This is a genomic window from Eubacterium ventriosum (assembly GCF_025150745.1).
Taxonomy (GTDB): Bacteria; Bacillota; Clostridia; order Lachnospirales; family Lachnospiraceae; genus Eubacterium_G; species Eubacterium_G ventriosum.
Window position 1 is genome coordinate 1 of the sequence record NZ_CP102282.1, and the last position, 57,671, is coordinate 57,671.

Sequence of the window (57,671 nt, forward strand, 5' to 3'; positions counted from 1 at the left end):
ATGACGGACTTTCTGACAGCAGACACCAACCTGCCATCTTATATGATGTTTCCCCGTTTTCTTCTGAACATGGAAATAAACGAAACTGCCAAAATGCTTTATATTATCCTGCTCGACCGGGCAAGGCTTTCCCAGAAAAATGAGGGCTGGTCAGATATCGCTGGTCATGTGTTCATTTACTTTACAATTGAAGCACTGGCAGAAGTTCTCCACAAAAGCCAGATGACGGTAAAAACTGCTCTGGCAGTACTGGAAAAACAGGAGCTTATCTTCCGAAAACGGCAGGGACCCGGACAGCCCAATCGCATTTATGTAAAACTCCCAAAAGAAACCATCCACTATACAGACAGATTTCTTTCCCTAAGACAGACAGAAAACTATCCTATTGATAGACAGGATTCTTTCCCTGATACAGACAAAAAACTGTCTGGTAATAAGAAAGAGATAAAAAAGAACAATTTAGAAAAAAGAGGGAGTAAGGAGCCACTCTCACCCTATGGAAAATTTCAAAATGTTTTTCTGTCAGAAAAAGAGCTTGAAGATATCCGGCAGACAATCCCTGACTGGAAGGATTATATTGAACGCTTATCCGGTTATATGGCTTCTACCGGAAAGCAATATCAGAACCATGCAGCTACCATCATCAGTTGGGCAAGACAGGATTATCCTGCTTCCTGGCAAAGAAATTACGAAAGTGAGGAATACGAAACACTATGACAAGATTTATAGAAAAAACAACCGCTATAACACCAAACAGAGAGCTTCAGCCTGATGAATATTTTAACGAAACAGACCACCTGATCTACTGTTCCAAATGCAATACGCCAAGACAATGCCGGCATGAATTACAGGGAAAGGTTCTTATTCCTTCCATCCGCTGTAAATGCCAGCAGGAAATCTTTGAGCAGGAAGAAGCCCAGAGAAAACTTCATGAAAAACAAATGGAAATAAAGCATCTTAAAACCAGCGGCTTACAGGACAAAGCACTCTATGACTACACTTTTGCCAGGGATAACGGCATCAATCCGGAAATAAAACTGGCACACAATTATGTAAGCAACTGGGAAGAGATGAAAGCAAACGCTTCCGGACTTCTTATCTGGGGTGATGTCGGTACTGGAAAATCTTTTTTTGCAGGCTGCATTGCCAATGCCCTTCTGGAAAAAGGCGTTCCTGTACTGATGACCAACTTTTCCCGGATTCTGAATACCCTTACCGGAATGCATTTTGAAGACAGAAACCAGTTCATCAACAGCTTAAACCGCTACAGTCTTCTGATTATTGATGATCTCGGAATTGAGCGGAACTCTGACTTTGCACTGGAACAGGTATTCAATGTGATCGACAGTCGTTACCGCAGTAAAAAGCCCCTGATCATAACGACCAATCTCACTTTATCAGAGCTGAATAACGCCGCTGATATCGCACACAAACGAATTTATGACCGTATTCTGGAGAGATGTATTCCTGTCCGTATCAATAACCGGAATATTCGTCAGGACAATGCAACAGCTAATTTAAAACAGGCGAAAAAAATCCTGTTGAACAATCATGCTCCGAACCAGAACTGACTCGAAGAAGTATAACACAATGATTACTTTTCACTGACAGTGGTACTACTTTCTTTCCTCATTTATTACCAGAAATATGCCACTGTCAGTTATCTAAAACCATAGTACCAAACCAAAAGATTTTAAAACCAAAACTGCCCGGATACGGGCATAAAAAGGAGGTGCCAGATATGGCAGATAAAAGAATCATGACACCGGAAGAAAAAGCACTTTTACAGGCAAGACACCGCCAGGAAGAAGCCGAAGCAAGAAATCGCAAAAAAGAACGTGATGCCAGAACACACCGATTAGTCCAGGAAGGAGCCATTCTGGAAAGTATTGTTCCCCATATTAAAGAAATGGATTTAGATTCCCTGAAACGGGAGCTGATGATCCGGCTACGGGGAATGTAAACGCACAAGTTCTACTCCCGAAGGGCGCACTTACTCACCACCTGATAAATCAGGCAGTGGTATCCCCTTCGGGGCTCGTGCGCTCTGCCGAGGGCTTTATCCGCTGTTGCAGGCAACATCGAAAGGAGGTGCCAGATATGGCAATTTATCATATGCAAGCCAAAGTCGTCAGCCGTGGTTCCGGTCGGTCTGCTGTTGCTGCTTCTGCTTATATGAGCTGTAGCCGCATGTACAATGATTATGACGGCATTCAGCATGACTATACTAGAAAGCAGGGTCTGATCTATCAGGAAGTGATGCTTCCTCCAATGGCTCCATCGGAATGGAATGACCGGGAACAACTCTGGAATGCTGTGGAAGAAACCGAAAAGACCAAAGACAGCCGACTGGCAAGAGAATTTGTTGTCGCACTCCCCGTCGAGTTAGATAAAAACAGCAATATTTCTCTTCTTCAGGATTTTATTCAAAAGAATTTTGTGGATATGGGCATGTGTGCTGACTTTGCTATTCACGATACAGATGGACACAATCCTCATGCACACATTCTGCTTACCGTCCGTCCACTGAATGAAAATGGAACATGGCAGTATAAAACAGAAAAAGAATATCTCTGTATAAAAAATGGGGAAGAAAAAGGATTTACAGCTACTGAATTCAAAACTGCACAAAAAGATGGCTGGGAAAAGCAATACAGATATAAAGTTGGAAAAAAGAAGATTTATATGACCGCATCTGACGCACAGGAAAAGGGCTATGACCGCATCGACAAACATCCTAAAAGTAGCCGCTACGGCAGGCAGAATCCTATTTCTGAACAATGGAACAGTGATGAACAACTCTGTATCTGGAGAGCAAACTGGGCAGATACTGTAAATGAAATGCTTGCCCGCAATCAGATAAATGCATCCATTGATCACCGCAGCTTTGCAGATCAGGGAATCACCGAACAGCCGACCATCCACGAAGGCTACATTGCCCAGAATATGGAAAAGAAAGGAATGATAGCTGACCGCTGTGAAATCAACCGTCAGATTCGTGCAGATAATCAAATGCTCCGGGAATTAAAAACTCAGATATCGAAACTGGCTCAAGCTGTCAAAAATTCTATTCCTGTAATTGCAGAAACAATGGAAACTATCCGAAATCATATGATTTTTACACAATATCATTTACTTCATAATGAGATGCAAAAAGAAGTAATTCATGATTGGATGAATCATTTTAATCCAATACTGAATAAATATAATGCTGTTAAGAAGAAACTCAAAGCGAAAGTTTCGGAACGGAAAGAACTGAATGTGCAAAAGGATAAAACCAGTATTTTGAATCCCATCCAGCATATAAAATTGAATCAACAGCTTACCACTGTTACCGAAGAAATTGAAGAACTGAAATCACGGAAAGAGCAGCTAATCTTCCAGGCACAATGCACTACCGATAAAGATATGATGAATCTATCCAAGAAATACGACCAGATGAATAAAAATCTGGATGTCTTGGATTCTCAGGACACCTCGCTCAAAAAACAGCTTGAAAAAGACGCCACTGCTTTCCGGGAAGAAAAATTTCGTCCTGAGCCAGAACAATATACCAAATTACTGGATACCAGAATCCAGATACGTCCTGATTTCCGGGATAAGCTGATTGAACAACTCAAAGGTACTTTCGGTAAATATTACGACTATCACCGTCGTGATATTGCAGCCAATGAGGTGGATTATCTCAATGTGGAAGATCCTGATGTTTTCTCCCATCGTGCATGGGAACTTGAATATCAGAGGAAACAAGAGATGCGACGAAATCAGCCTGTTCGATCTAAGAAAAGGTCATATGATATGGAATTATAATTTCCTTTAAAAAGAGGCGCATGGATCAGCAAATCCATACGCCTAATTGATACCTTGTTTCTATTCCTTGCGAATTCTTTCAACAACACTTTCCCGACTCATCTTTTCAAACTGATACTTTGGTATCACATACGCAATCCCAACCAAAATTGGAATCATAAGCACACATGGCACTATCGTAAGATGTAGCCGGAAGAAAAATGCCGTACCGAGCGTATTTATTAAAATCTGCTTTGCTCCAACCACAACTAACAATACTGCAATCATAAATGCGCCTCCCAAATATAGGAATCCCTCAGCCACTAGCATTTTCGATATCTGTTTTTTCGTCATTCCAACAACTTCCAAAAGTGCCAGTTCTTTTTTTCTGCTAATTACAGAAGTTGCTGTTGTATTAAAGAAATTCATAATGCCAATAAAGGCTAAAATAACGACAAGAAAACTACCGATCATATAATATTTACTGACAAACCGCCTAAAGCTCGCCTTCATATCCAATACAGAAAAAACATTTATCATATCATTTTCTTTCAAAACATTTTTATCAATGTATTCTTTTACTTGCTTATCCTCGCCCTTCTTGGCATCAATAGTAGCATACATTGCTGATTGATTTTCTGTCTGGGTGATATACTCTTCTTCTGGGACCATTACTGTAACATAAACAGAATCTGCATACGGATAATCCAGGGAATATGGCATCATAGCTTCTCCGATCACCCCATAATCTTTCTGTTTTCCGTTTCCGTACTCCATTTTAAAAGTTTCGCCAGACTGATAATAAGAAACTGGTTGTTCTGTATATTTATCACTATAGTCCACAATCACATAATCCCCACTTTTAAACGTATCCCAGGAACATTTTTCCCCTTTCCATTCTAACATATCAAACACCGCTTCACTAATTCCGAGGAAATGAACCTTTACAGTATTATCCGCTTTTGTTTCCTCCCAGATTTGCTTTTCATAATCTGTCCAGTTTTCTTTGTTTTTTTCTGCCAATGTCTCCCACGTTTTCAAAAGTGCTGGTTCCATCTTATGTCTTTCTTCCGAATAATACACATATCCTGTTTTCTCACTTTCCGGACACTTATTCAGAATCTCTTTGATTTCAGGTGTAATACCATTGAAATTTGTATTCGATAAAGTGTCGGTCATCTGATCCAGTTGAAAATCAGATGCTAAAAATATATTCCGGTAAGACTCAAAATCATATCCCTGCACCAACATCACAATATAGTTGACCACTACCATAGAAAGAGCGATAGAAAACATAACAATCAATCCCTTTTTCCAGTTATGGAACACATTTTGAACTGCCATTCCCCACCAGGTTACAGAAGTATTCTTTTTTATTTTCTTCTGTGACTGCTCTCCTTCTGCCAAATGTAGGGCTTCCACAGGCGAAACTCTTTCCACCATTTTACAAGCCTGTAGACTGGATAAATACACCGTTAAAAGTGTCAGAAGTGCTGCTGCAAAAAAAATCAAAGGATTAGCTGATACTACTGTCTGTGCAGTCTTTCCTGCCTGTGCACTGATTTGGGCATCTGCTGTCAGAGACGGCGACATACAAAAACCTGCAAGATAACCGAAAATCAATCCGATTGGAATCCCCACTGCTGACAATTTCCATGCCTGCATACGTACAATTTTTTTCAATTGTTTTCCTGTTGTTCCCACGTTCTTCAATAATCCATAGGCTCTAATATCCGTTTTCACGGATATATTAAAAATATTATAAATAATTAAGTAACCAGCCAATATCACAAACAGTACCATTACAATAAGGGAAGTGAATGAAAATGAATCTTCTTCAAAAAGATTATATGCCGGATTGATCTCCAATCCTGTCCCTGCTTTCGTAAATCCTGCTGTCTTAGATATATTTTCTGTTTTCTTTTCCAGATTCCAAAGATTCTTGTACCAGACAGAATACTCCTTTCCCCCATTATAGATACCATTTTCTAATTCTTTCTGTGTAACAGGATAACAATTCTCCTTCGCATAGGCTTCAGATACCCAGACCATCTGACCTAAAACAGCCTTATCACCCTGCCAAAATCCACATATCTGGAATGTATCTGTTTTGTATTGTTTCAGCATTGGATTTACTTCCCACGTCAGCGTGACTTCTTCCCCAATCTTTGGTGTAACTCCCAATGCTTCCAGTACCAAGCTGCTGACTGCTACTTCATTTTCCTTCTCTGGCAGTCTTCCTGTAGTTGGCAGACAATTAAAGCTTTCTGCCATATTTTTATCTGCATATCTAACTTCTACTGAAAAGCCAAAATGTTTATCTCTTCCTGCTCCCAGAAAAATGCCTGTTCCATATCGTTCCACCTCATCACTTTGTTCTATTGTTTTTTGCAATCTCTCCGCATCTTCTTCTGACAAATTCTGCGCAATAGCATGGGATGAATCCATAAATTGCTTAATTTCCGTTGCTCTTTTGGAAAGTATCATGGATACGCTCCCCACAAAGAGGCTTGTAAATAACAGTGATGTCAACATGATTGCAATAACAGCAATAATATTTCTTGCTCGGTTCATTTTCATAAAACGTTTCGTCAATAATCGTAACGTTTCTTTATTCTCTACTTTTACCATATAAACGCCCTCACTATACCAAACCACTGTCTGAAACAATTTTTCCGTCTTCAATCTGTAAAATCCTGTCAGCCATCTGGGCAATCTCCTCATTGTGAGTAATCATTACAATCGTTTGATGAAAACGCTTACTGGTGACTTTTAAAAGTCCCAATACATCCTGACTCGTTTTTGAGTCCAGATTGCCTGTCGGTTCATCTGCCAGCAAAATAGCAGGTTTTGCCGCTAATGCTCTTGCAATTGCCACCCTTTGCTGCTGACCCCCTGACAGTGCACTTGGAAGATTTTCCAGTTTTGTCCGAATGCCCAGTGTATCTATGATTTCATTTACATAGCCTTTTTCAATCTTTTTTCCATCCAGTTTTACAGGAAGAACAATATTTTCCCATACATTCAGCATCGGAACCAGATTATACTGTTGAAATACAAATCCAATATTTCTACGCCTAAAAATAGTAAGCTCTTCATCTGTCATATGGCTTAAATTCTGTCCGTCAACAATGACCTGACCGGATGTTGGATTATCCAAACCACCAATGATATGAAGCAATGTAGACTTTCCACTTCCAGAGGTTCCAACAATCGCTACAAACTCCCCTTTTTCTACTTCCAGGTTTATACCATCAAGAGCCCTGACTTCTGTTTCTCCCTGCCCATATATTTTTCGTAAATTTACTGCTTTTAATATATTCATGCCATCCTCCCATCAAAAAAGCCTGTATTGATCTTTACAATACAGACTTTATCATAACAATGTCTCCATCTGGTTTCTGAAATATCACAGTTTTGATACTATTCCTTCTTTGCTATCGGAAGAAACACAGAAAATGTAGAACCCTTTCCTCTCTTTGATGTCACTTTTATATACCCCTTTTGTGCCTGAATGATCTCTCTTGCAAGGAATAAGCCAATTCCTACTCCTGGCTGGTCTGCCACTGACAGACTCCGATAAAACCTTCCAAATATCTTTGGTATTTCTTCTTTTTCTATTCCAATGCCATCATCAATGATATCAATCTTTACAAAAAAAGAATACTGCTCGACTTTTATCTGAACATTTCCCCCACATGCTGTGTATTTAATCGCATTGTCTACAATATTTCCGAGTGCCTCCACAGTCCATTTTGAATCACATCGAATATGCAAATCCGTGTCACATAGGCTCAGAGTAATATTCTTCTCCCTTACTTTTACGTTAAACTGTTGCTGTATAGATTCAAGCATCTGCTTAATAGTAGTATCCTCCGAATGTACTGCGATAATTCCACTCTCCATCCGTGATAATTTGACCAATGATTGTATCAAAAAATCTAATTTCTCTGTTTGCTCCAAAATGGTAGCTATTTCCTCCTGATTTTCATTACTCACTTCAGAGAGTATTTCTCCATAGATTTTCAGATTTGAAATAGGAGTCAGTGTCTGATGCGCAATATCTGAAATAAGTTTTTGTATCACTTCTTTCTGTTCCTGTTGATTTTTTCCTGCCAGAAAGCTACTGTCTATATATTGTTTCATGCTGTTTTCAAGAGCAGAATACTTTTCTTCTGATATTTCTGTCCGTTCCAGTTCTCCATCTATTGCACAGTCCAGCATTTGCTGCAGCCGGTTCAAAAGCTTTTTTTCTTTCTGATAAAAAAAGCTGTACCAAAAAACTCCGCTCAGGACAAATATAACTACAATCAACATAATTGTTTCTATCATCCATTCACCGCCCATGTATAACCAATTCCATAAACCGTCTTGATATATTCAGGCTTCTGCGTATCATCTTCTAATTTGTCTCTGAGGCGTTTGATTGCAACAGTCAAGGCATGGGCATCCACAAACTCTGTATCTCCCTGCCATACCTCGTCAATCAGATATTCCCGTTTCAATACTTTTCCTCTGTTTTCACACAGCACTCTAAGGAGCTTTTGTTCTGTCTTACTAAGTTCAATAGGTTCTCCATCTTTGAAAAATTCCATTTTATCGAAATAGAACTCAAATCCATCAAGCTCCATAGAATTCTTAGCTGCTGCCTCTTTATTTCTAAGCTGCACAGACACTCTTGCACGCAAAACCATCAAACTAAACGGTTTCGTAATATAATCATTTGCCCCTGCTTCCAATCCTGTCACAATATCCACTTCCATGTTATTTACTGTAAGCAGAATAATCGGCACCTGACTGTTTTTCCTTATTTCTCTTACAAAATCAATCCCATTCCCATCCGGCAAGTTCACATCTAATAAAACTAATGTAATGTCTTCCCTGTTTAGAATCGCTCTCGCTTCCTGCAAAGTTCTGCACTGATAAAAGAAATAAGCATCATTCTTTAAAGCCAGACGGATTCCATCATTTAATTTTTTGTCATCTTCAACAATCAGTAACTTTTCACTCATATTTTCTCTGCTTTCTTACAAATTACGCTAATTGTATCATTGCCAGTTTTATAAATCAAATCATTAAATCAAAATCTCCGACAGAATTTATTTTATAAACAGCAAAAAGCTCCCGAAGGAGCTTTCCACACTTTAAATATAGACCAATTCTTTTAACACAATCTCTTCTACCATATTACGAATACCATTTACCGCTCTGACCCATTCCATCTGGTCACAAGCTTTCAATTCTTCCGTAATGCCCTGCCTCTCCATCATCTGACGCACCAGAATATCCATTCTCTCCTGTGCTTCATCGTCCACAGTATTCAGATGTTCTGTCAGTCTGTCTTCCAACATATACAGTGAATACATTGCCGGACGATGCTCTTTCAGATACGTTTTTCGCATCATTCCATATTTCCCATAATGCGGTTCTTCATCTGTACTGACAAGATTCGGATAGTAAATTCCGTCTGCGCCAAGTGTGTAGGTTCCACCCATTTTTTCAAATGTGCTTTTCATGTGTTATTCCTCCTTGAAATCAGCAATGTCCTTAGATCATCGCAAAATATTTCAGGGCAGCCTTAATTGCTTCTTCTTTCTCTTTCGGACACTGTGGCACTTTTGGATTTTCTGTCTTTGGCAGATTATAGTTCTCTCCTACTTCGATTCCACATTTCCTTTTGATTTGAGAAATATATAAATTTGAAACCTTCAAGCCAAATTCTTTCAGCACATAATCTTTGATTTCCTGATAGGTTGCTTTCAACTCGGCACTTGTAGCATCCAGCTCGTCCAAGTCTAAGTCGATCTCTATCGTGTCATCCGGCTTTTGTTGGGACAAAAGAACAACCGTCTCCACATGATTTGTGTTCGGAAATTGGTCGATTGCCGCTGCCTTAACCACTTTATACCCTTGCTCCTGTAGCATTTCCAAGTCTCTTGCAAGGCTTGTTGGCTTGCAGCTTATATAAACCATTCGGTCAACGCCAAAGTCGATTATCTTCTGCAATGCCTTTGGATTTATGCCATCACGTGGTGGATCAAGTACGATTAAATCAGGCTTGTCCTGAAGGTCATCAATTACCTTTAAAACGTCACCGGCTATAAACTCGCAATTTTCAAGGTTGTTTAAGCTTGCATTAACTTTTGCAGCTTCAACAGCTTCCTCTATGATTTCAACCCCAACTACTTTTTTTGCAACAGGCGCAAGAATCTGGGCGATTGTGCCTGTTCCGCTGTATAGATCGAATATTAACTTGTCCTTTGTTTCTCCGATATATTCTCTTGCTTTTGAATACAAAACTTCCGCCCCAAGTGAATTAGTCTGGAAAAATGAAAATACTGAAATCTTGAACTTTAAGCCTAAAAGTTCTTCGTAAACATATTCCTGTCCGTAGAGAACTCTTGTCTCATCGCTTTGCACAACATCTGCCAAACCATCATTAATAATATGAATAACTCCGCACAGCTTAGCTGACAAATCAAGTGCCTTTATTTCTTCCACCAAACTCATTAAGTCAGCTTTCTTCTCCATTTCTGCATCTGATGTTGTAACAAGGGCAACCAAAAGTTCTTTTGTCTTAGTTGTTCTTCTGACTAACAAGTGTCTTACATAACCTTCGTGACGTAATTTATGATAAAAAGGTAACTCTTTTTTTGCACAGTAATCCAAAACACATCTTAAAATAATATTGTAATCTCTATCTACAATCTTGCAGTTATCCACTGTTACAATGTCGTGGAAACTGTTTTTCTTGTGCATTCCAAGTGCCAAAGGTCCATCCTTAAACTCGTCACCAAAAGAAAATTCCATCTTATTTCTGTAGCCCCACTGCACAGGACTGCCAAGTATTCCCTCAAACCGGTAGTCTCCTTTGATTGCATTGTCAAGAATTCCCTTAACCATGTCTTCCTTAAGTTTCAACTGATTCTCATAACTCATTGTCTGGTAAGAACAGCCACCGCAATCACCGAAATGTGGGCAATTAGGTTCAACATCTTCCATTGGTGATTTTTCAATTATTTCCTTTAATCTTCCCTGAGCCTTGCCTGAACGCTTTTTTGAAACAACAAACTTAACCTTCTGTCCCGGCAATGTGCCTTTTACTGATGCTATTCCGTCTTCACCACAATCAACTTCCCCCTTGTTTGGAAAAGCAATTTTTGTAACTACTCCTGTATATTCAACGCCTTTTTTCATCTTTTCTCCTTTTAAAACAACTTTAGCCCAAACAAAGCAGTCGCCGGATTCTACCAACTACTACTCAGCTTGGGCCACTTTTTGTTGTTTGCTTTTTAATTTTTATTCTTCTTCAAAATCGTCTTCATCTTCGTCTTCAAAGAGATCTTCGAAATCATCTTCAAAGTCATCATAATAATCTCTGTTAACGAATCTGTAGATTGCATATGCGGCACCTGCTACTGCTGCTACTGCTGCAATTACTGCCAAAACGATTGCAACAATCTTCTTTGTTTCTTTCTTCTCATCGTCTTTTGTTAAGATTTTTCCAATCTTTACGCCCTTAATTAAATCGTCCATTTCTGTCACCTCATTTTCTATCTGATTGATAATAGATTCAAAATTTATACTTATTGGTATTATACCAAAAATCAAACATATTTACTACAATTTTTTAAGTTTTGCAAAAGATGCCATCATAACTTTTTGACCTGCTGTGTCAAACTCAACTGTTACCTGATAATCTCTTGGTCCGTCCTCCACGCCAAGCACTGTTCCGTCGCCAAATTTTATATGATGAACTCTGTCACCAACGCCATAATCAATGTCTGCCTTTGTTACAACAAACTGCTTTCCAAAGCCCGGCTTAGTTGACGGATTGCCATATGCAGGCTTCTTTGCCATTGCTCTATAAGCGTTTTTGTGTTCATTTGCAGCAAAATTTCTTGAACCGCCGTAAGATGAACCCATATAGCCTGAGCCACCATGATTTAAGGAGCCTTCATAGCCACCGAAACCACTAAAAGATGGTTTCTTCTCAAAACCTGCTGCAACTCTATCCGTTACATTTTTGCTGTTTACAAGGCTCATTGGAATCTCTTTTACAAATCTTGAAATAATATTGTACTGAGTCTCCCCTCTTACCATTCTACGCTTTGCGTAGCTTATTGTTAGATGCTTCATTGCTCTTGTTATTGCAACATAGCAGAGTCTTCTTTCCTCTTCCAGTTCTTCCGGATCATCTGACATAATGCTCATGTATCCCGGGAATAATCCGTCTTCCATTCCGCAAAGAAAAACATTAGGAAATTCAAGTCCCTTTGCACTGTGAACTGTCATTAAAACAACATAACTGCTGTCTTCATCTAAGTTATCAATTTCTGAAACCAAAGCAACTTCTTCCAAAAATTCTGCAAGACTTGGATTGTCTGTATTCTCCTCGTATTCAGTTACTTTTGTTATTAATTCATCGATATTTTCGATTCTGCCATTGGCTTCATCTGTGTTTTCTGCTGCAAGTTCTGCCACATATCCTGTCTCGTTTAACACTTCGTTAACTAACTCTTTCAAAGACATACTCTGTTGCTGGTCTTTGAAATTCTCAATTAAATCAGTGAATTTTCTTACCTTTGTTGCTGCTCTTTCAAGCCCCGGAATGTTTTCAACTTCAAGCAATGACTCATACAAATTAAAACCGTAAGCTCTTGCAAAATCCTTAGCCTTAGTAACTGTAGTCGCACCAATGCCTCTCTTTGGCACGTTTATAATTCTTTCTACAGCTATGTCATCTGTTGCATTGCAGATAATTCTAAGGTATGCCAAAACGTCTTTGATTTCTTTTCTCTGATAGAAGTTCTGTCCGCCAATGATTTTGTAAGGAATATTTCTAAGCAATAATTTTTCTTCCAATGCTCTGGATTGGGCATTTGTTCTGTACAAAATCGCGTAATCACTATAATCTGCCCTTCCAAAATCCACATTTTCCTTAATTGTTGAGGCTACCATATCTGCCTCTGCGTAAGCGTCTTCAGCCTGATACAAATCTATTTTTTCACCCTGTTCATTGTCACTCCAAAGTGTCTTGTCTTTTCTACCTTTATTGTTGTGAATAACTTCATTTGCCGCATCAAGAATAGTCTTTGTTGAACGGTAATTCTGCTCCAGCTTAACTACCCTTGCATTGTTAAAGTTTTTCTCAAACTGAAGAATATTGGAAATATCCGCACCTCTAAATTTGTAAATTGACTGGTCATCATCACCTACTACGCAAAGGTTCTGATATTTAGAAGCCAACAGTTTAATAAAAGCAAACTGAGCTCCGTTAGTATCCTGATACTCGTCAACCATAATGTACTTTAATCTTTCCTGATAACTTTCCAAAACTTCAGGACATTTTCTGAACAAATGAACTGTTTTCATTATAAGGTCATCAAAATCCAACGCGTTATTCTTCTTCAAAGCTTCCTGATAATTATTGTAAATTTTTGAAAGATTAAGCAATTTAAAATCTGACTGTGCCATCTGGGCAACCTCGCCTGTTGTTACAAGCTTGTTTTTGAAATCAGATATTTTCCCAAGAACTGCATTCTCCTTATACATCTTTGGATCAAGATTAAGATTCTTGATTACGTCCTTTAAAAGTTTCTTCTGGTCTTCTGTATCGTAAATAGTAAAATCGTTACTATATCCTATTCTGTCAATATATCGTCTTAAAATTCTTACGCAGGCTGAGTGAAAAGTACTTACCCAAACCTGTTCCGCGCCAAAACCAACAATCTTATTTACACGCTCACGCATTTCACCTGCCGCTTTGTTTGTAAAAGTTATCGCCATAATATTGTATGGCTGAACGTGTTTTTCTTCTATTAAATATGCAATTCTATGAGTCAGCACCCTGGTCTTTCCGGACCCTGCACCTGCCAATATAAGCAATGGTCCTTCCGTATGATAAACTGCCAACTGCTGCATATCATTTAATGTTTCGTATATATTATTCATAAATTCCATCCTTACCGGTAATTATAATTGTTTAATTTGTTATTATGATTACGTTAATCGTAACCTATTTCCAATTTTCATAATCATTTACACTGCTAAAATATTTTAACATATTCCATTCTAAGAATAAAGACACCTTTAATTTTGTTTTTTATTATATTTGCTTGTTTCAATTTTATATTCCAATTCCCGTATTCCATGATTTTATATAGATTTTTTTATTAATATTTTATCTTGTGGTTTTTATTACTACGTGTTATCCTTGTAGTATCAGATAATAAATTATTTATGGAGTAAGACAATGCAATCAGAAGATTTAATTAACCAGGTTTTAGAAGAAATAGAATCATTTAACATTGATGATATTCCTAACATAGATTTATATATGGATCAGGTAACAACATATCTTAATGGAAAATTCAACACATCCAAGAGACATGATGATGACAAGCTTTTGACAAAGACAATGATTAACAACTATGCTAAAAGCCGCCTGTTGCCTCCTCCTGAAAAAAAGAAATACTCAAAAGATCACATGATTATCTTAATCTTAATCTTTTTCTTTAAGAATGTTATATCTATAAACGATATCCAAACTATTGTAACTCCACTTCTAAAGGATTATTACAATAATGATAATATCAATAATTCATTAGAAGATGTAACTAATGCATTCTTAAATCGCGTTCAAAAAAGCGACCTTATTGAGCCTTTGATTAAAGAATTTAAAAATTCTCAGAACATTTTTGGTGACTTAGAAAGCTCTGACCGTGAATCAATTGAAACAATTGGGCTAATTGCCACATTAAGCTACGATATGTATATTAGAAAAAGACTTATTGAGAAGCTTATTGATTCTTTGCCTAGTTCAAAGGGTGATACTGGCAAAGATAAGAAATAAATTGTAGTGTTCCACGTACTTTTTCTGCACCGTACCCAGACATATTCAAATCTTCTGTTTTTGGGGTACGATTTTATTTTATGTAAACTGATTATATCACTTATTCTTGCTTTAAATACGTTTTTGTCACATATTGATCTTTATTCTATGTATTATATTAACCAATATGTCACTTATACTATATTTTCTTCAATATTTGTACCCCGAAAATTACACTTCCTTTAATTTTCGGGGTACACTCTATTAAAATTATAATTTTCTCCGTGTTATGTTAACCAAACATATTCAGAATATTCAAATTAACTGTATGTATTTCAAAAAAATAAATCATACGCAGTTAACATGCTACTTATAACAAAATGTTGTGGTTATTTCATAATCCGCTATTCCGATTTCCTGTAGATTAGTAAACACTTCACATTCTATCTTATATGTTAATCCTTCAATCATATTATAATTAGTAAGACTTACTCCTATTCGCACTTTACTTCCTGGTGCTAAACTTATCGGTGGTCTCATAGAATTAAGAATTTCTTTTTTGCTTACATACTCTTTCTTCTCACCATTCTTGACAATTAAATAGTATGGATATGCCACAAAAATACATTGGTCTGACTTATTATTTAATTCAAGCTTTACATAATCTTTATTACCTTCTACAACCTTGACTGTAACATTCTTATTAGTAGCTTTTTTTAATTTCTTTTTCACCTGCACATTTATAGTCTTTCTCTTACCATATTGATCCTTTAATGTTATCTTTGCCTTGCCAATCTTTTTAGCTTTAACTAATCCTTTTTTATTAACAGTTGCTACTTTCTTATTAGTGCTTTTCCATTTTATTTTTTTCATTGACAAATTGCATAATTTTGCACTTTTACCCTTTTCAATAACAACAGTTTTAAATCGGTTTGTATCAATTTTTACGGTTTCTGCATTAACAATATTTCCCTGACTGCAAATAAATAACATAATCACCATTACTATCACAACGCTTATTTTTGTGTTCATACTCCCTCCTAATAAAAAGCATATCTCCAGTTATTATAAATATCTCCATTTCCTGGATTATAATAAAATTTATATCCCGTATTTCCATTTAATTCTGAAGGAAAAATATGATTGACTACATATACATTTTCTCCATTCATTGGCATATTAGGATCCATATAAACATAATAATATCGCTGCAAGTCTGTTCTATAATAGCATCCACACAAAGCTACTGCATGAGCATAATTTTTTGCACTGTTTTCTTCATTATGTAAGAAACTACAAAAAACCGGTTTATGGCTTTCCATTAAATACAAAACATCTGTAAAAGATAATTTATGTTCAACATATTTCATAGATATTGCATAATACTCCCACATTCTCTTTTCCCACTGAATATTTCCAACTGGATCCGCATTGTATTTTTTCTTTAAATCATAATACACTTTCCTTGCATTACATTTAACCGTTCCGCCACGTTTATAATTAATAATGCTAGCCCCTGTTGCCGCCCAACATATTCCCTGATTGTTAATTTCTCCATTAGCAATCAAATCTAATTTTGTTGTGTATAACATTAACGTATTTTTTGTATTCTTTATAGTTTCATACTTTTTCTTATGCGTTCCTATATATGAAAAATCTGTTGTATATTCACTATCATTTATACTTGCTGTCTCTATTTCATATTCATCTGAATTTAATTTTACATTTTTTGATATATCTGAAAACTTTCGTTTTTTTAATTTTCTATCTGAATTATTCTTTCTTATTGTTTTTCCTGCATTTTCACCTGTTACTACTTTCGTTTCTTTTTTGCTATGTAAACTTAATCCATTGCCATTTGATTCAACGCTAATTCTCTCTTCTCCTATATCATTAAAAAAATTTTCACTATATAAAAATGACGTTAATTTTTTTCCTTCGTATTCTGTAACATTTATTGCTCCTATCTCTTCATCTGCTACTTTCACAAAAAATATAGAACTTTTGTTTTTTGAATTTTCCACATTAAAAGACTGACTTATTTCTACTTTATCATTCTTTTGACAGTCCACTCCTGATAAATAACCTCCTAACTCCTCAATCGCAACACTTTTATCATTCTTCTGAACTTGTCCAGCATTTACGTTTTTCATATTTGCCATTAGCAAAACGCTTAATATAGCAAACATAATAAATTTTTTCTTACTTTTTTTCATATCTTTCCTCCTACTCTCTTTCTTTTCCATATTGGATTTCTCATTTTCATTATAGCATACTTAATTTTTAAAAAAGTGGAATATTCTCTTATTTAGTAGAATATTATTGAATTTTCGCATAAAAGAAAAAGGTACGAAATCTCTATCTCGTACCTTTACTTCTTATTCATCTTTCTTTAATACTCTTTCAAGTACCATATCATACCCGTCATTTCCATAATTAAGTGAACGGTTGACTCTGCTTATTGTCGCTGTTGATGCACCTGTGGCATTAGATATGTCAAGATAAGTCTTTCCTTCTCTTAACATTTTGGCTACTTCATATCTCTGTGAAATAGAAAGCAACTCGTTTACTGTACAAACATCTTCAAAAAATGTATAGCACTCTTCCTTATTCTCTAATGTTAATATTGCATCAAAAAGATGATCAACTTCTGTATTTCTAATTTTTTTACTCATTTCAACCTCCTGAGAGATACCTTTACTTACTTTAAGATTTTATCACTCTAAAGTTTGAAAGTCTAGTATTTTTTTCTTAATGTTTTTAATTCTTCAACACTAAACTTGTATGTTGTGTTACAGAAATCACATTTTACTTCGATTGCCTTGCCATCATTAATTATTTCGTCTAATTCTTTGTTGCTTAATCCTGCAAGTGCCTTTACAATTTTTTCCTTGCTACATGTACACTTAAACTGTGTATCGATTTTGTCTGTAAACTCAACATCCATGTCGCCCATTACTTCTTTAAGAATATCTTCAGGTGTCATACCTTTTTCAAGCATATCTGTAACTGATGTAATTTTGCTGATTCTATCCTCTAATGCCTGAATTGTTTCTTCGTCTGCAAAAGGCATTAACTGTACTATAAATCCGCCTGCCTGTTTTACTGTATTGTCTTTTGACATAAGCACCCCAAGGCCTACTGCTGAAGGAACCTGCTCTGATGTTGCAAAATAATAAGTCAAATCTTCTGCAACTTCACTTGTTCCAAGTGGAACCTGACTTGAATAAGGCTCTTTAAGTCCCATATCCTTAATAACTGTTAATGTTCCGTAACCGATTGCCGCGCCTACATCTAACTTGCCTGCATAGTTGGCAGGAATAAGCACGTTAGGATTTCCAACATATCCCTTTACGTTTCCGTGTGAATCTGCTGTAACTGTTACTCCGTTAATAGGTCCGTCCCCCTTCATCATAATTGTCAAAATATCCTTGTCGCCCTTCATCATAACGCCCATCATTGCTCCACCTGTAAGCAAACGACCTAAAGCTGCTGTTGCTACAGGACTTGTATTATGATGCTGTCTTGCTGTTTCAACCATCTCTCTTGATGTAATTGCAAATGCTCTAATCTGACTATTTGCTGCTGTTGCTCTTACTATATAGTCCACTTATTTTTCCTCCTGATTTTCTTATCTATATCTTCTTAAGTTTTTATTTCGAAACTTGATTTTTAATCTATATCTTTTTCAGTTTTTATTTCGAAACTTGATTTTTCTGACATTCTCTTGCCACAACATATATTCTTTCGCTTTCGCTATTAGGTTCATTTCTTGTAAATGCATCATAAACAGTTACGAACTCAAGTCCTGCAAGATTCAAAGCTTCTTTGATTTCTTCAACTGTATAAGCTCTCTGATAATGCTCCTCACTAAATTTATCATATCTATTGTCATCACCTTTAACAAAAATAGAAAGCATATATTCATTTATACAATCTTTCTCATCAAAATAATTGTCCCAAATAAAACTGCAGTCTTCTCTGTCCTCGGCAATTACTGATTCGCCAATACTTCTGTATAACTCTATTGTTTTTAAATCAAAAACAAAAATTCCACCCGGATCAAGATAATTGTTAACCAACTTAAAAGTTGTAACTAAATCTTCGAATTCCGTAATATAATTAATTGAATCACAAAGGCTTACTACTGCCGCCACCGTTCCATACAAATCCAGTTCACGCATATCCTGGCACAAATACAATATACCGTCGTTTTTTCTTTTTTCAATTGCCATATTAAGCATTTCCTGGGAGTAATCCACGCCAATCATATCGTAGCCCTTGTCTGCCAACAGTTCCGTAATATTGCCCGTTCCACAGCCCAAGTCTAACACAATACCATAATTGACACCATATTCTTTTAAAATGCTAACCAAATATTCGCACCATTTATCATATTCAATATTGTCCATAAACTTATCATAAACCTGTGCAAAACCCGTATATGCTTCCATAGTATTCCTCCATAATCCTTACCATTCTATCAGCAAAACTTTATAAACGCAACCATTAGACTTGCCAAAAATCTCACACTACATTATACTGACTATGACAATTTAAAATATGTTAAAATTATAAAATAAAAAACAGGTATGAAAGGTAAATTTAACAGGTAACTTTTTATGATAAATATTACTGGTGAAATCCGTAATTTATCCGCCAAAAGGCTAATCATTCCAACGATAACTTTTGTTCTTATGATTTTATCGTTAATGATTTTTCCTTTTTTTAAAGTGTTTAATCCCGAACCCATATCAAACATATATAATGTAAGACTTTCTGACAAATACGTAAAAGTAACTGCCAAAACCCTACATTACTCAAGTTACAATCTTATAAAATTTGGCAATAAGAAATACGGATATTATTATGCACTAAATGACAATCAATGTGTTTTTGTGATTCTTCCTGTAGGTAGCACACCTAAAAAAACATTAACAAATTACAGTTTTAAGGGCAAAGTTATAAAGCCCAACAGTTCTTACAAGGAGATGCTTGATGCATTCTCAAAAGACTTAAACTGGGATTCTCAATCCCTTTCAAAAATCACAGGTGAGTGTTTAATTAGCAATGCTAATTACCACCCTATTAAATATATGATTTTTATGTGGTTTGTTATAGTTATTATGCTGATTTCATTAAAGAATATAGTCGAAGCAATTATGGGAATAGTTAATCCATATCTTTACCCTGTTTGCACTTTTTTAAACAAACAGCTTGGAAAAGAATATATTGACGATGCCGAGTCAGAACTTAGTTTTGGTAATTACATACAGATTAACTCGATTTATATAACTGAAAACTATTGCATAGACCTTGGAAAAAACAAGATTTCCATAATCCCCCTTAACGACATTGTGTGGTGTTACCGATTGGGAAATATTAGTCTTAATCCTAAAAGCGAAGAACCGACTTTTTCACTTCACTTTACATTAATAGATGGCTCCACAATTCTTTTTAAGAAAAAAACAAGCGACGAGGCTTTGGAAGCAATTAATGCCATCCGTGCAACAGAATACAATATTATAATCGGCCATTCGGAATCAAAGAAAAAAGCTGCAAAGGCAGTTATAAATAGTTATAAACAAAAATAGGCTGTTGCAACAACTGCAACAGCCTATTTTTTTGTGAAAACTATCTTCCACAACAATATTTATATTTCTTTCCTGAACCACATGGGCAAGGATCGTTTCTTCCAACTTTCTTTTCCTTTATAACTGTTCCTGAAAGTTTCTGTTCTTTGTAAAGTTCCTTTCTTCTTTCAGGTGTTAAAAGGTTGTCCCATTCTTCTAAGTTATAAAGCCAGTCTGCCTTAGCATCAACCATGTTCTTGTATAACTTTTCAGGATCATATTCTAAGCTAACTTCTGTTGTATCTTCTAATTCTTCTATTGGATTCTCAACCTTTAAGCTTTCGTTGATTCCATCAAGGAAACCTACCATTGTAAGAACTTCCATATTGTATTTCTTTGCAAGTTCTTCAACTGTTCCCTTTACTACTACGTCAGGATGTCCAAGGATATCTTTGTATACTTCCTTCTCCTGTACGAAATAAGCACCCCAGAACTGATTGTACTGCTCCTGTGTCTGTTCCTGATTATAAGCGATTTCACGCCATGTCTTTAATAAATAATCGTTTGCCATTTTTTCCTCCAAATGTATTAATATGCTAAGCACCTGTTACTACCTAACATTAAATTTTTCTTCTCTAGGATATTATACAAATACTAAACAATAATTGCAATAAAATATTATTTCTACTATACTAAAGAGAGTTTAGAAAATAAGCTTTTTTAGCTTTATCGTTGCATTTTTGTGACAGAATGGAGTTTTTATGGAAAAATTAAAACGAATCCTTGCTATATTGGCAATAATTTCACTTATATTTTGTGCTTTGCTTACATTGGTTTTTGCACTTCTTACAAACTTTGGAGTTGGAGATTTTACTAATGCCTGGAGAGCAAGTGCATGGTCAATGATAATATTGCCGGTGCTTTTTTATGTAATGATATGGATTTGCAAGTTGTTGAAGAAGTAGTAGAGAATATTGTAGTGGTTGACAAACTATACAGATAGGCATTGAGCCTCTGTACTCATAGACCTTCGGTCTATTTCGTCACTGGCTTTCGCCTTGTGTGCTACTACTTATACAGATAGGCATTGAGCCTCTGTACTCATAGACCTGACGGTCTATTTCGTCACTGGCTTTCGCCTTGTGTGCTACTACTTATACAGATAGGCATTGAGCCTCTGTACTCATAGACCTTCGGTCTATTTCGTCAGTGGCTTTCGCCACATCAAATTAAAAAAACACGGTTGAAAAATTGTGCAAGCACATTTTCAACCGTGTTTTTTCATTTGACAGAGGCTCAATGCCTATCTGTATATGATTTCATGTCTTCCTGGTCCGTTACTTACCATTTTTACTGGTACGCCAAGTTCTTTTTCGATGAATTCGATGTATTTACGACAGTTTTCAGGAAGTTTGTCGTATTCTTTGATTCCACGTATTTCTTCTTTCCATCCTGGAAGTACTTCGTATACTGGTTTTGCTTTTTTGAGTTTTGCTGTTACTGGGAAGTCTTTTACTACTTCGCCATCGATTTCATATCCTACACATACTGGAATTTCATCTAAGTATCCAAGTACGTCTAATACTGTAAGTGCTACTTCTGTAGCTCCCTGCATTCTTACTCCGTAACGTGAAGCTACGCAATCGAACCATCCCATTCTACGAGGACGTCCTGTTGTGGCTCCAAATTCTCCACCGTCGCCACCACGTCTTCTAAGTTCATCCGCTTCGTCTCCAAAGATTTCACTTACGAATTCTCCAGCTCCAACTGCACTTGAGTATGCTTTTACTACTGTGATGATGTCCTTGATTTCATATGGTGGTATTCCTGCACCAATTGCACCGTATGCTGCTAGTGTTGATGAAGATGTTACCATTGGGTAAATACCGAAATCAGGATCTTTTAATGTTCCTAACTGTCCTTCAAGAAGTACTGTCTTTCCTTCTTTAATTGCATTGTTTAAGTATAATGCTGTATCGCAAACGTAAGGTTTTACAATATCTCTGTATTCATGTAATGTTTCTAATAATTCATCAGCATTGATAAGTGGCTTATGATACATATGCTCTAACATAATGTTCTTCTGTTCTACTACTCTTGCCACTTTTTCCTTTAATGTATCTTCATCAAATAATTCTGATACCTGGAATCCAATCTTTGCATATTTATCTGAATAGAAAGGAGCAATACCTGACTTTGTTGAGCCAAATGCCTTTCCGCCAAGTCTTTCTTCTTCATATGCATCAAAATCAATGTGATATGGCATAAGAATCTGTGCTCTATCTGATACTAAAATATTTGGCTTTGGCACTCCCTGTGATACAATACTATCAATCTCCTTCTGAAGATATGGAATGTTCAGTGCCACACCATTTCCTATAATACATGTAGTATGCTGATAGAATACTCCTGATGGAAGTAAATGAAGTGCAAACTTACCATATTCATTAATAATAGTATGTCCGGCATTACTTCCTCCCTGGAATCTTACGATAATGTCTGACTTTTCGCCAAGCATATCTGTAATCTTACCTTTTCCTTCGTCGCCCCAGTTAGCACCAACAATCGCTCTAACCATTTGGTTTCCTCCTATTTAACTTGAATTGTTCTTTATTATTTGTTTTATCTGCTATGCTTTGTTCCTAGCAAACCACTAAATATTATACTATCTAATTAAGAAAAATGCTAGTGGTTTAGTTTTTTTCTTTTATTAATTTTCCTACATTATTATAAAAGCCTTTTTTATGCGTATTTTTATTTAATTCTCACTTTATTAGATTAAATTATTAATTCGCTAAACTTTTTTTACACTTTCACATTGATAATATTTTATCAATATGCTATATTTAAGAGTAGCATTTATAAAGGAGATTAAGGAATGTACAAGATTTTACGAAGAAAACAACTTAACGACACTGTAGTGCGTTTAGATGTAGAGGCTCCATTTATTGCTAAGAAAGCAAAAGCAGGTCAGTTCATTATTTTAAGAATTGACGAGCGTGGTGAAAGAATGCCTCTTACAATAGCTGATACTAATGCAGAAGAAGGCTCTGTTTCTATTATCTTCCAGATAGTCGGACAGACAACTATGCTTCTTTCTCAGATGAATGAGGGAGATTGTTTATTAGACTTTGTTGGACCACTTGGCGCTGCAACTGAGTTTGGCCACATTAAGAAAGCCTGCGTTATCGGTGGTGGTGTAGGTAATGCCATAGCTTATCCATCTGCAAAAGCTTTATTTAATATGGGCGTTGATGTTGATGTTATCGCCGGTTTCAGAAGCAAGGATATTGTTATTCTTGAAGATGAATATAAAGAAGTTTGTAACAGACTTTTCATTACAACAGATGACGGAACTTACGGAGAGAAAGGTTTTGTAACTAACAAGCTTCAGGATTTAATCGATGCCGGTAACAACTATGATCTTGTTATCGCTATCGGACCTATCCCAATGATGAAATTTGTTTCTAAGGTTACTGAACCTTATAATATTAAGACTTTAGTTTCACTTAACCCTATTATGATTGATGGTACAGGTATGTGTGGCGGATGTCGTGTAACTGTTGGTGGTGAAATTAAGTTTGCTTGCGTTGACGGTCCTGACTTTGACGGTCATCAGGTAGATTATGACGAGCTTATGAAACGTAATTCTACATATAGAGAATTTGAAGCTCACGATAGAGAAAACTGCCGTATGTATAAAGCGGCTGATGAAATGGGAGGTGCCAAATAATGCCAAACATGTCTTTAACAAAGGTTCCAATGCCTGAGCAGGATCCTAACGTACGTAATAAGAATTTTGAAGAAGTTGCTTTGGGTTATACTAAAGAAATGGCTATGGAAGAAGCAACTCGTTGTATTAACTGTAAGAACAAACCTTGTATGAGTGGTTGTCCTGTATGTGTACGTATACCTGAGTTTATTGCTAAGGTTGCAGCAGGAGAATTTGAAGAAGCTTACAAGATTATCACAAGCACTAATGGTCTTCCTGCTGTTTGCGGACGTGTTTGTCCACAGGAAAATCAGTGTGAAGGAAAATGTATCCGTGGTATCAAGGGCGAACCTGTTTCTATCGGTCGTCTTGAAAGATTCGTAGCTGACTACCATATGGCTCACAGCAATGATGATGCTGTTAAACCTGAATCTAATGGTATTAAAGTTGCAGTTGTTGGTGCAGGTCCTGCAGGGCTTACATGTGCCGGTGACCTTGCAAAACTTGGTTACGAAGTTACTATTTTTGAAGCTTTCCATAAGGCCGGTGGTGTTTTAGTTTATGGTATTCCTGAATTTAGACTTCCTAAGGCTATCGTTCAGAAGGAAGTTGAAAATCTTGAAGCTTTAGGTGTTAAGGTTGAAACTGACATGGTTATCGGTAGAGTTCTTTCTATTGATGAAATCATGGAAATGGGATTCAAGGCTGTATTCATTGGTTCAGGTGCAGGTCTTCCATCATTTATGGGTATTGAAGGCGAAGCTTTAGTTGGTGTTTACTCAGCTAATGAATATTTAACAAGAGCAAACCTTATGAAGGCTTATCTTGATGATTATGATACACCTATTATTAAGAGTAAAAATGTTGCCGTAGTCGGTGGTGGTAACGTAGCTATGGATGCTGCAAGAACTGCTTTAAGACTTGGTGCTGAAAATGTATATATTGTTTACCGTCGTGGTATGGAAGAACTTCCTGCCCGTGGTGAAGAAGTTCATCATGCAATTGAAGAGGGAATTATCTTTAAAACACTTAACAACCCTGTTAAGTTAATCGGAGATGAAGATGGTCGTGTTTGCAAGATGGAATGTGTTGAAATGGAACTTGGCGAACCTGATGCTTCAGGACGTCGTCGTCCAATGGTTATTGAAGGAAGTAACTTCCAGTTAGACGTTGATACAGTTATCATGTCACTTGGTACTTCACCTAACCCACTTATCAGAACTACAACAAAAGGACTTGAAGCTAACAAGTGGGGATGCCTTGTAGTTAATGAAGACACTCTTGAAACAACAAGAGATAATGTTTATGCCGGTGGTGATGCCGTAACAGGTGCCGCTACAGTTATCCTTGCTATGGGTGCAGGAAAACAGGCTGCTGCAAGCATTCATGAAAGATTATCAAAATAATAATTGTAATATGAAAGTGTAAATTAAGTTGCAATACATATGATTAGTATTTAGACTTTTGACATTCAAATTATAATATATAACAAAACAGGAGCGTGCCTTTATGTGGCATGCTCCTGTTTTTGTTATGTTCAGTAATAGAATCCTTGCAATAAGCAGAGTAAATTGGCGTATGTACCCCAAAAAACAAGCTTTTTTAAATGTAGGGGTACATTTACCGCGTGTTCAAATCATATGTTGTACTAAATTAATGTAGATTTGGGTAAACGTACCTCAAAAATCGTAGTTTTTGAAATATCGGGGTACATTTATTGCATATTCAAATCATATGTTGTACTAAATTAATGTAGATTTGGGCAAACGTACCCCAAAAATCGTAGCTTTTGAAATATCGGGGTACATTTATTGCATATTCAAATTATGTATTGTACGAAATTAACGTAGATTGGGGCAAACGTACCCCAAAAATCGTAGTTTTTGAAATATCGGGGTACATCCATAGTAAAATATCACTTATAGGTAGCATGTAACATTTGAAATTATGAAATTTGTACCCCGAAAATTAAGAAAATAATTATATCGGGGTACATGTATAAAATTGAGATAAAAAAGAATGATTTAATAAGAAACTCCACATACACACATATTCATAATCCTTGTAAGTACTTTGATTAGTATGATTTTCGCATTAAACCCAAAAGAAACTCCAACAATAATCGTAGTGCATAGCAACTGGTACTTTGCAACAAACTAATTAACGTTGGAGTTTTGTTTTTCTATTAACGTAATGTTATTTCTTAATCTTTACCTTCTTTATTTTTGACCAAGGTCCTTCCATACTACCATCGTCTAATGTTACATAAGGTCTACGTGTAGTTGTTTCAGCCTGTGCTGGTTCATAACCTTCCGGATTTCCGTTGCTTCTATACATTTCTCCGGCTAAAGTCAATTTGCCTGTGTTATAAAGCCAAAGTCCTGTATTTGCATTATTAAATTAAACCCGTTCAACTCTCTATTTAAAGTTATAAGTAAAAAACTTTTTTAAGCCAATGCTAATATTTAATAAAAATTTTTACTTATTTTTGTATATATTTTTTACTGTTAAGATAATGTAATTTGCAATTCTAATCTCATATTTTATCCTGGATATTTTTTTATAAAAATTAGAGTATCAAACTACTAAAAGATTGATTACATGAATTCTATAAATTTATTTAAGATTTTTTTCAAAAAATGTTGACAAAAAGTAAAAAAGTGATATATTAATAATAGTTACTATTATTGTTATCAAGAAATGAGGTAAACATGATTAAACGAAGCGTTCAAAGAGAACTCATCCGAAATAATCTGGCACATCGTACAGATCATCCAACCGCTGATATGGTTTATCAGAGTATTCGCGAAGAACTTCCTAATATAAGCTTGGGAACAGTATATCGCAATCTTAGATTTTTGGTAGATCAGGGTGATGCTCTTTCACTGAAACTTGGTGATGGCAAGGAGCACTTTGATGGCAATGTTAATCCACACTTCCATTTCATATGCACACAGTGCGGATGTGTCGATGACATATTTATGCCGTCAATTGACGAAATCTGTACTATTGCTGCTCAGTACTATAGTGGTAACATCAAAGGACACAGTACTTATTTCTACGGTACTTGCCCTAAGTGCAAAACCAAACACTAAGTGTATTTCATAAAAGGTTTTATATTAACAATATTATTTTTAAAATTTAGGAGGAAAAAAAGATGGCAAAATTTGTATGTTCAGTATGTGGTTATGTTCATGAAGGAGATTCAGCACCAGAAAAGTGCCCAGTTTGTGGTGTTCCAGCAGAAAAATTCACAAAGGTAGAAGAAGGCGAAAAGACATGGGCTGCAGAACATGTAGTTGGTGTAGCACAGGGTGCTAGCGAAGACATTATTGCAGACTTAAGAGCAAACTTTGAAGGAGAATGTTCAGAAGTAGGTATGTATCTTGCAATGGCAAGAGTTGCTCATAGAGAAGGATATCCTGAAATCGGATTATACTGGGAAAAAGCAGCTTACGAAGAAGCTGAACACGCTGCAAAATTTGCAGAATTACTTGGTGAAGTTGTAACAAACAGCACAAAGAAAAACTTAGAAATGAGAGTTGAAGCAGAAAACGGCGCTACAGCAGGAAAATTCGACCTTGCAAAGAGAGCAAAAGCTGCAAACCTTGATGCAATCCATGACACAGTACATGAAATGGCAAGAGACGAAGCAAGACACGGCAAAGCATTTGAAGGATTATTGAAAAGATACTTTGGTTAATTACGAGCAACGTTAAAATAAATAGCTTACACCTGGGAGTTTACTCACAAAGGTGTAAGCTATTTTATTTTAATGTTGTGACAATCTCCAGCGAAAAGAAGCGAAGCGGATTTGAGCTGGAGGTTGCTCGTAATTATAAGCTACTTTTTATTTTATACTTATTGGGCGACAGCCCTCCATGAAATAGCCCGTAGGGCTATGAATGGCTCGGCTTGCGCTATTGAAATTTGTCTGTATTGTTAGCTTATTTTCTTAAATACAATTGACTTCTTATGCTATATTTGCTAGTATAAAAATAGAAAAGGTGCTACCGATAGACGGTTAGCCCTGTATAATATGATTGTTTAAAAAAGTAACCACACTATTGCAAGACTGGCGGTTACTTTTTTAGTGTTTTAATTACCACTTATATCCACATGAAGTACATGTCATTGTTTTCCCAAAATTACTACCAAAAATTCCAAACAACCCTATTGATGTTGCCTTTTGTTTTGTTGTAATTTTCCTTACAGTTTCTTTACCACAAACAGGACATTTTGCTCCCTCTACCTGATTTGGTACTTTCAATTTTTGATGTAAAATTTCAGTTTTCTGCTGTATATCCTCCATCATTTTGATTACTTCTTGATTTCCATACTTCTTTTCATAGCATTCTTCTTCATATTGAACTAATCTTTTTTCAGTATCACTAATAGTATACTGAAAAGTTTTGTCATAAGCCTCTGCAAACTCACTATTAATATCATAAATACGTTGTTTCGCTCTACATTCTTTTTTCCATAATTCTATATACTCCTTTACAGTAGTATCATCAAAATTAATTTTTTTATCAAATTCAAACCATTTATTACTTGTATAGTCTGGATATCCCTTGATAATATTATGAGAACACAATTCCTTTAAAGCAACATCTATTGCTCCACAGTCATTATATATTATATTATCTTCCCTATTTGCATTTGAAGTCATAATTCCATACTCTCCTAGTGGTTTTTCTGATTCATTTAATGCTGAAAGTATAACATAATATTGGAATACACTATATACATCTATACTATAATCATACTCATAATCTTTATTTCTTTGCTCACAATACATCCCCATATTCTTATCAAACCAATTATCCAATTTTTCCTCATTTTCGTTATAATATTTATATCTATGCCAACGTGCGTTCTCTCCCATAAAATACGCATAATCAAGTTCTGGTGTATCCGAAATTTCTTTACAATGTGATAACTCTATCTTGTCGAATGCAGCGCTCCAAGCTTGGAGCGACTCTAAATTGTTAACATTCAGTTCATCTTTAGGAAATTTAATATTATTATAATTCATTATTAATTTTGCTTTCTTCTCACCTATACTCCAATCAACATACGCATATTCGAACTCATAATCATAATCTAGCATTTTCATATTATTATATTCTTCTTTTATCCGTTTTAAAGTCGGCATAGGATACCCACACTTAGGGCAACTTTCCGCACTACTAGAAACCATCGCATTACATTCTGGACATTTTATTAAAGCCATTATCTTTCCTCCTCTTTTTTCAATTTTTTATTGTTTCTCAAGTTTTAACGCCTCTGCTTTGCTTTTAAAGCACACACCACATATATGTCCCTTTTCCATGTCACCTTCATAATAATTCTCTGCATCTTCATATTTGTCAAACCATTTTTGATTCGATTTTTTCATTCTCTTTGCTGCATAACACAAATCTAATCCATTATGAATTGTCTTTTTGTCTAAATTTAACAAGTACCTTTTCATGAATTATGTTCTCCTTTGTTTTCGCTATATATGATAGTTTAAATTATATTACTTATTATGACTTGTGTCAATCGCATTACGCTATTGCCACAAGGTTTATTCTATGTTTAATTCACTCTACAATTATTGTATGGAGGTGGTTATATTGAAACCTGAATACAAACATTTATACGAAAAATTTGGCTTAAACGTTGTGTATTATAGAAAGAGAGAAAAACTTACTCAACTTCAATTAGCCGAACTTGTTGATATTGACAGAAGTCATATAAGTGCCATTGAACTAGGAAAAGTTGGAGTGTCTTTTGATGTTATCTTCAAACTTTGTGATGTACTAAAAATAACGCCAAAGGAATTATTTGATTTTAGATAAAACTAATCAATACAATATGCAAAAGAAAACTAGGAAAGCCACAAAGATTTTATTCTTATGCAACTTTCCTAGTTTTAATTTTAAATTATTACACCCTTTCCAAATTCTTCAAGAGTTCATCAATTCCCTGCTTTGAAATACCTATATAATACTTATGTGTTACTGAACTGCTACTATGCCCCATTTGATTGCAAAGCAAATGTTCGGGAGTATTTAAAGTAGCAAGAGTAGTACCATAAGTATGTCTTAAATAGTGATACTTGAAATCAATATGATATTTTTCTTTCAAAGTCCTTGTATGATACTTCATTGCATTTACTGTTTGCATTCTTCCGATTGGCATGGAATTTACTAGTTCAAGAGAAGAAATTGTATTCCCTTGAATATCTTTTATGAGTGTTTGCTTTTGTTGTCTTAATTCTGCCAATTCTGTCTTATACTTTTCCTGCTGCTGCATTAGATTAGTAAAATATTCTTTCAGTTTACTACACATATATATTTTTCTTTTGGCATTTCTTGTTTTGAGTGGCACTAATTTTATCATTCCATTCTGATACTGCATTTGTCTGTCAATCGTAATAGTACCATTTTTTAAATCTATCTTATCCCACTTTAAACCAAAACACTCATTGATTCTCAATCCGCAATACTTACCTAACAAATATGCGGTTTCTACATTCGTTCCTTTAAAATAATTATCTAACTGCTGCATTTCCTCTTTACTAAAAAATACAATGTTAGTTTCTTCATCAATCTTTAGCTTTGGCATATGTATTTTTGTATCTTTATTGGAACAAAGTTTATTATATTTATCTATGCTTAAATAATCTCTTGAATATGCTTGTCCGAAAATCAAATAGAACATTTTTAGAAATGATTGTGTATAAGAATATGCCCTATTATCTTCATAATAAAGTTCTGCCAAATAATCATTTATTTCGGCAACAGATATATCATCAACATATCTGCTGCCGAATCTGTCTTTGATATGATTCTTCCATAAACTATCCTGCTTTTTTATGGTTGTATAGGCTTTCCCGCTCCTGCCATATTCGCAGTATTCTTCAAAGACTTCTTTGACTGTTTTTCTTGTTATTTCCTTTTGTGGCTCTTTCACTATTTGAGCCTATGCAATAGCAAGACTTCTAGCTCTAATTGCTTGTTTTTCTGTTTTAAACGGTTTCCCCTCTTCATTTCTTACTCTTCTTTGTGATTTTTTCTTGCCATTGACAGTAATTACAAATCTGTAACCCCAATAGCCATTCTCCAATTGAAATACTCCTTTGTTGTTATTTGTTGTTTTCTTCATGTTAATACCTCCAAAAAGTTGTCCTTTTATTATAGAAACTTTTTAAAAGTTGTATTAACTTGTAACAAAATTGTTTTATAAACTGTCCGTTGAAACTTATAGAAAAGCCTTTGTTTATCGGATTCCCCCAATAAACCATTTAAGAAATATACATATGATTGACCATTGCATAAATGGCAAGAGACGAAGCAAGACACGGCAAAGCATTCGAAGGATTATTGAAAAGATACTTTGGTTAAGCTACAAGCTGAGTAAGTGTAAAATAAAAGTAGTTGAATGAGGATGTTTGTACCGACCCCCAAAAGTTAGACCTAAAAATCTAACAATTGGAGGTCGATATTTTTATGGCAAAATACAGTTATGAATTCAAAAAGCAGGTTATTGAAGCATATCTTAGCGGTGAAGGTGGCTATAAATACTTAGCCAAACGATATGGTGTACCTGCCTGGTCAAACATTAAGAAATGGGTTCGGAATTATGAAACTCATGGTGACAAAGGACTTATGCGTTCGCGAAAACAAGATAAATACTCTTTTGAAAAGAAGCTTTCTGTTGTAGAATTATATTTAGCAAGTGAACTCTCATATCAGGAGCTGGCTCTTCGTGAAGGAATATATAATCCCTCTCAAATCTGTAAGTGGGTAAAGGATTTCCGGATCGCCGGTCCTGATGCATTGAGACCACATAAGAAAGGTCGCAGGAAAACATTGGGTACATCAAACAAAAAGTTAAATATTGAACAAGATACAACTACAGTTCCGGTTGATACCAGTACTGAACATGTAAAAGAACTTGAAGATGAAATTCTTAAGCTTAGAATAGAGAATGCATATTTAAAAGAACTGAGGAGGCTGCGTTTAGAGGAGGAAGCTCTTCTGAAAAAACAGCGAGAATCGTCCACAGCCTCCGGGGAGAATTCAAATTAAAAGACATTCTCGCAGTTGTTGGTTTTCCAAAGGCAACATATATGTATTGGCAAAAAAGATTTGATAGAGAAAATCCAGATATAGAATTAGAAGAAAAGATTCATGAAATACATAAATGTAACAAAGATTATGGCTACCGTCGCATGTGTGGTGAACTCCGCAATCAAGGCCATATCGTGAACAAGAAGAAGGTTCAACGCATCATGCAGAAATATAATCTTCAGGTGATGTCATTTACGAGGAAGAGTCGTAAATATAGTTCTTACAAGGGTAGAATTGGAACGGTTGCTCCTAATAGAATCAAAAGAAGATTTAATACACACATACCTCATCAGAAGATTACAACTGATACAACAGAGTTTAAATACTATGAAGTAGATTCTAAAGGTAAAATGACAATGCATAAGCTATATTTAGATCCATTCATGGATATGTTCAATGGTGAAATAATAAGTTATGGAATAGATAAACGTCCTTCAGCAGCAAATGTGATGAATGCACTAAATGAAGCCATTGAGGTAACTTCTGACTGCCCATTTCGAAGGACCTTTCACTCAGATCAAGGATGGGCATATCAGATGAAAGCTTATTCACATAGACTTAGAGAAGAGAAAATATTTCAAAGCATGTCACGAAAAGGTAATTGCCTTGATAATTCAGTCATGGAAAATTTCTTTGGTCTGCTTAAACAAGAAATATACCATGGAACTGTTTATTACAGTTATGAAGAATTGAAAACTGAAATTGAAAAATATATAAGATATTACAATGAAAAAAGAATTAAAGAAAAACTAGGATGGTTGAGTCCTGTCCAATACAGACTCAGCCTCTTGGTTGCATAAAAAATGCGTAACAGATATTAAAACCTGTTACGCAATAAAAGTCTAACTTTTTGGGGTCACATCAGTTTACATACTCAGGCAACTACTTTTTATTTTATACTTATTGGGCGACAGCCCTCCATGAAATAGCCCGCAGGGCTATGAATGGCTCGGCTTATAAGTAACGTTATGACAATCTCCAGCGAAAAGAAGCGAAGCGGATTTGAGCTGGAGGTTGCTCGTAATTATAGCTACAAATCAAGCAAATATGACTCAAAAGACTGCGAAAAAGAGTACTTGTATTCTTTTTCGTAGTTTTTTTAATTTATATTTATAGGGCGACAGCCCTCCATGAAATAGCCCGTAGGGCTATGAATGGCTCGGCTTGCGCTATTGAAATTTGTCTGTATTGTTAGCTTATTTTCTTAAATACAATTGAAAGGATCTCAAAATCGCTCATAAAGTCAAGCCCTCCTTTCCCAGATTTCCTCTTTAGAAGATTTCTATGTAATCAGAGGGTTCAGTCCCTCTGTTGAAGGACTAACCGCCTACCGTTTCTTGGTAGCACCTAGTGCAAGTCTATCAAATCCATCAATAGAACTCAATGTTATTTTTCAACAAATCGTTTATATTTTGTCTTATTATTTATCTTTATTTTTTATGTTATGCAAAAAGTCCTCAATCCACAACGCTTATGTTTGTAAATTGAGGACTTGTACTTTTTTGCTATTCTTTTTCCAACACTTCCATTATAGAATCAACATCATACTCAGGTGCGAATTTACTTGCAACATTGCAAATTTTCTCAATAGTTGATACATCTTCTTCCAAATCATCAGCAATCTCTTCAATGGATTTATTTTTTACTAACTTCTTGCACACAAGCTTTATTAGTTTTATTTTTTCTCCATTCGCTCTTCCAACTTCTAGTCCGTGTTGTTCCCCTTCCTCATAGAAATCTTCTTTCCAATGAGCCATTGTTTCTTCTTCGTTGTATTCTCTCCAAAGCATATCTTCTACCTCCGATCTATGATCCTGTAGAAATTCCTTTAATACATTATTGTCCAAACAATAATCAATGGCTTTTTTTATTGCATCTTTCAATTCTAATGACTCTGCCAGGAATTCCTTTATCTTACTTACCATAATAGCATATTCTCTTAAAATTGAACACTTGGACATTAATTCTTCGTTATGTCCTGCATTTATGTTTAGCACTGTTGCAGTCCACTCAAATTCTCCATCCTTGCACGGAACCATAAATGCGTCTGACAGTTTCAGCACCTCCCTGTCAGGTCTTTTTTCATTGCCGTTGTAAAAAACATAATATTGAGGTGTAGGTATTTTAATTAATTTTCGACGAAAAACATCCAGATTGTTTCTCACTATGTAATCATTGTAAAGTTCTGCCGAATACCTGTAGCCTCTTAGTGGCATGTTATAACTCCATGTGCTTTGATGCTCATAAATAGCCATGTTCCAGTCTATAATGCATGACACGTCATTTTTCATGTTCATGTAAAAAACATCATCTAATGTGTTTATTTCCAAATCATCCGGATTTGTATAATTACTGTCATTTAATGCATTATATAATTCCAATAAGTTACCTTTGTTCTTTTCGTATCCAAATAGTTTTCTGAATACTCTGTCTTTGTGTTTTTTGCTTCCTTCCATAAACTCTCCTTTAGTTTATTCCGGGACAGCATAATATAACTAATACCTATATGGAGTCAGTAAATTAAAAAGCGAACAAGCTCATGTCACTTTTTAATTGTATTTATAATTATACATATATTATGGAAGTTTGCAACAATAAATTTATATAATTTGTTATTTAACATAATATTATCTTTAATCATAAAAGGCACTTATTTTCAAATACAACCGTATCCGAAATGAAATGCCTTTTAATTATGTTCTACTGTACTGCACAAACCACTTGTTTAGAAACTTCCCTATATACAATACTCTATTGTATATATTTCCAACATTGTTACAACAATTTAGCCAAGCGTTCATTTACTCTACCTATAAAATGATTACTTCTGTCTTTTAATACTTCCCTGCACTCCTGTTCATTATCTACACATATTTTACCATTTAAACCAAGTATTGATTTTGTTGCATCATCATCTATTCTCTTTACATAATCACTTAATTTGTCATTTAAAATATCTCTATTTTCTTCATCTGTTATGTAAATGAAATTAAATGGAGAATTTAGAAAATAACTATCATCCTTTCTCAAATCAACTCCTGATTTCTTGCTTTCTTCAGAATCTGATTTTAGTGATGCTAAAGGTATAACATGATGTTTGTGTAAACTTTCATCTATAAACGGATTTAATTCTTTTTCCTTATCTATAAGACCTTTGTATGTCATTGATAAATAATACTGACATACAACATCCCTAAAAAATGATTTAGGTGTTATTCCTGCACTATTCATCTCTAATAACAAAAATTTCTTTTCTGAATAATAATCCACTTTAAACATTTTTTCCTTTAACTCTGCTAACCACTCTGCATTTTTGGTTTCAATTGTATTAATAAGCTTTTTAATACTGGTAATAGTTCTTTCTGTTTGATCCGAATTATAATAACCTGAAAATATACTTATCCAATACCATGCTTCTAAATAGTCATACGTTCTACTATCTTCTCTGTAACTTTTGTTCGATAAAATATATGAAACAACTACTAACATTAACTTATAATTTATATCTTTAATACTTCTAACACCACATCTCATCTTGAAAAATAAAAGTGCTAAATCCAAAGCATCACATACATCTTCGCATTTATTTTTTAAGTCACAAGGTTTTATTGCTAATATTTTGTTCTTTTTAATCAATTCACTTTTAATATCATCCGGATTAAATAATCCGGCATATGAATAAAGAGACATAACATTTAAATATGCGTCAATATATGTATTAACAGGTTCTCCATTTTTATTTTCGATACATCCCATATCTATCGTGGCTATATATTTTTCTGATGTTAACTTTGCTCTAACATTTTCATTGTTTTTTAATTGTTCATTATAAATAGCCTCCGGATACTTTCTTTTCTTTTTCATATATTTTTCTATTTTATCATAATAATTTTCATCACTTTCACTTGCAAATCTTGCCATTACTAATTCAAATGTTCCTAGAGAGACTCCTCCTTCATTTAAGTTTTCATATATATTAATTGCTCTGGCTCGTTTGCTATTATCGACAATTATCTGATGTAGTTGTATATTATTTAAACAGGATACAAGATATGATCTTATATTATTTTCCCATTCACTTGCCTGTGCATCTAATTTTTCCTTAAAACTTTCATTTGGCATAACTTCCGATACTTTATCAGATATTATATTCTTCTCAAATATGCTCTTTTTTTCATTTTCAATTGAATCGTACTCTTCAATTATATCCAAACATATATTTTCTGATATTCGTTTTAAAACAGTTGATAATCCCATAGTATTCTTCCCTGTTAACCAAAATAAAGGTATTAAATACTCTTTTCCTGATGTACAATAATTAATTAAATCTGATTTTGTTGATTCCTTTTCCTTAAATGGGTTATAGCATTCATCACTATTAGCATTAAATGATATTATTTTTATTGCCTCATATATATCATCTGACAGAAATTTAGGTTCTTCTTTTTCTGCATCTTCTAAAGGAAATTGCAACTTTCTAACCTGAAAAAAATCTTCAACCTCACCTTCCATTCTTTCATATTTAGGTATTCGTAGAAAAAATCTTCTTTGTAATCCTGTTCTATTTATAAGGTTGCTTGACTTCTTTGCCATATCAAAAATAACATTAGAAAATGCATTTGTTAAAACTGTGACTCTCTGCTGTCCATCAAGTAATGCTAAAATTTTTCCGTCCATTTCAAGTTCTTTATACGTTTTTCTTTCTCTACAACCTAGCATTTTATATGCATAATCTTTCGCATCACTATCCAAAAGCAAAATACTTCCTATTGGCATTTTTGCCAATACAGATGCTATCAATCTCCCCTGTTTTTCTTCCTCCTTCCAAATAAATTTCCTTTGAAAATCAGGCAATAAAATTTCCTTTTTAACTATTTTGTCAATTAGGTTACTTAAAGCTTCTACTTTTTCATCCATACTTTTACCTCTCTAAATACTTTTTCTTTAAGTTATTTAAACAAAGCTATTTTCGCCTTGCAAAACTCATCTACATTTCCTCACTTAGTTCTTCCACTGCCTCCAGCAGCTTTTCTATTTCATTCCTTGTTGTGTACCTTCCAACACTGGCTCTTACCACGCCTCCCTTTTCTATATCCATCAAATGTTTATGTATAAGCGGTGCGCAATGATATCCTGTTCTAACTGCAATGTGGTAATCCTGGTCTAATATTGTTCCCACATCCTCTGCCTTGTAGCCTTCAATGTTAAAGGCTACAATTCCTATATGTGAATCTTCCAATGGAAGATATGTAGTTACGTTTTCTATTTTTTCAAGTCCTTTTACAAGGTATTCTGTTAATTCTTTTTCTTTTGCCTCAAAGTCACTTATTCGCCCAATTGTTTCATCTAATGCTGCCTCCATTCCTGCCACGGCAACTATGTTAGGACTTGCCGGTTCCAGCATTGCAGGTATTGTTTTTGGCATATTTAGGTTAAGTGAATCACTTCCCGTTCCTCCGGCAATAAATGGATTAATCTTTGTTCCTTTTCTTACGAAAAATCCACTGGTGCCAAATGGTCCATATAGATTCTTATGTCCTGCAAAAGCTATAAAATCTGCCATTAGGTTGTTCATGTTAATGTCTAATAATCCCAATGACTGAGAGGCATCAATAATAACCTGACTGTTATATTTTTTTGCCATTTCAGTTATCTCTTTAACCGGCAAAATATACCCGGTTACGTTGCTTATATGAGTTGCAAAAACTTTCGTAGGAGGATTCATGGAAAACATATATTCCATTTTTTCAAAATCTATTTCTAATGTTTCGCTCTTTAATGGGAGTTCTATTAAATCAAAACCATATTTTTCACTAATCAAATGTAATGGTCGCATTACTGCATTATGTTCAAAAGGAGAAACATAGCAAATATCTGCACCACTCCAATCCAAACCACCAATTATTACATTCATTGCAATTGTGGCTGATGGCGTAAGCACAATGTCTGCAACATCTTTTCCTTTTATAAGTTTCAAGGCTTTCTCTCTTGTCCGGTCTATTATTTCCGTTGCTTTTCTTGCCAGACTATAAGAGCCTCTTCCCGTATTAACTGCAAGATTTCTGTTTACATAATCCATCTCCGTATAAACAGACTCCGGCTTTGGAAAAGTTGTTGCTGCATTATCTAAATATATAGTTTTACTATTATTCTCCTTATCCATAACTTATCCCTCAAATAAATCCACTTATAATCAGTAACTTCCATTTGCATATGGCAAATCTCTTTTATTAATATCTTTCGCAAATCTTACTGTTCCATTACTTTTCAATCAATTCAATTATTTACTCAACAGTTCTTCCAGTGCCTTTACCAACACTGAAACTTTCTGATTAAGTTCCAATGTATCACCAAATTCTTCCAGTGCATCCTCTATTGCATTCTGAAGGAAATAACTTGTGCTGTCGTCACTGTCAGGTTCAAAGAATCTTTCGATTGTACTTTCCCCTGTTTTAATTGAAATCTTATTTTCTCCCTCTGTTGACTGTTCACTTTCCTTAATAGACTGAATAGTGTTTTTAACATAAGTTAACTCTTCGACAAATCTTTCATAAGAATCGTTTTTCCAATCATTGATATAAATTCCTGTAATAATTTTGCACAATCTTGAAACAATTTCATCCTCATCGTTAGTAGTCAGCTTTTCAATGTACGTCATAAAGCCTGTAATATTCTCAGCGTAAATATGTGACTTTGACTTTTCACTTTGTTTTGAATACCAGTTCTTTAAACATGCACTTAAACTTTCATCAGCCCTTGCTCCAAAAATGCTCTTAACCTGAACTGCTGTTTTCTTCTTTGCATTTACAAGATTGTTGTCCATATATTTTTTAATTTCTTCTATCTGTAAAGTAACATTTTCAAAAACTGCATCACCGCTATTGTCATGGCATATTGCCTTTGGTATTTTTTCAAAAAGAACTTCTCTTGGGTTAAGTTCTATGCCCTTAAATACTTTTCTAAAAGAGTACATTCTTTCGAAAGCATCTTCTTCCAAATAGCCCTGCTCATTTTCTTCAAAAAGCTGTTTTGTAAATGTTAAAGTATACTGGTCCAATGATCTGTACCATCTCTGCATACTTTCCACAATGTTGTTTAAGCGCTGCATTTTTGACTTCTGTTTTTTTCTTAACTCTTCGCTAAGGAAAAGTTCTTCTAAAACCTTTAGATATTTTTCTTTCTCAATACTTTCCTTTTCAATAAAAAGATAATAATCCTGTGGTTTTTCGTTAATATTGTTTAAAATACTGCTTGAAATCTCCACTTCCTTATTCTGAAGATAAATAATCGGCGTATCCTGCAGATTAATTATTTCCTTTGCAATAAAAATAGGAATTACTCCTTTTCTTGTGCCAAAATCCTTACCCAATAATTTGTTATAAAGGACCTGAAAAGAAACCTTCTTGCCTGCACATTGACCTATAAAAGCATCGATTTCTTCAATAATTCTTCTACAGCCTTCCTCCTCAGAACTGTCCCCTTTTAAAATTCCCGTATGCATAAGAGTAGCTCTAAAAATAGTTGCCTCCGAGCTTGTACCCTTTTCAAATCTATTAAGTTCTTCTTCGTTTAAAATGGCATCTATAATTAAATTTCGTGCCTTTTTAATCTGTGCTGATACGCTTTTTCTGTTAATTAATTCGTTGTTAATCTTTGGTGCATGTTCGTAGTAGCTTAAGCATATTTCACTTAAAAATCTATTAAAACTAATCTGGTTTTCAAAACACAACTCCGTCACACCATTTAATGTATTAAAATATTTGCATCTGTTATTTTCCGGCAAATATGACTTTTCAAGTTCTACATTTATTTCAAAAATCAAATCTTCCTTATATATTTCAAGTTCCTGTTGCAGAACTTTATTTTCTTCTAAAAAATCTTTATCCTTAAGCAATTTTTCCACAGCTTTTAATTTTCTAATGTTCTGCTGCTCTGAAAAGCCAAATATTTTTTCAGGATATATTACAACAAGTCTGTTATCATTTAGTTCCTTTAAATGTTCCTTAATCTGATTAACATCCCCATCTTTAAGCATAACAAGACATATAATCAGACCGTCTGCCTTATATGTTTCAAATAAATATTCTGACTTAGATGTATTTAGAAACTGCTCCGGTGTCATATATACGTACTTGAAATATCTTGTCATTGTATATTCCTGGTTGTATTTCTTTGGAAGTACATAATCAAGTTCTGACACTGTGGCAATTTCTTCCTGCCAGTTAAGGCTTAAAGGCTGCTTTTCAATCATGTTGTTCATCTGATTATCAAGATTTACGCCTACGTTATTTTTAAATGCATAAACCCCAAGCTTGCTTCTGTAGGTTACAATATTTTTGCTTTCAAGTTTTTCAAGGCTACTTACAAAATCAGCCATATTTAAACCTGTTGCCAATCTGATTTCCGTCTTTCTAACCGGAACTTCCTCATTTCTATTAATCATATGAAGAATAGCCATTGCCTTAATTATTTTTTCTTCATTTAATGATTCAGCCTTAGTTAAGGCATAGTCTGCCTTAAGCCATTCATTGTGTATGTTAGTAAGAGAAATACTGTCCCTAAACATATTTTGAAAATAGTCATAAACTACATCAACAGACAGTAATTCTTCGCTACCGTTTTCTACTATATTAATTAGACTTCCTTTTTCGTCATTAGCAAGAAAAGTAAAAATACTTCTCTCATTCTGTGCAACCTTTTCACTAATATTTAAAAGTGCATAGGCTGTAAGAGGTAGCATTGGAAAACACCCCTCCATTATGATTTTCTTATATTCTTTCTCTGTAAATAAGCCTGAAAAACAAGGAATCTTGTAAGATTCCCCGATTATTTCTTTATTATTCTGCTCCTGAAACCATGGTTTGCAGTCGCTTACTTTCTTCTTTATTACATGCTGAATAAGCTCATAATTATTCTGAGCTGAAACTACAAATCTAACTTCTTTTAATCTACCCTCAACACCTTTGAAAGCATTAACTATATCTGAAGACAATGCGTTGCCGTACTCTTTAATGCTTTTGTGCGCCACGAAAGTAATGTGAATCTGCTGTTTTTTGGAGTTATTGGCAAGCTCACATATATCCTGCAAAATCTTCATGTCATAAGCAAAAGTATCCTTTTCATGACCTTCAATATATTTACTGAACTCATCGAAAATTATATAAATTCCGCCATATCCATAACTTTCAAGTGCTCTGTTAATCTCCCCGTACAAAGTCATGGCATTATTAACTGTCATTGGCATAAATTCACTGCCGGCAGTAAGTTTAGGATGTATCTCTTTAAAAATATTGAGAGCCTCTTCCTTCATTTCCTTAAGTTCACCCATAAACTCTTCCACAGTTCTGCCATATTCCCTAACAATCTGCTTAAAGCTTTCATAAACCTGTTTAAAGTCTTTCTGCCATTTAGCTATAACTTCCAAAGCCTTGCCATAATCGCTTTCAGGTGCCACATTCATAAGATTATTTTTTCTTAATGACTCCATTAAAGCTATAATAAATTCTTTGTTTAAATCCTTCTCTGTTCCTGAAATAATAACCGGCAGAAAAGGCTTTACACTACTTTGTATAATCTTTATTTTTTCAGCAGTTTCCTTTGAAACTTTTTCTATTTTGTTAATTGTTTTTTTAGTTCTGTCACCTTTTCCATCATTAAGTAAAGCCAGCAAAACCAGTAAAAGGTGTGATTTTCCCTTTCCATAAGGTCCAATTAAAATATTTGCCTTGTCTCTGTCTGACAAAACATTATTAAGAAACCCATCCAACACTAAAATAGAAGAATGGGTTGGTATATAGCTATTTAGTTTAGATAAATTATCTATGTCCAACTGCAAATTTATTGAATTTTGAAATTTCTTGTCTATTTCTATAAAGTCTTTAAACTTATTCATTTATTCTCTGATATACCTGATTGCCAGATATACGCATCCTTTCTATCAGTGTTTAATGTTTTATTAGTCTTACAAATCGCTTTTCTTTATTGTTCCTGTAATAATTCGTTAGCCTTTTAAAAACTTCTTCTAGTGTTTTTTATAATAATTCGAAACAACTTCCTTAAGCTCGATTTTCTTTTTAAGATAAACCATATCAAGTCCTGCTGTTCTGTTAACAGTCAAATATCCCTGACCTTCTAAATGGTCCAAATATTCGTTTAAAGCCATTCTCTTTAGGTTCAAAATTCTTCCCGGTGACATTGGACTGTTAAGCAATTCATCTATTCCTATTGAGTCAACTTCTTTTTTTTCAAAAAACTTAATCAGGCTGTATAGCACTGCATCATCACATAACTTATCCTTGTCAGGCTGTGTTTTTATATAATTATTTCTGTCTTTTTTTAATAAACCCAATTGTGCAAATGGTGAAATCTTATTTTCCTCCGGATCATAATTCTGCTGCTTCTCTTTTACGTACATATTTAAAAGTACGGAAATATCATCTCGCAACGAACGCTCAGGTATGGCTTTTTTCTCTGCCAAAGGAGTAAGCTTTTCTAATAGAATGTTCATTAAATCTTCCTTTGAAAATTCGTCAATGTTAATTAAGTTAAAAAAAGCATACCAGCTTGTTGCAAGTTTCTCATTTCCTGCCAGATTAATATGGAATATCCATAATGAAAATATATCTTCTAAATACTTATCTTCCTTAAAAATAATCTGACCTATATCTGTAAGCTTTGCCCCCTCTTTAGGTGGTTCTTCCATAAACTTTCCGGCTTTAAGCCAATAGCGAATAGCCTTAGCCATATTGCTTCCCACTCCAAGAGCATCCGCCCCATAGTTTTCAGAGAAAACTTTTGGATTGGCATCTACCTTTGCAAGTCCTTTATTAAGCCACCCCTCACGAAGTGCAAATGTTTCATGTCCTTTAAGTTTAATCGCCATTTTCTTCTCCTATCTGCCTGCTTAAGTTTCATAAATAATTAACTAGTTTCTTTTTATTGCCAAAACCTTTCTCATATAACATCCTGCCGTGTAATGATTAACGCATTCTGCACATCTTACACATTTATTGTCCAGTATTCTATAATCAAGATTACCTTCTTTGTCCTCTTTTATAACTATGGCATTGTGCTTGCAAATACTTTCGCACGCCCTGCACGCCATACACATCTGATATTTTGTAATCTGACATTTAATCTTATCCTCTGCTGTTTTAAGATTCTTTGCCCCATCTATGTTGCTGTCAATTATTGTAACTTTTAAAGTTGTAGAGCCAATTCTGCCCTGCAATTTCAAAACAGGATTGCCGTTCCTTCTTGTTACATAAACTTCACCCAATCGCTTATTGCCCATATCGAAATTTAAATATCCAAAAGGCTTAAACAACTCATACAATTGGTCTGAAATTGGTCTTTGAAGTTCATAATTAAAAGCATTCTCTTCCAGCACACAAGGTTCAAATGATACTGCCGACTTCTTTGCATAATCTACGCCATTTCCCCCCTGTCTTGCTTTCCACTTGCCTTCGTCCACATACACTTCCGGATCAGGTTTTCCAATCTTTGTTGCAAAGTCAACCAAAAGCTGTCTGAATCTTTTGGACTGTTCAGGCATATGAATCTTAGACAAAAACTCTGACCAACCACTATTATTAGGACAACACCAGCAGCCAACTCTTGCATACCCTAATCTGTATGCATAATTAAAATCAATTTCTGTTGTAAGCATGTAAAGCCACACATCAAAATCCATCCAGTCAATAATCGGTGAAATAGTTATCTGCTTTGTAATTTTAGAGCCTTCTGTTTCACGCTCATACTTGTTTCTGCTTGCTGATTCGTTTCTTCTTATTCCATAGAAAGTTATAATTTTGTTCTTATTTCTAAACATAGTTTTAATCTTTCTCTGGATTGCACCTGTTTTAAAAATAGTACAGCACCATCTCATAACTCTGCTTGGTGGGCCAACCAAAGCACAAAGTTCCTCAAAATCTTTATCTTTGTTTCTTGATGAAACAACAGGAGTCTGTGGATGTTCTTTTTTAAATCGTTCTATGTATTTCATAGTCTCGGGGAATTCTAAAGTTGTGTCACCGAAAATATGAAGAATCTTCGGTTCACTTAAAGCTCTCATAACAAGATCAGATGTGACTGTAGAGTCCTTCCCCCCTGAAAAAGAAACAAACATATCTCTTGCAGTGTAGTCCTTTGTTGAATTCTTAATATAGCCCACTGCCTCTTTTACAATAAATTCATATCGGCTTCTGTTAGCCTTAATGAATCTGTCTTTAAATTCATTAAAATATCTATAATCAATATTTGAAACTTCACTCTCATATTTAATTCTTATTTCTTCCGAATTCTTATCCTTTAAATCCTTAACTGCAAAATCAACCTTATGACCATCAGCGATATATCTGTTACCTGAGCAGTTCCAAACAGACATTTTTTCGTAATATCCCGGCTCCTTATCTGTCATTATTTCTAATAACAACCTTTCCTCAGGAAAAACCGGTCTCATATCCGTTGTTATTCTTCTGCCGCTACTTCCACAACACTGACATTCCTTCTGATACAATGGCACCTTGCAGGTTTCGCACCAGTATATGTCTGATTTCGTCAGTTCAGTTCTCTGTCCACACACAGGACAGGTACTGCTTTTAGTTTTAATATTGTCATTTCTGCATATGTAATTTAGCACTTTATCACCTATCTCAAATCTTCCGGTTTTAAATGCAAATAAGAACATAATTCCAAAAATTCTGATGCCGTAAAAGTTACATTCTCGTCAGTTAACTTTTTCTCCCAAATTCCGGTATCCTTAGAAATCTGTGATGTAGATATTTCTTTTTCTTTTATGTATTTAATTAATGCTTTTGAAACGCTGTTATTATTTTTCATTTGTCACCGCCATTCCCGTATTACAAGAAAATAATATTATAATGTCTATTATATTCTCTGAATACAAGAAATGCAATGTGGATTTTTCCCGAATTGAAAGAATTCAAAAGGATTTTTCCTTTTTTCAAGGTGATTTGGTTGACGTTGATTTTTTCTTACTATATTATTTAAAAAGAGGTATTTAAAATGAAGAATAGAAAGATTGCAGAAGTATTAAAAGCTTACCGAAAAATGAATAATTTAAGTGTGAGGGACGTTACTGAATTACTGGAAGAAAAGTCACTTAAGGTAGCTGAAAAAACCGTTTACGGATGGGAAAGCAGTGCCACTCAGCCTGACGCTGACACACTACTTCTACTTTGTGATATTTATAATATTGATAACATTCTTGGCACTTTCGGATATACTGACGAAGAGCCAATTAATCTTACAAAACATGAACATCACTTAATAGAACAATATAGAAAGCACCCTGAAATACAGGATGCAGTAGATAAGCTGTTGGATATTAATTAATAGTTAGTAAGATGAAATTATTTACATTTCAAAGAATTAACAGGGCTTAATGCTAATTAGTTTGTTGAAAAACATTAATTAGCATTGAAGCTCTGTTCTTTTTTTGGGAGATTAAAACAAAAGAGAGCACACCAAAACTGATGTGCTCCCAATTAAAAAGGGTACTTTTTATAGCAATTTATTTACCATTTCAAATCAATTACAAGAGCATCTGCTTTGTTATACTGAAGCAATGTACTCTGATCATTTACATCATCATAACAGAATCCGTAAGCTTTTCCTAAAACTGAATGTTCATGGAAGAAACCTGCATAGAAGTTTGCAACACTATTCTTGTAATACTGACTTGGTGTGTACCATTTGTCAGGTTCTGTTGCAACACCTCTGTTAAATGCTGCACAAAGCTGTGCTTCAATAGCTTTTTCAACACCATTTCCTCTGTCAAATGCACCCTTGCCTTCTAACACTTCCTGTGTATTTGGCTTATCAACATAATAAACTGTGCTGTCACCTTCTCTTGTAAATCGCATCTGATTTCCAACTACTCTACCAACGAAGCTTCCTGATTCTGAGCTGAATCTTAAATCTTCATTGGCATATTTGTTCCAGAATTCATTAATATAATTATCAAAATAATTTCCATTATCCTGTCCAACATTAAATGTACTCTTACATGGTGCAATAATTCTATCATCTCTTACAAGTGACTTATATTCATTTGGAACTTCATTCTTGAAAGCTGTAAAGATTTCATCTCTTGTTCCAATATCACCTACTACATTATCGTATCCACCATATAACGAACCACCTATTAAACGTGTAACCATTGGGAAACAGAAATAATCAACACGTGTTGTATTTCCCCAATAATTTTTTCCTTCAATTGTAAATTCAGCAAACTCAAATAATGTGTTAGCATTCACGTCTCCAGGATTGTTAAGATCCGGTCCGGCATAACCTGTTGAACCGTTAAACTTAACATATACAGGTTTTCCATAACTTAAATACATTCTTCCTGAACGGATTGTCGGTGCATATACATGATCTGATTCTGCAAGTGTATGATAAATATTTGCATATTTTGTTCCGTTTACTTCAACTGTGTTAAGACTCTCTGATGCAGGAATCATATTTCCATCTTTATCCATATAACAAAGCTGATTATTTTCATTATTTCCTAAAATGCACCAGTAAATTTCACTGTCACTATATTTTCCATTAGTCTTATTGTTAAGTTCAATTGCAATTCTGTCATCTCTTAAAGGAACATTTTTCTTAAGCTGTGGCTTAAGTTCTTCAGGACATGTTTCAGGTTCTGTTTCCTTTTCACCTGTTCCTGTAATTGCAACCTGTACCTCAAGCTTTTCAGATTCTCTTGTTCCAACTACTGTTGTAATTGCTATTGTATGTGTTCCTTCTGTATAAACAGGAAGCTTTAATGACTGTGCTGAAATTCCTGTACGTCTTCTTTCTCCATCGACATAAACATTGTAACAATCAATTGTTCCACGTCCCCAAACAATATTAACATATCCTACACTTGCCTGACTTACATCCAAACCAAATGGCTTTTCAATTGAGCTGTCTGTTGTGAAAGCAATTGTTGTTGTTTCCTTTGGTATTGTTGTAGGTTTTACAGTAGTAGGTGCTACTGTTGGTACTTCCGGTGCCTTTGTTGTTGCTGGCTGTCCGCTTTCTGCATATGTATATTTAATTGATGTTATGCTAGAAATCTTATTGTTCTTAACTGAAGCAACGCCAATTGTGTATTCTCCTGAACCCTTTGTAAATACTGCCTTATCTAAATTAACTGAAGAAGCACTAACATTTGTTGCATACACGCCATCAACATATACATTATATGAATCTACATCTGATACCGCCCCCCATGCAAAATAATATGGTAAGTCAGTATTTCCTGCATATACAAGTCCAGCAGGTGCCTGTATACTTTCATCTACATCCTGTCCCGGTGCTGTTGGTGCCACTGTTACATCTGTAGGCTTTGCTGTTGAAGGTTCCGGTGCCTTTGTTGTTGCTGGCTGTCCGCTTTCTGCATATGTATATTTAATTGATGTTATGCTAGAAATCTTATTGTTCTTAACTGAAGCAACGCCAATTGTGTATTCTCCTGAACCCTTTGTAAATACTGCCTTATCTAAATTAACTGAAGAAGCGCCAACATTTGTTGCATACACGCCATCAACATATACATTATATGAATCTACATCTACAACCGGTGCCCATGCAAAATAATAAGGTAAATCAGCATTTCCTGCCCATACAAGTCCAACCGGTGCCTGTATACTTTCATCTATATCCTGTCCTGGTGCTGTTGGTGCCACTGTTACATCTGTAGGCTTTGCTGTTGAAGGTTCCGGTGCCTTTGTTGTTGCTGGCTGTCCGCTTCCTGCATATGTATATTTAATTGATGTTATTGCTGATGTTTTATTTCCTTTTACTGCTGCAATTCCAATTGCATATTCGCCTGAACCCTTTGTGAATACAGATTCATTTAAATTAACTGAGCCATCAACTACGTTAGCTACTAAAGTTCCATCAACATATACATTATATGAGTCTATACCATCTGCCTTAGCCCATGCAAAATAATATGGTAAATCTGTATTTCCTGCCCATACAAGTCCTTCAGGGGCTTTTATGCTTTCATCTACATCCTGACCCGGTACTGATGGTGTTGTTACAGAAGCTACCGTTGTTGTTACAGATACATTTGTTGTTGCTTGTGCTCCATTTCCATCATATGTATACTTAACTGATGTTATTGCTGATATCTTGTCTCCTTTTACTGTTGCAATTCCAACTGTGTATTCTACAGCTCCCTTTGTAAACATTGAGGCATCCAAGTCTGCAACATTTTCTGTAACTTTTGTTACATACACTCCATCTATATAAACATTATATCCGTCAGCTCCATCAACTGCTGCCCATGCGAAATGATATGGCAATCCCTCTCCCGGTGCATGAATAAGTCCTACCGGTGCCTGAATGCTTTCATCAACATTACCGTTAGCTGTTGTAGGTGCTACTGTTGTAGGTTTCTCTGTTGGTTTTAATGTTGGTGCTACTGTTGTAGGTGCTACTGTTGGTTTTAATGTTGGTGCTACTGTTGTAGGTGCTACTGTTGTAGGTGCTACTGTTGGTTTTAATGTTGGTGCTACTGTTGGCTTAACTGTAGTACTGTCATTTTTCTTAGTCGTTTCTGTTTTAGTTGTCTTCACTTCAGCTTTAGTAGTTACTATCTGTGAAGGTTCACTCTTTGTAGTTACCTGATTTATAACACTATTATTGTTATCGGAAGGTTTTGTAACTTTAATACTATTATTTCTTTTAACAACAACTTTGCATTTATATTTCTTCTTTCCAACCTTTGCAGTTATTGTAGTCTTTCCCGGTTTCTTTGCCTTAACCTTTCCTTTTTTAGAAACTGTTGCTACTTTTTTCTTTGAAGACTTCCAAACTACCTTTACTCCGGCAGGTTTATTCTTCACCTTTAACTTCTTTGTTTTTCCTACCTGCAAAACTATCTTCTTTGAGCTTAGTCTTGTTGTAGTCCTTGCATTAACATTTGTTAAATTCATAGGCATCATTGTTACTATTAATGCCAATGTTAAAACAATTGTCAAAATTCGCTTCATTTTGTTCATAAATCTCCTCCTAAAAATGTTTTCATTCCCTTCCGCTTTTAAAAATAATTATTGCGGTTAATAAATACGTTTTTATCCTAACATATTTAGTTATTTTGCACAATATTTTTTTTGAAATAAAAACACTTTTATCATTTTCATCAAAAATAATGTTTCAATCTATATTTTAGCCAAAAAAACCAACCCCCGATCACATGACTTGTAATCAGGGGTTTTATTGTTTTTAAAACTGTTTTTATTATCTTTTTATAATTTTATTTTTCTATTCAATGCTTTCGTCATATACAGCTCTGCAACCTCCTATAAACTTAGGTCTTGTTCTTGCTGCAAGTACGTTTGCCTCGCCGATTTTGTTATTTTCAAGTCTTACCGGAACTGCAACTTTCTTAATGTGCATTCCAATAAGAGTTCCGCCAATGTCAATTCCACCGTCTGCCTTAATTTCTTCCACAGCAACAGGATCTTTAAATGTCTTATATGCTGTTGTTCCAAATGAACCACCTGCCTTAGGCTGTGGTACAACGTTAACTATTTCTGAAAACGGAACTGCTGCACGTTCAACTATTATTGCTCTGTTAAGATGTTCACAACACTGAGCTGCAAGATATATCTTTCTGCTTTCAAGGACTTCATATATTCCTGAGAAAACTGCCTTAGCCACTTCAAGGTTAGAATTGCTTCCAATCTTATCTCCACATATTTCACTTGAAGAACAACCAACTACAAGAATATTGCCTTCCTTTAATCCTGCTTTATCGCAAATTTCTTCTGTTGTTTTTTTTGCCTGTTCTTTTAATTCTTCGTACATTTGAATCGCTCCTTTCAAACAACATAATGCAAAAGAGAGCTGTATGATATTTGTAGCCTGCTCTTTTTACCGCCTACAATTTTATCACACAACTCTTTCCTTTTACATATTATTTTATATTTTTATACAAATTTTTTAACTAATTTTGTAACCTTTGCTTCTTCTAATGCGAAAATAGCAATAAATCCTAATACCAAGCATGTAACACCCTGGATGCTGTTGCTTCCAATTGAAGGCACTGCTCCAAGTCCATATCCTAATAAAGTACTTTCATATAAGAAATATCCTAAAACCATAATAACTTCTGCAACTACACCACTTACAATATAAGCTACTACATTCATTCCCTTACTGTCCTTAGTGTTTGCTTTCTTAATTGCTACAAATACTAAATATGCAACTAAAGCCATTAAAAACTTAATTACAAATGTTCCCGGTACATAACTTCCGTAACCACTGATAAAATCTGAAAGGGCTGAACCGATACCTGCTGCAAGGGCACCATAAGCGCCACCAATCATCCAAGCTGAAAGTAATACAATAGTATCACCAATATTTACATAACCGTTTGTTCCTACTGTAGGTACTTTAATAATCATTGTTGCTACACATGCTAACGCTGCAAATAAAGCTGTAATAACAATCTTGCCTACGTTCTGTTTAGTTGAATCCATAATTCTCCTCCTGATATTAACACCTATCTTTTATCATAAGTGTATTATTACTTAATCTAAGTTGCATTATCTCAATCTGACACTGTAACTCATTAAAGTATAGTATATCAGTATGTGGTATCATTTATATATCCAATTTACGTAATAAACACAATACCAGATTCATAGGATATTATTTACTCCTCATCTGCATAAACAAGGGCACATTTTACAGCTCTGTGCCATCCCCTGATATATTTCTGCACCTTTTCAGAATCCATTTTGTTTTCAAACCTTCTCTCTATTGTTGAATTTTTTATAATGTCTTTTTTGTCTTTCCAATAACCTGTTGCAAGACCTGCCAAATATGCTGCCCCAAGCCCTGTAGTTTCAATTACTGATGGTCGCACAACCTGTTTTTCAGTAATATCTGCCTGAAACTGCATTAAAAGATTATTGGCACTTGCTCCACCGTCTACCCTAATAGATTTAATTTCCATGCCTGCATCCTGCTCCATTGCCTTTAACACATCATATGTCTGATATGCTAGAGATTCAAGTGTGGCTCTTACAAAATGCTCTCTTGCAGTTCCTCTTGTTATGCCAACTACCATGCCTCTGGCATTCTGCTTCCAATAAGGTGCTCCCATTCCTGTAAAAGCCGGCACAACATATACTCCATTAGTATCACTAACCTTTTCTGCAATCTCTTCACTTTCCGGTGCACTGTTAACTAACTTCATCTGATCTCTAAGCCACTGTATTGCCGCTCCTGCCACAAAAACACTGCCTTCCAATGCATATTCAACCTTGCCTGTGCCTGCTGCAATAGTAGTAATCAAACCATTGTCTGATATAACCGGCTTATTTCCTATATTCATTAAAAGAAAACAACCTGTTCCATATGTATTCTTTACATCACCTTTTTCAAAACAACACTGACCAAATAATGCCGCCTGCTGGTCTCCTGCAACACCACTTATAGGTATTCGTTCTCCTAACAGTTCCGGCATAGTATATCCAAAAATTCCACTTGAAGGATTTACCTTAGGCAACATAGACTTGGGAATATCTAGTATATCCAATAATTCCTGATCCCACTCCAAATCAAATATGTTATAAATCATAGTTCTTCCCGCATTAGTGTAATCCGTAGCGTGTATGCTTCCACCGCTTAACTTCCACATAAGCCATGAGTCAATTGTTCCAAAAAGCAATTGACCATTTTCTGCCTTATTTCTTGCTCCCGGCACATTATCAAGAATCCATTTAATCTTTGTTCCTGAAAAATAAGCATCAGGAACCAATCCAGTCTTATTTCTAATAAAATCCCTAAGACCGTCCTTAACAAGTCCGTCTACAATATCAGAAGTTCTTCTACACTGCCAAACAATGGCATTATAAATAGGTTTTCCCGTATTCTTGTCCCATATAACCGTTGTTTCTCGCTGATTAGTAATGCCAATGGCTTCAATATCCTTGCCTGTAATTCCTGCCTGTCTCATAACATCTTCCATTGTAAGAAGCTGTGTCATCCAAATCTCCTCAGGATTATGTTCAACCCAGCCTGGCTTTGGAAAAATCTGCTCAAACTCCTTATTTGCCTGACAAACAATATTTCCCTTCTTATCAAATAAAATAGTTCTGGAACTGGTAGTTCCCTGATCTAATGCCATAATATACTTACCCATAGTTTCTTCCTCCGTACATAACTAAATACTATCTTTAGCCTTCATTCTAACCTTTATCTTATAATATAGTTTGTATATTTTCAATGGCACTGTTTTAAATTCCACGCAGAAATTTTTATAAGCAAACAATAGGCAGAGATTCGAAATTTTGCGAGCATAGTGTAAGTGCAAAAGTAACTGTTTGAGCCATAGGCGAGTTTTACTTTTGCACTTACAATAGACGGCAGAGCAAAATAAGAAATCTCAACGTGTTTGCTGTAAAAATTTCTGCGTGGAATTATAACATATGATTGAAAATATCAAAAAAAGTGCTACCACGTATTTTTCAGGTACATGATAGCACAATCTATTATAAACAACAGGTACGGATTTTAGAAAATCATTAGAATAATTGTTTATGATTTTCCTTTTTTAACCCTGTTGCCTGCTGTCACAAAAGTGAGCAGCTTTTAATATTTTCTTTTGTATACCTTATTGTATGCACTTATTCCGGTTTTGTGATTAGTCCTCGTAATCAATATAATTTAAAGGATCTTTTGTTTTTCCATTTCTTTCTACTGAGAAGTAAATATTATCCCCTTCCTTGGAGTAATATTTAGTTGGCTGGTTAACATAGGCGATAGTCTGGCCTGCTTCAACGAAGCTTCCTTCTTTTACTTCAGGATTTATGGTCTGCCCGTAGTTTACGATATAATCATTTCCCACTGCCTGACTGATAACAACGCCAAGTTCGTCATCTTGTGTTATTTTTGTAATAACACCATCTGCCGCTGCCTTTATTGCAGTGCCTTTGCTACTTTGGATTACAATTCCGGGATTGGTTTTGTATTCATCTAATGTTGCGTAATATACTGTATTTTTCACATCATATGGCATAATAATGCTACCCTCAACAGGCCAGATAAGTTTGCTGTTCTTGTTAAACTTTAATGTTTTAATCTGGGCTGCTGCCTCTGATGAAAGTCCATACAAGTAATCTTTTTTGCTTACATTAGACTGAGTGTTTTCTTCCACTACGTTATTTACGGCTTTTTCCTTAGTTGTTTCTTCTGTTAAATAACCTCCCGGTTCAACTTCTCTGTCTTTCGGTGTTTCAGATTCCATTGCTGTTTCTTTTTGTGTTTCTTTTTCCACAACATTTCCCGCTGCTTCAATATTTTTATCTGCCGCTGTTGTTTCAGTTATGTTTGCTTTTCCTAATTTTACAATGTTTTCGTCGCTTTTTTGCCCAAGAAAATAAGTTCCCGTGGCTACGCCTACTAATGCAACAAAGCAAACTGCAACTGCTGCTATAAATTTCTTATCCATTCTCATCACCTCAATAACAGTATGTACCATTAATTGAAGATTTATACAAAAAAATTAATTTTAATATTCCACAATTTTCCCATCATAGAAAGTGCTAAGAATCTCCTGCCATGGCTTGCCATGACCTGCAAGGTATCTGGCATAGCTTATACTCATTCCAAAACCGTGACCGTTGCCTTTAGTTGTAATTCTTATTCCCTTTTCATATTCTTCTATGCTCATATCTGTAGAATTAAGACCGAGGGCTTTTGAAAAATCATCTGCCAGAACAACAGTATCCCCCATTCTTATTTTTAAAGCATAGCCTTCTTTGTCTTTTTCAACAGTTATCAGATTAATAATTTCCTTCTTATCTTTTATATTTTTTAGAATTTCCTTCCCATCTTTAAATACAACAATGCCATTAGCTGACAGTTTTTCCTTAAACTCATTAACCGTTAAATACCTTGTGCAAAGATATTCCTTCTCCTTTATGTCATTCTGGCATATAACACTTTTTAGATAACTATATTCCTTTCCAATAATTTCCTCCCCTAACCTGGTTTTCCCATTACTTATATTATGAAACAGTGGCAAAATAGTCTCCCCCTGTTTCTTTATTATTTTTCCTTTTGTTTTATCTACTATTCTTTTAATTTTTTTATTTTTCTCATTATATATTTTATAAGAACCTATACCTGTAAAATATGCAGCCATTCCTTTGGGGCTTTTAATGTTTTCCCTGCAAAAATCCTGAAATCTGCTGTTTTTTAACTCCCCATAATTTCTATATTCCATTCCCAAATCTGAAGCTGCTATTTGAGCTTTGTCCTTCATTTTGTACAAAATATAAGTTCTAATAATAACAGACTTAGCTTTCAAAAGCTCCTCCGGCTCACTTTCGTCCATCTGCGCCATAAGAACGTAAGATATGAAGTTCTCCATATCCATTTCAAAGCTGTAGTTTTTATTATCCACTAATATTGTTTTCCCTGAGGGCTTAGCCTTAGATATTTTGTTTCCGTTTACAAGAACACATACACTACCTATAACTAACGGGAAAAAAATCGAAAATAATATTAGCATAATAAACTTTTTTCTATCTGTCATTTGGTTATTCCTAAAAATCCCTTATACTAACTTATTTTTCAAAAATCATTTATATGATTGTAGTGCATACAAAAACCCCAAAAAACCAGACATTACATTCTAACTTTTTGGGGTTTCATTTTAATTATATTTGATTATATCTATTGTGACACTTTCACAATTTTCTGTAATCTATACGTCCATTTTAACTTTTACTTTTTCAAGATGCCAAATATCCTGTACGTATTCTTCGATTGTTCTGTCAGATGTAAACTTACCAACATTAGCTACATTTAACATAGCTGACTTAGCCCAGCCTTCTTCGTTTCTGTAAGCTTCTTCAACTCTCTTCTGAGCTGCTGCATATGACTTGAAATCTTTAAGAATAAAGTATCTGTCAGCAACATCTGTTTCCTGAGTGTTAAGTAATGAGTTGTAAATTGGTCTGAATCTTTCAGGATCATCTGGAGAATAGAATCCGTTAATCAACTGCATAAGAACTTTTCTAATGTCCATATCTGAATTGAAAATATCCATTGGATTATATCCGCCATTGTTTTCGTAGTTAATAACTTCATCTGAAGATAAACCAAAGATAAATGCATTTTCTTCGCCAACTTCATCAACTATTTCTACGTTAGCACCATCCATTGTTCCAAGTGTCAAAGCACCATTTAACATAAACTTCATATTACCTGTACCTGAAGCTTCTTTTGATGCTGTTGAAATCTGTTCTGAAACATCTGCTGCCGCAAAAATGATTTCAGCATTTGATACACGGTAGTTTTCAATAAATACAACTTTAATCTTTCCATTAATTGATTCATCATTGTTAATTACATCAGCAACGCTATTGATTAACTTGATTGTAAGCTTAGCAATCTTGTAACCTGCTGCTGCTTTTGCACCAAAGATAAATGTTCTTGGATAAAATTCCATTTCAGGATGTTCCTTAATCTGGTTGTATAAATACATTACATGTAAAATATTTAATAACTGACGCTTATATTCATGAAGTCTCTTAACCTGAACATCAAAAATCGAACGTGGGTCTACATCAATACCATTATGTTCTTTAATGTATTTTGCAAGACGTACTTTGTTCTGATATTTAATATTCATAAATTCAGCCTGAGCTTTCTTGTCATCTGCGTATACTTCTATTCCCTTAATCTTTGGAAGGTCTGTAATCCAGTCATCTCCAACCTTTCCTGTAACCCATTCTGAAAGAAGTGGATTAGCATGGAGAAGGAATCTTCTCTGTGTAATACCGTTAGTCTTATTGTTAAACTTCTCCGGCATCATTTCATAGAAATCTTTTAATTCCTGATGTTTTAAAATTTCTGTATGAAGTTTTGCTACACCGTTAACTGAGAAACCTGCACAAATTGCAAGATGAGCCATCTTAACCTGACCATCATAGATAATTGCCATCTTAGCAACTTTATCATGATTTCCAGGGTATTTGTTTTCGATTTCAATACAAAATCTTCTGTTGATTTCTTCAATAATCTGGTAACATCTTGGAAGTAATCTTGAGAATAATTCAATTGGCCATTTTTCAAGAGCTTCGCTCATGATTGTATGGTTAGTGTATGCGCATGCATGTGTTGTAATGTCCCAAGCTTCATCCCATTCTAAGTTATATTCATCCATTAATAATCTCATAAGTTCTGCAACTGTAAGTGTTGGATGAGTATCGTTCATCTGGAATACTACCTTTTCAGGTAATTTTCTAATATCATCATGATTCTTTAAGTATTTCTTAATTGCTGTCTGTAAACTTGCTGAAACAAAGAAATACTGCTGTTTTAATCTTAATTCCTTACCTGCATAATGATTGTCATTAGGATAAAGAACTTCTGTAATAGTCTTTGCAAGATTCTCCTGTTCAACTGCAGCCATATATGAACCCTTGTCAAATTCATCAAGATTAAAGTGTACTACAGGTTCAGCGTCCCAAATTCTTAATGTATTAACTACGTTGTTTCCGTAACCAACGATTGGCATATCATATGGAATAGCATTAACTGACTGGTAGCCTTCCTGAATAAAATAATTACGTCCGTCTCTGTTTTCTACTCTTACATATCCGCCAAACTTAACTTCACAAGCATATTCTTCACGCTTGATTTCTAATGGATTAGCATGTCTTAACCAGTCTTCAGGTATTTCTTTCTGATATCCGTTTTCAATCTTCTGCTGGAACATACCGTATTTGTATCTGATACCACATCCATAAGCCGGATAGTTAAGTGTTGACAAACTATCTAAGAAACATGCTGCCAATCTACCAAGACCACCATTACCTAAAGCTGCATCAGGTTCCTGATCTTCGATTACATTAAGATCAAGTCCTAATTCTTCAATAGCCTCCTTGATTTCATCTCTGCTTGAAAGATTGATAATCATATTTCCAAGAGCACGGCCCATAAGAAATTCCATTGATAAATAGTATACAATCTTAGCATCCTTCTCATCATATGCTTTCTGAGTTGCTATCCACTGATCGATCACAATATCCTTTACTGCATAAGCAACACATACAAACTTATGTCTGTCACTTATTTCATCAAGGCTTTTTCTGTAAAGCATTTTAGCCTGTTCTTTCACACGCTTCTTGAATTCTGCCTTGAATTCTTCATGCTTTTCCATACCTTCGTTCTTAGCCATATTAAATCTCCTTTTTTATGCTATTAGAGAGAAACAATGACAGGCATTGCTTCTCTCTTTTTAATAAATTTTATAGCCAAATATTTCAAGTCAAATTCTAAAGAGCTTTTTCTACACCAAAAGTTACCTTTTCACCGTTAATATTCCACTCTTTTTCATACCCGTTTATTTTACCAAATATGACATTATCTGCCAACACTTCAGACTTAATTTCGTCAAGATTGTTCTCAATTATAGCTTTTATTGTATCGTTTTTATCCACATTTACCACAATTTTGTCCATTACCTGGAAATCAGCTTCTTTTCTCATTGTCTGAATCTTACTGATTATTTCTCTAACAAATCCTTCTTCAATAAGTTCATCTGAAAGTTTTGTATCAAGTACTACAGTAATATTATTATCGCTTTCTGATAC

Annotated in this window: 49 protein-coding genes (1 of these 49 running past the window's edge); 14 read left to right on the top strand and 35 right to left on the bottom strand. The window is 34.9% G+C overall.

The genetic code is table 11. From position 1 onward, the window contains the following. The 4 genes from NQ558_RS00005 (at position 1) to mobQ (ending at position 3,810) form a co-directional block, all read left to right on the top strand. Entirely contained in the window at positions 1-717 is a 717-nt protein-coding gene (locus NQ558_RS00005) for a replication initiator protein A (protein WP_005362325.1), read from the top strand. Further along, a complete protein-coding gene (locus NQ558_RS00010) occupies positions 714-1,571 on the top strand; it encodes an ATP-binding protein (RefSeq protein WP_005362327.1) in 858 nt (285 codons plus the stop codon). The genes NQ558_RS00005 and NQ558_RS00010 overlap by 4 nt, the downstream gene beginning before the upstream one ends. A gap of 170 nt (positions 1,572-1,741) precedes the next feature. Further along, positions 1,742-1,963: a DUF3847 domain-containing protein gene (locus NQ558_RS00015; RefSeq protein WP_005362330.1), complete on the top strand. Its 222-nt coding sequence runs from the start codon at positions 1,742-1,744 to the stop codon at positions 1,961-1,963. Between the two features lie 137 nt (positions 1,964-2,100). Then, the gene (mobQ, locus tag NQ558_RS00020) at positions 2,101-3,810 is read left to right on the top strand and encodes a MobQ family relaxase (RefSeq protein ID WP_005362333.1); all 1,710 of its coding nucleotides are present in this window, start codon (positions 2,101-2,103) and stop codon (positions 3,808-3,810) included. A 60-nt stretch (positions 3,811-3,870) separates the two neighbouring features. Here mobQ and NQ558_RS00025 read toward each other — a convergent pair whose 3' ends face one another. The 8 genes from NQ558_RS00025 to pcrA form a co-directional block, all read right to left on the bottom strand. Continuing rightward, complete coding sequence (locus NQ558_RS00025; protein WP_005362336.1) at positions 3,871-6,420, bottom strand: ABC transporter permease; 2,550 nt, start codon at positions 6,418-6,420, stop codon at positions 3,871-3,873. A gap of 13 nt (positions 6,421-6,433) precedes the next feature. Further along, positions 6,434-7,114 carry an ABC transporter ATP-binding protein gene (locus NQ558_RS00030; protein ID WP_005362338.1) on the bottom strand — a complete coding sequence of 227 codons (681 nt, stop codon included), beginning with the start codon at positions 7,112-7,114 and terminating at the stop codon, positions 6,434-6,436. Positions 7,115-7,212: 98 nt separating this feature from the next. Then, positions 7,213-8,121 carry a sensor histidine kinase gene (locus tag NQ558_RS00035; RefSeq protein ID WP_005362341.1) on the bottom strand — a complete coding sequence of 303 codons (909 nt, stop codon included), beginning with the start codon at positions 8,119-8,121 and terminating at the stop codon, positions 7,213-7,215. Further along, complete coding sequence (locus NQ558_RS00040) at positions 8,118-8,801, bottom strand: response regulator transcription factor (RefSeq protein ID WP_005362343.1); 684 nt, start codon at positions 8,799-8,801, stop codon at positions 8,118-8,120. The genes NQ558_RS00035 and NQ558_RS00040 overlap by 4 nt, the downstream gene beginning before the upstream one ends. A 132-nt stretch (positions 8,802-8,933) precedes the next feature. Then, entirely contained in the window at positions 8,934-9,305 is a 372-nt protein-coding gene (locus tag NQ558_RS00045) for a TnpV protein (protein ID WP_119637245.1), read from the bottom strand. A 31-nt stretch (positions 9,306-9,336) separates the two neighbouring features. Then, positions 9,337-10,986, bottom strand: coding sequence for a 23S rRNA (uracil(1939)-C(5))-methyltransferase RlmD (gene rlmD, locus NQ558_RS00050; protein WP_259907591.1), 1,650 nt, complete (start codon positions 10,984-10,986; stop codon positions 9,337-9,339). A 102-nt stretch (positions 10,987-11,088) separates the two neighbouring features. Next, on the bottom strand, positions 11,089-11,325 hold the full coding sequence (locus tag NQ558_RS00055) for a hypothetical protein (RefSeq protein WP_005362360.1): 237 nt from the start codon (positions 11,323-11,325) through the stop codon (positions 11,089-11,091). Between the two features lie 84 nt (positions 11,326-11,409). Beyond that, the gene (gene pcrA / locus NQ558_RS00060) at positions 11,410-13,743 is read right to left on the bottom strand and encodes a DNA helicase PcrA (RefSeq protein WP_040446921.1); all 2,334 of its coding nucleotides are present in this window, start codon (positions 13,741-13,743) and stop codon (positions 11,410-11,412) included. Positions 13,744-14,044: 301 nt separating this feature from the next. On the opposite strand from pcrA, the gene NQ558_RS00065 reads away from it, so the two are divergent. Then, positions 14,045-14,644 (top strand): DUF1836 domain-containing protein, encoded by a 600-nt coding sequence (locus NQ558_RS00065; protein WP_005362364.1) that lies wholly within the window; start codon positions 14,045-14,047, stop codon positions 14,642-14,644. A gap of 345 nt (positions 14,645-14,989) precedes the next feature. Here NQ558_RS00065 and NQ558_RS00070 read toward each other — a convergent pair whose 3' ends face one another. From NQ558_RS00070 to NQ558_RS00090, 5 genes are all read right to left on the bottom strand, one after another. After that, positions 14,990-15,655, bottom strand: a complete 666-nt coding sequence (locus tag NQ558_RS00070; RefSeq protein ID WP_005362365.1) for an Ig-like domain-containing protein — start codon at positions 15,653-15,655, stop codon at positions 14,990-14,992. 8 nt (positions 15,656-15,663) lie between these two features. Further along, positions 15,664-16,839 carry a hypothetical protein gene (locus NQ558_RS00075; protein ID WP_040446922.1) on the bottom strand — a complete coding sequence of 392 codons (1,176 nt, stop codon included), beginning with the start codon at positions 16,837-16,839 and terminating at the stop codon, positions 15,664-15,666. A gap of 162 nt (positions 16,840-17,001) precedes the next feature. Beyond that, positions 17,002-17,298, bottom strand: a complete 297-nt coding sequence (locus tag NQ558_RS00080) for a YerC/YecD family TrpR-related protein (protein WP_005362367.1) — start codon at positions 17,296-17,298, stop codon at positions 17,002-17,004. Between the two features lie 62 nt (positions 17,299-17,360). Next, positions 17,361-18,224, bottom strand: a complete 864-nt coding sequence (gene hslO / locus NQ558_RS00085; RefSeq protein WP_370781919.1) for an Hsp33 family molecular chaperone HslO — start codon at positions 18,222-18,224, stop codon at positions 17,361-17,363. A gap of 94 nt (positions 18,225-18,318) precedes the next feature. Next, complete coding sequence (locus NQ558_RS00090; protein WP_259907592.1) at positions 18,319-19,077, bottom strand: class I SAM-dependent DNA methyltransferase; 759 nt, start codon at positions 19,075-19,077, stop codon at positions 18,319-18,321. 168 nt (positions 19,078-19,245) lie between these two features. Between NQ558_RS00090 and NQ558_RS00095 the strand changes: the two genes are divergently transcribed. Further along, positions 19,246-20,217, top strand: coding sequence for a DUF6709 family protein (locus NQ558_RS00095; protein WP_005362377.1), 972 nt, complete (start codon positions 19,246-19,248; stop codon positions 20,215-20,217). Positions 20,218-20,257: 40 nt separating this feature from the next. On the opposite strand, the gene NQ558_RS00100 is transcribed toward NQ558_RS00095, so the two are convergent. Beyond that, positions 20,258-20,767 carry an SEC-C metal-binding domain-containing protein gene (locus tag NQ558_RS00100; protein ID WP_005362379.1) on the bottom strand — a complete coding sequence of 170 codons (510 nt, stop codon included), beginning with the start codon at positions 20,765-20,767 and terminating at the stop codon, positions 20,258-20,260. Positions 20,768-20,957: 190 nt separating this feature from the next. On the opposite strand from NQ558_RS00100, the gene NQ558_RS00105 reads away from it, so the two are divergent. Next, positions 20,958-21,161, top strand: coding sequence for a hypothetical protein (locus NQ558_RS00105; protein ID WP_005362381.1), 204 nt, complete (start codon positions 20,958-20,960; stop codon positions 21,159-21,161). Between the two features lie 338 nt (positions 21,162-21,499). On the opposite strand, the gene NQ558_RS00110 is transcribed toward NQ558_RS00105, so the two are convergent. Then, a complete protein-coding gene (locus NQ558_RS00110) occupies positions 21,500-22,774 on the bottom strand; it encodes an adenylosuccinate synthase (RefSeq protein WP_005361613.1) in 1,275 nt (424 codons plus the stop codon). 300 nt (positions 22,775-23,074) lie between these two features. Between NQ558_RS00110 and NQ558_RS00115 the strand changes: the two genes are divergently transcribed. Both NQ558_RS00115 and gltA read left to right on the top strand, forming a co-directional pair. After that, complete coding sequence (locus tag NQ558_RS00115; RefSeq protein WP_005361611.1) at positions 23,075-23,929, top strand: sulfide/dihydroorotate dehydrogenase-like FAD/NAD-binding protein; 855 nt, start codon at positions 23,075-23,077, stop codon at positions 23,927-23,929. Beyond that, positions 23,929-25,314, top strand: coding sequence for an NADPH-dependent glutamate synthase (gltA, locus tag NQ558_RS00120; protein WP_005361609.1), 1,386 nt, complete (start codon positions 23,929-23,931; stop codon positions 25,312-25,314). Before NQ558_RS00115 ends, gltA begins: the two co-directional genes overlap by 1 nt. Before the next feature lie 790 nt (positions 25,315-26,104). On the opposite strand, the gene NQ558_RS00125 is transcribed toward gltA, so the two are convergent. Then, on the bottom strand, positions 26,105-26,245 hold the full coding sequence (locus NQ558_RS00125) for a hypothetical protein (protein WP_005361608.1): 141 nt from the start codon (positions 26,243-26,245) through the stop codon (positions 26,105-26,107). A 374-nt stretch (positions 26,246-26,619) separates the two neighbouring features. Between NQ558_RS00125 and NQ558_RS00130 the strand changes: the two genes are divergently transcribed. Beyond that, the gene (locus NQ558_RS00130) at positions 26,620-27,003 is read left to right on the top strand and encodes a Fur family transcriptional regulator (protein ID WP_005361607.1); all 384 of its coding nucleotides are present in this window, start codon (positions 26,620-26,622) and stop codon (positions 27,001-27,003) included. Positions 27,004-27,065: 62 nt separating this feature from the next. Continuing rightward, a complete protein-coding gene (locus tag NQ558_RS00135; protein ID WP_005361605.1) occupies positions 27,066-27,611 on the top strand; it encodes an NADH peroxidase in 546 nt (181 codons plus the stop codon). A gap of 399 nt (positions 27,612-28,010) precedes the next feature. Here NQ558_RS00135 and NQ558_RS00140 read toward each other — a convergent pair whose 3' ends face one another. Further along, positions 28,011-29,144 (bottom strand): zinc ribbon domain-containing protein, encoded by a 1,134-nt coding sequence (locus tag NQ558_RS00140; RefSeq protein WP_005361603.1) that lies wholly within the window; start codon positions 29,142-29,144, stop codon positions 28,011-28,013. Positions 29,145-29,171: 27 nt separating this feature from the next. Next, positions 29,172-29,384, bottom strand: a complete 213-nt coding sequence (locus tag NQ558_RS00145; protein ID WP_005361601.1) for a hypothetical protein — start codon at positions 29,382-29,384, stop codon at positions 29,172-29,174. 130 nt (positions 29,385-29,514) lie between these two features. Here NQ558_RS00145 and NQ558_RS00150 point away from each other — a divergent pair, with 130 nt between their 5' ends. Continuing rightward, positions 29,515-29,754, top strand: a complete 240-nt coding sequence (locus tag NQ558_RS00150; RefSeq protein ID WP_005361598.1) for a helix-turn-helix domain-containing protein — start codon at positions 29,515-29,517, stop codon at positions 29,752-29,754. 88 nt (positions 29,755-29,842) lie between these two features. On the opposite strand, the gene NQ558_RS00155 is transcribed toward NQ558_RS00150, so the two are convergent. Continuing rightward, a complete protein-coding gene (locus tag NQ558_RS00155; RefSeq protein WP_040446765.1) occupies positions 29,843-30,871 on the bottom strand; it encodes a tyrosine-type recombinase/integrase in 1,029 nt (342 codons plus the stop codon). Positions 30,872-30,880: 9 nt separating this feature from the next. Beyond that, positions 30,881-31,063: a hypothetical protein gene (locus NQ558_RS00160; RefSeq protein WP_005361595.1), complete on the bottom strand. Its 183-nt coding sequence runs from the start codon at positions 31,061-31,063 to the stop codon at positions 30,881-30,883. Positions 31,064-31,407: 344 nt separating this feature from the next. Here NQ558_RS00160 and NQ558_RS00165 point away from each other — a divergent pair. Then, a protein-coding gene (locus NQ558_RS00165; RefSeq protein ID WP_242652128.1) for an IS3 family transposase occupies positions 31,408-32,831 on the top strand; the annotation gives its coding sequence in 2 pieces (ribosomal slippage) (positions 31,408-31,897 and positions 31,897-32,831; 1,425 coding nt in all). Between the two features lie 705 nt (positions 32,832-33,536). On the opposite strand, the gene NQ558_RS00170 is transcribed toward NQ558_RS00165, so the two are convergent. From NQ558_RS00170 to NQ558_RS00200, 7 genes are all read right to left on the bottom strand, one after another. Beyond that, positions 33,537-34,487, bottom strand: a complete 951-nt coding sequence (locus tag NQ558_RS00170; protein ID WP_005360021.1) for an RpnC/YadD family protein — start codon at positions 34,485-34,487, stop codon at positions 33,537-33,539. Between the two features lie 319 nt (positions 34,488-34,806). Beyond that, a complete protein-coding gene (locus NQ558_RS00175) occupies positions 34,807-36,948 on the bottom strand; it encodes a DUF262 domain-containing protein (RefSeq protein WP_005360020.1) in 2,142 nt (713 codons plus the stop codon). Between the two features lie 70 nt (positions 36,949-37,018). Further along, positions 37,019-38,194 carry an aminotransferase class V-fold PLP-dependent enzyme gene (locus tag NQ558_RS00180; protein WP_005360019.1) on the bottom strand — a complete coding sequence of 392 codons (1,176 nt, stop codon included), beginning with the start codon at positions 38,192-38,194 and terminating at the stop codon, positions 37,019-37,021. 117 nt (positions 38,195-38,311) lie between these two features. Further along, entirely contained in the window at positions 38,312-41,923 is a 3,612-nt protein-coding gene (locus NQ558_RS00185; protein WP_005360018.1) for a hypothetical protein, read from the bottom strand. 129 nt (positions 41,924-42,052) lie between these two features. Next, a complete protein-coding gene (locus NQ558_RS00190; RefSeq protein WP_005360016.1) occupies positions 42,053-42,913 on the bottom strand; it encodes a DUF4007 family protein in 861 nt (286 codons plus the stop codon). A 42-nt stretch (positions 42,914-42,955) separates the two neighbouring features. Continuing rightward, positions 42,956-44,671 (bottom strand): phosphoadenosine phosphosulfate reductase domain-containing protein, encoded by a 1,716-nt coding sequence (locus tag NQ558_RS00195; protein ID WP_259907593.1) that lies wholly within the window; start codon positions 44,669-44,671, stop codon positions 42,956-42,958. Positions 44,672-44,679: 8 nt separating this feature from the next. Beyond that, positions 44,680-44,871, bottom strand: coding sequence for a helix-turn-helix domain-containing protein (locus NQ558_RS00200; protein ID WP_005360012.1), 192 nt, complete (start codon positions 44,869-44,871; stop codon positions 44,680-44,682). A 186-nt stretch (positions 44,872-45,057) separates the two neighbouring features. On the opposite strand from NQ558_RS00200, the gene NQ558_RS00205 reads away from it, so the two are divergent. After that, entirely contained in the window at positions 45,058-45,387 is a 330-nt protein-coding gene (locus tag NQ558_RS00205; RefSeq protein ID WP_005360010.1) for a transcriptional regulator, read from the top strand. Between the two features lie 182 nt (positions 45,388-45,569). Here NQ558_RS00205 and NQ558_RS00210 read toward each other — a convergent pair whose 3' ends face one another. The 8 genes from NQ558_RS00210 to ileS form a co-directional block, all read right to left on the bottom strand. Further along, on the bottom strand, positions 45,570-49,055 hold the full coding sequence (locus tag NQ558_RS00210; protein WP_259907594.1) for a glycoside hydrolase family 64 protein: 3,486 nt from the start codon (positions 49,053-49,055) through the stop codon (positions 45,570-45,572). A 262-nt stretch (positions 49,056-49,317) separates the two neighbouring features. Next, positions 49,318-49,863: a TIGR01440 family protein gene (locus NQ558_RS00215; RefSeq protein WP_005360005.1), complete on the bottom strand. Its 546-nt coding sequence runs from the start codon at positions 49,861-49,863 to the stop codon at positions 49,318-49,320. Positions 49,864-49,985: 122 nt separating this feature from the next. Further along, positions 49,986-50,537: an ECF transporter S component gene (locus tag NQ558_RS00220; protein ID WP_005360003.1), complete on the bottom strand. Its 552-nt coding sequence runs from the start codon at positions 50,535-50,537 to the stop codon at positions 49,986-49,988. Between the two features lie 176 nt (positions 50,538-50,713). Continuing rightward, positions 50,714-52,207, bottom strand: a complete 1,494-nt coding sequence (gene glpK, locus NQ558_RS00225; RefSeq protein WP_005359998.1) for a glycerol kinase GlpK — start codon at positions 52,205-52,207, stop codon at positions 50,714-50,716. Positions 52,208-52,708: 501 nt separating this feature from the next. Next, on the bottom strand, positions 52,709-53,515 hold the full coding sequence (locus NQ558_RS00230) for a M23 family metallopeptidase (protein ID WP_050750945.1): 807 nt from the start codon (positions 53,513-53,515) through the stop codon (positions 52,709-52,711). Positions 53,516-53,575: 60 nt separating this feature from the next. Continuing rightward, a complete protein-coding gene (locus tag NQ558_RS00235; protein ID WP_005359996.1) occupies positions 53,576-54,604 on the bottom strand; it encodes a SpoIID/LytB domain-containing protein in 1,029 nt (342 codons plus the stop codon). A 171-nt stretch (positions 54,605-54,775) separates the two neighbouring features. Beyond that, positions 54,776-57,256, bottom strand: coding sequence for a glycogen/starch/alpha-glucan phosphorylase (locus tag NQ558_RS00240; protein WP_005359994.1), 2,481 nt, complete (start codon positions 57,254-57,256; stop codon positions 54,776-54,778). Positions 57,257-57,353: 97 nt separating this feature from the next. After that, positions 57,354-57,671, bottom strand: the end of a protein-coding gene (gene ileS / locus NQ558_RS00245; protein WP_005359992.1) for an isoleucine--tRNA ligase. The gene runs 2,841 nt beyond the window's last position; 318 of the gene's 3,159 nt are visible here — the last part of the coding sequence; its start codon lies beyond the right edge, outside the window; it ends in the stop codon at positions 57,354-57,356.

Bases quoted from the DNA above. Each gene is read 5' to 3' on its own strand.
- pcrA (WP_040446921.1), bottom strand. From the start codon at position 13,743: ATGAATAATATATACGAAACATTAAATGATATGCAGCAGTTGGCAGTT.
- NQ558_RS00125 (WP_005361608.1), bottom strand. From the start codon at position 26,245: ATGTATAGAAGCAACGGAAATCCGGAAGGTTATGAACCAGCACAGGCT.
- NQ558_RS00100 (WP_005362379.1), bottom strand. From the start codon at position 20,767: ATGGCAAACGATTATTTATTAAAGACATGGCGTGAAATCGCTTATAAT.
- NQ558_RS00205 (WP_005360010.1), top strand. From the start codon at position 45,058: ATGAAGAATAGAAAGATTGCAGAAGTATTAAAAGCTTACCGAAAAATG.
- NQ558_RS00065 (WP_005362364.1), top strand. From the start codon at position 14,045: ATGCAATCAGAAGATTTAATTAACCAGGTTTTAGAAGAAATAGAATCA.
- NQ558_RS00175 (WP_005360020.1), bottom strand. From the start codon at position 36,948: ATGGATGAAAAAGTAGAAGCTTTAAGTAACCTAATTGACAAAATAGTT.
- NQ558_RS00040 (WP_005362343.1), bottom strand. From the start codon at position 8,801: ATGAGTGAAAAGTTACTGATTGTTGAAGATGACAAAAAATTAAATGAT.
- gltA (WP_005361609.1), top strand. From the start codon at position 23,929: ATGCCAAACATGTCTTTAACAAAGGTTCCAATGCCTGAGCAGGATCCT.
- NQ558_RS00220 (WP_005360003.1), bottom strand. From the start codon at position 50,537: ATGGATTCAACTAAACAGAACGTAGGCAAGATTGTTATTACAGCTTTA.
- glpK (WP_005359998.1), bottom strand. From the start codon at position 52,207: ATGGGTAAGTATATTATGGCATTAGATCAGGGAACTACCAGTTCCAGA.
- NQ558_RS00010 (WP_005362327.1), top strand. From the start codon at position 714: ATGACAAGATTTATAGAAAAAACAACCGCTATAACACCAAACAGAGAG.
- NQ558_RS00210 (WP_259907594.1), bottom strand. From the start codon at position 49,055: ATGAACAAAATGAAGCGAATTTTGACAATTGTTTTAACATTGGCATTA.
- NQ558_RS00095 (WP_005362377.1), top strand. From the start codon at position 19,246: ATGATAAATATTACTGGTGAAATCCGTAATTTATCCGCCAAAAGGCTA.
- NQ558_RS00030 (WP_005362338.1), bottom strand. From the start codon at position 7,114: ATGAATATATTAAAAGCAGTAAATTTACGAAAAATATATGGGCAGGGA.
- NQ558_RS00150 (WP_005361598.1), top strand. From the start codon at position 29,515: ATGGAGGTGGTTATATTGAAACCTGAATACAAACATTTATACGAAAAA.
- NQ558_RS00145 (WP_005361601.1), bottom strand. From the start codon at position 29,384: ATGAAAAGGTACTTGTTAAATTTAGACAAAAAGACAATTCATAATGGA.
- NQ558_RS00190 (WP_005360016.1), bottom strand. From the start codon at position 42,913: ATGGCGATTAAACTTAAAGGACATGAAACATTTGCACTTCGTGAGGGG.
- NQ558_RS00240 (WP_005359994.1), bottom strand. From the start codon at position 57,256: ATGGCTAAGAACGAAGGTATGGAAAAGCATGAAGAATTCAAGGCAGAA.
- NQ558_RS00110 (WP_005361613.1), bottom strand. From the start codon at position 22,774: ATGGTTAGAGCGATTGTTGGTGCTAACTGGGGCGACGAAGGAAAAGGT.
- mobQ (WP_005362333.1), top strand. From the start codon at position 2,101: ATGGCAATTTATCATATGCAAGCCAAAGTCGTCAGCCGTGGTTCCGGT.
- NQ558_RS00090 (WP_259907592.1), bottom strand. From the start codon at position 19,077: ATGGAAGCATATACGGGTTTTGCACAGGTTTATGATAAGTTTATGGAC.
- NQ558_RS00015 (WP_005362330.1), top strand. From the start codon at position 1,742: ATGGCAGATAAAAGAATCATGACACCGGAAGAAAAAGCACTTTTACAG.
- NQ558_RS00035 (WP_005362341.1), bottom strand. From the start codon at position 8,121: ATGATAGAAACAATTATGTTGATTGTAGTTATATTTGTCCTGAGCGGA.
- NQ558_RS00135 (WP_005361605.1), top strand. From the start codon at position 27,066: ATGGCAAAATTTGTATGTTCAGTATGTGGTTATGTTCATGAAGGAGAT.
- NQ558_RS00005 (WP_005362325.1), top strand. From the start codon at position 1: ATGACGGACTTTCTGACAGCAGACACCAACCTGCCATCTTATATGATG.
- NQ558_RS00200 (WP_005360012.1), bottom strand. From the start codon at position 44,871: ATGAAAAATAATAACAGCGTTTCAAAAGCATTAATTAAATACATAAAA.
- NQ558_RS00170 (WP_005360021.1), bottom strand. From the start codon at position 34,487: ATGGAAGGAAGCAAAAAACACAAAGACAGAGTATTCAGAAAACTATTT.
- NQ558_RS00180 (WP_005360019.1), bottom strand. From the start codon at position 38,194: ATGGATAAGGAGAATAATAGTAAAACTATATATTTAGATAATGCAGCA.
- NQ558_RS00160 (WP_005361595.1), bottom strand. From the start codon at position 31,063: ATGAAGAAAACAACAAATAACAACAAAGGAGTATTTCAATTGGAGAAT.
- NQ558_RS00185 (WP_005360018.1), bottom strand. From the start codon at position 41,923: ATGAATAAGTTTAAAGACTTTATAGAAATAGACAAGAAATTTCAAAAT.
- NQ558_RS00105 (WP_005362381.1), top strand. From the start codon at position 20,958: ATGGAAAAATTAAAACGAATCCTTGCTATATTGGCAATAATTTCACTT.
- NQ558_RS00230 (WP_050750945.1), bottom strand. From the start codon at position 53,515: ATGGATAAGAAATTTATAGCAGCAGTTGCAGTTTGCTTTGTTGCATTA.
- NQ558_RS00215 (WP_005360005.1), bottom strand. From the start codon at position 49,863: ATGTACGAAGAATTAAAAGAACAGGCAAAAAAAACAACAGAAGAAATT.
- NQ558_RS00055 (WP_005362360.1), bottom strand. From the start codon at position 11,325: ATGGACGATTTAATTAAGGGCGTAAAGATTGGAAAAATCTTAACAAAA.
- NQ558_RS00080 (WP_005362367.1), bottom strand. From the start codon at position 17,298: ATGAGTAAAAAAATTAGAAATACAGAAGTTGATCATCTTTTTGATGCA.
- NQ558_RS00115 (WP_005361611.1), top strand. From the start codon at position 23,075: ATGTACAAGATTTTACGAAGAAAACAACTTAACGACACTGTAGTGCGT.
- NQ558_RS00130 (WP_005361607.1), top strand. From the start codon at position 26,620: ATGATTAAACGAAGCGTTCAAAGAGAACTCATCCGAAATAATCTGGCA.
- rlmD (WP_259907591.1), bottom strand. From the start codon at position 10,986: ATGAAAAAAGGCGTTGAATATACAGGAGTAGTTACAAAAATTGCTTTT.
- NQ558_RS00140 (WP_005361603.1), bottom strand. From the start codon at position 29,144: ATGGCTTTAATAAAATGTCCAGAATGTAATGCGATGGTTTCTAGTAGT.
- NQ558_RS00025 (WP_005362336.1), bottom strand. From the start codon at position 6,420: ATGGTAAAAGTAGAGAATAAAGAAACGTTACGATTATTGACGAAACGT.
- NQ558_RS00045 (WP_119637245.1), bottom strand. From the start codon at position 9,305: ATGAAAAGCACATTTGAAAAAATGGGTGGAACCTACACACTTGGCGCA.
- NQ558_RS00075 (WP_040446922.1), bottom strand. From the start codon at position 16,839: ATGAAAAAAAGTAAGAAAAAATTTATTATGTTTGCTATATTAAGCGTT.
- NQ558_RS00070 (WP_005362365.1), bottom strand. From the start codon at position 15,655: ATGAACACAAAAATAAGCGTTGTGATAGTAATGGTGATTATGTTATTT.
- NQ558_RS00235 (WP_005359996.1), bottom strand. From the start codon at position 54,604: ATGACAGATAGAAAAAAGTTTATTATGCTAATATTATTTTCGATTTTT.